The sequence below is a fragment of the Aquabacter sediminis genome (assembly GCF_028863665.1).
In the GTDB taxonomy this organism is placed as follows: Bacteria; Pseudomonadota; Alphaproteobacteria; order Rhizobiales; family Xanthobacteraceae; genus L1I39.
Window position 1 is genome coordinate 168,567 of the sequence record NZ_JARBFX010000009.1, and the last position, 55,054, is coordinate 223,620.

At 66.9% G+C, this 55,054-nt stretch carries 58 protein-coding genes (2 of these 58 only partly in view); 35 read left to right on the forward strand and 23 right to left on the reverse strand.

Features of this window, described 5'->3' with window-relative positions; translation table 11 throughout:
- The 6 genes from PV781_RS18365 to PV781_RS18390 all read right to left on the reverse strand — a co-directional run.
- Positions 1-55 carry the start of a lipopolysaccharide assembly protein LapA domain-containing protein gene (locus PV781_RS18365; RefSeq protein WP_274777090.1) on the reverse strand. 251 nt of this gene lie to the left of the window's left edge, so 55 of the gene's 306 nt are visible here — the first part of the coding sequence; it begins with the start codon at positions 53-55; the stop codon falls past the left edge of the window.
- Between the two features lie 73 nt (positions 56-128).
- A complete protein-coding gene (gene ihfB, locus PV781_RS18370; RefSeq protein WP_274777091.1) occupies positions 129-413 on the reverse strand; it encodes an integration host factor subunit beta in 285 nt (94 codons plus the stop codon).
- A 124-nt stretch (positions 414-537) separates the two neighbouring features.
- A complete protein-coding gene (gene sppA / locus PV781_RS18375) occupies positions 538-1,509 on the reverse strand; it encodes a signal peptide peptidase SppA (RefSeq protein WP_274777092.1) in 972 nt (323 codons plus the stop codon).
- 125 nt (positions 1,510-1,634) lie between these two features.
- On the reverse strand, positions 1,635-2,495 hold the full coding sequence (locus PV781_RS18380) for a hypothetical protein (protein WP_274777093.1): 861 nt from the start codon (positions 2,493-2,495) through the stop codon (positions 1,635-1,637).
- Positions 2,496-2,632: 137 nt separating this feature from the next.
- Positions 2,633-4,330, reverse strand: coding sequence for a 30S ribosomal protein S1 (gene rpsA / locus PV781_RS18385; RefSeq protein ID WP_274777094.1), 1,698 nt, complete (start codon positions 4,328-4,330; stop codon positions 2,633-2,635).
- 525 nt (positions 4,331-4,855) lie between these two features.
- Positions 4,856-5,317 (reverse strand): Lrp/AsnC family transcriptional regulator, encoded by a 462-nt coding sequence (locus PV781_RS18390; RefSeq protein ID WP_425532421.1) that lies wholly within the window; start codon positions 5,315-5,317, stop codon positions 4,856-4,858.
- A 168-nt stretch (positions 5,318-5,485) separates the two neighbouring features.
- On the opposite strand from PV781_RS18390, the gene PV781_RS18395 reads away from it, so the two are divergent.
- The 11 genes from PV781_RS18395 to PV781_RS18445 all read left to right on the forward strand — a co-directional run bounded on the left by PV781_RS18395 (position 5,486) and on the right by PV781_RS18445 (position 14,787).
- Positions 5,486-6,208 (forward strand): aspartate/glutamate racemase family protein, encoded by a 723-nt coding sequence (locus tag PV781_RS18395; protein WP_274777095.1) that lies wholly within the window; start codon positions 5,486-5,488, stop codon positions 6,206-6,208.
- 28 nt (positions 6,209-6,236) lie between these two features.
- Positions 6,237-7,538, forward strand: a complete 1,302-nt coding sequence (locus PV781_RS18400; protein WP_274777096.1) for an NAD(P)/FAD-dependent oxidoreductase — start codon at positions 6,237-6,239, stop codon at positions 7,536-7,538.
- 37 nt (positions 7,539-7,575) lie between these two features.
- Positions 7,576-8,082 carry an L-2-amino-thiazoline-4-carboxylic acid hydrolase gene (locus PV781_RS18405; protein WP_274777097.1) on the forward strand — a complete coding sequence of 169 codons (507 nt, stop codon included), beginning with the start codon at positions 7,576-7,578 and terminating at the stop codon, positions 8,080-8,082.
- Positions 8,083-8,167: 85 nt separating this feature from the next.
- Positions 8,168-9,298 carry an ABC transporter substrate-binding protein gene (locus PV781_RS18410; RefSeq protein WP_274777098.1) on the forward strand — a complete coding sequence of 377 codons (1,131 nt, stop codon included), beginning with the start codon at positions 8,168-8,170 and terminating at the stop codon, positions 9,296-9,298.
- A gap of 175 nt (positions 9,299-9,473) precedes the next feature.
- Complete coding sequence (locus PV781_RS18415; protein ID WP_209103055.1) at positions 9,474-10,388, forward strand: branched-chain amino acid ABC transporter permease; 915 nt, start codon at positions 9,474-9,476, stop codon at positions 10,386-10,388.
- Positions 10,381-11,391 carry a branched-chain amino acid ABC transporter permease gene (locus PV781_RS18420; RefSeq protein WP_274777099.1) on the forward strand — a complete coding sequence of 337 codons (1,011 nt, stop codon included), beginning with the start codon at positions 10,381-10,383 and terminating at the stop codon, positions 11,389-11,391. The genes PV781_RS18415 and PV781_RS18420 overlap by 8 nt, the downstream gene beginning before the upstream one ends.
- The gene (locus PV781_RS18425) at positions 11,388-12,140 is read left to right on the forward strand and encodes an ABC transporter ATP-binding protein (RefSeq protein WP_274777100.1); all 753 of its coding nucleotides are present in this window, start codon (positions 11,388-11,390) and stop codon (positions 12,138-12,140) included. Before PV781_RS18420 ends, PV781_RS18425 begins: the two co-directional genes overlap by 4 nt.
- A 13-nt stretch (positions 12,141-12,153) precedes the next feature.
- Positions 12,154-12,864, forward strand: coding sequence for an ABC transporter ATP-binding protein (locus PV781_RS18430; RefSeq protein WP_274777101.1), 711 nt, complete (start codon positions 12,154-12,156; stop codon positions 12,862-12,864).
- Positions 12,865-12,882: 18 nt separating this feature from the next.
- Positions 12,883-13,077, forward strand: a complete 195-nt coding sequence (locus PV781_RS18435) for a hypothetical protein (protein ID WP_274777102.1) — start codon at positions 12,883-12,885, stop codon at positions 13,075-13,077.
- Positions 13,078-13,089: 12 nt separating this feature from the next.
- Positions 13,090-13,593, forward strand: coding sequence for an L-2-amino-thiazoline-4-carboxylic acid hydrolase (locus tag PV781_RS18440; RefSeq protein ID WP_274777103.1), 504 nt, complete (start codon positions 13,090-13,092; stop codon positions 13,591-13,593).
- A 33-nt stretch (positions 13,594-13,626) separates the two neighbouring features.
- Positions 13,627-14,787, forward strand: coding sequence for a M20 aminoacylase family protein (locus PV781_RS18445; protein ID WP_274777104.1), 1,161 nt, complete (start codon positions 13,627-13,629; stop codon positions 14,785-14,787).
- A gap of 351 nt (positions 14,788-15,138) precedes the next feature.
- Here the strand turns inward: PV781_RS18445 and PV781_RS18450 are convergent, their stop codons facing one another.
- The 3 genes from PV781_RS18450 to PV781_RS18460 all read right to left on the reverse strand — a co-directional run bounded on the left by PV781_RS18450 (position 15,139) and on the right by PV781_RS18460 (position 17,993).
- A complete protein-coding gene (locus PV781_RS18450) occupies positions 15,139-15,996 on the reverse strand; it encodes a fumarylacetoacetate hydrolase family protein (RefSeq protein ID WP_274777105.1) in 858 nt (285 codons plus the stop codon).
- A gap of 45 nt (positions 15,997-16,041) precedes the next feature.
- The gene (locus tag PV781_RS18455) at positions 16,042-17,094 is read right to left on the reverse strand and encodes a Bug family tripartite tricarboxylate transporter substrate binding protein (protein WP_274777106.1); all 1,053 of its coding nucleotides are present in this window, start codon (positions 17,092-17,094) and stop codon (positions 16,042-16,044) included.
- A gap of 176 nt (positions 17,095-17,270) precedes the next feature.
- The gene (locus tag PV781_RS18460) at positions 17,271-17,993 is read right to left on the reverse strand and encodes a GntR family transcriptional regulator (protein WP_274777107.1); all 723 of its coding nucleotides are present in this window, start codon (positions 17,991-17,993) and stop codon (positions 17,271-17,273) included.
- Between the two features lie 294 nt (positions 17,994-18,287).
- Here PV781_RS18460 and PV781_RS18465 point away from each other — a divergent pair, with 294 nt between their 5' ends.
- The 3 genes from PV781_RS18465 to PV781_RS18475 all read left to right on the forward strand — a co-directional run bounded on the left by PV781_RS18465 (position 18,288) and on the right by PV781_RS18475 (position 22,312).
- Positions 18,288-19,511, forward strand: a complete 1,224-nt coding sequence (locus tag PV781_RS18465; protein WP_274777108.1) for an ABC transporter substrate-binding protein — start codon at positions 18,288-18,290, stop codon at positions 19,509-19,511.
- A 199-nt stretch (positions 19,512-19,710) separates the two neighbouring features.
- A complete protein-coding gene (locus PV781_RS18470; protein WP_274777109.1) occupies positions 19,711-20,706 on the forward strand; it encodes an NADPH:quinone oxidoreductase family protein in 996 nt (331 codons plus the stop codon).
- Positions 20,707-20,737: 31 nt separating this feature from the next.
- On the forward strand, positions 20,738-22,312 hold the full coding sequence (locus tag PV781_RS18475) for a class I adenylate-forming enzyme family protein (protein WP_274777110.1): 1,575 nt from the start codon (positions 20,738-20,740) through the stop codon (positions 22,310-22,312).
- A 15-nt stretch (positions 22,313-22,327) separates the two neighbouring features.
- Here PV781_RS18475 and PV781_RS18480 read toward each other — a convergent pair whose 3' ends face one another.
- The gene (locus tag PV781_RS18480) at positions 22,328-23,167 is read right to left on the reverse strand and encodes a TetR/AcrR family transcriptional regulator (protein ID WP_274777111.1); all 840 of its coding nucleotides are present in this window, start codon (positions 23,165-23,167) and stop codon (positions 22,328-22,330) included.
- A gap of 192 nt (positions 23,168-23,359) precedes the next feature.
- Here PV781_RS18480 and PV781_RS18485 point away from each other — a divergent pair, with 192 nt between their 5' ends.
- The 7 genes from PV781_RS18485 to PV781_RS18515 are packed head-to-tail and all read left to right on the forward strand — an operon-like array spanning position 23,360 to position 30,111.
- Complete coding sequence (locus PV781_RS18485) at positions 23,360-24,121, forward strand: SDR family NAD(P)-dependent oxidoreductase (protein WP_274777112.1); 762 nt, start codon at positions 23,360-23,362, stop codon at positions 24,119-24,121.
- Positions 24,118-25,308 (forward strand): acyl-CoA dehydrogenase family protein, encoded by a 1,191-nt coding sequence (locus PV781_RS18490; RefSeq protein WP_274777113.1) that lies wholly within the window; start codon positions 24,118-24,120, stop codon positions 25,306-25,308. Before PV781_RS18485 ends, PV781_RS18490 begins: the two co-directional genes overlap by 4 nt.
- A complete protein-coding gene (locus tag PV781_RS18495; RefSeq protein WP_274777114.1) occupies positions 25,305-26,387 on the forward strand; it encodes a phosphotransferase in 1,083 nt (360 codons plus the stop codon). Before PV781_RS18490 ends, PV781_RS18495 begins: the two co-directional genes overlap by 4 nt.
- Positions 26,384-27,175 carry an enoyl-CoA hydratase/isomerase family protein gene (locus PV781_RS18500; RefSeq protein ID WP_274777115.1) on the forward strand — a complete coding sequence of 264 codons (792 nt, stop codon included), beginning with the start codon at positions 26,384-26,386 and terminating at the stop codon, positions 27,173-27,175. Before PV781_RS18495 ends, PV781_RS18500 begins: the two co-directional genes overlap by 4 nt.
- Before the next feature lies 1 nt (position 27,176).
- Entirely contained in the window at positions 27,177-28,337 is a 1,161-nt protein-coding gene (locus PV781_RS18505) for an acetyl-CoA C-acetyltransferase (protein ID WP_274777116.1), read from the forward strand.
- Entirely contained in the window at positions 28,337-29,338 is a 1,002-nt protein-coding gene (locus PV781_RS18510) for an NAD(P)H-dependent flavin oxidoreductase (protein WP_274777117.1), read from the forward strand. Before PV781_RS18505 ends, PV781_RS18510 begins: the two co-directional genes overlap by 1 nt.
- Positions 29,335-30,111, forward strand: a complete 777-nt coding sequence (locus PV781_RS18515; protein WP_274777118.1) for an enoyl-CoA hydratase-related protein — start codon at positions 29,335-29,337, stop codon at positions 30,109-30,111. Before PV781_RS18510 ends, PV781_RS18515 begins: the two co-directional genes overlap by 4 nt.
- A gap of 3 nt (positions 30,112-30,114) precedes the next feature.
- On the opposite strand, the gene PV781_RS18520 is transcribed toward PV781_RS18515, so the two are convergent.
- Complete coding sequence (locus PV781_RS18520) at positions 30,115-31,053, reverse strand: LysR substrate-binding domain-containing protein (protein ID WP_274777119.1); 939 nt, start codon at positions 31,051-31,053, stop codon at positions 30,115-30,117.
- Between the two features lie 112 nt (positions 31,054-31,165).
- Here PV781_RS18520 and PV781_RS18525 point away from each other — a divergent pair, with 112 nt between their 5' ends.
- The 5 genes from PV781_RS18525 to PV781_RS18545 are packed head-to-tail and all read left to right on the forward strand — an operon-like array spanning position 31,166 to position 35,426.
- Positions 31,166-32,074, forward strand: a complete 909-nt coding sequence (locus PV781_RS18525) for an amino acid ABC transporter substrate-binding protein (protein WP_274777120.1) — start codon at positions 31,166-31,168, stop codon at positions 32,072-32,074.
- Positions 32,075-32,119: 45 nt separating this feature from the next.
- Positions 32,120-32,881, forward strand: a complete 762-nt coding sequence (locus tag PV781_RS18530) for an amino acid ABC transporter permease (RefSeq protein WP_274777121.1) — start codon at positions 32,120-32,122, stop codon at positions 32,879-32,881.
- Positions 32,878-33,570: an amino acid ABC transporter permease gene (locus tag PV781_RS18535; RefSeq protein ID WP_274777122.1), complete on the forward strand. Its 693-nt coding sequence runs from the start codon at positions 32,878-32,880 to the stop codon at positions 33,568-33,570. The genes PV781_RS18530 and PV781_RS18535 overlap by 4 nt, the downstream gene beginning before the upstream one ends.
- 23 nt (positions 33,571-33,593) lie before the next feature.
- Complete coding sequence (locus PV781_RS18540) at positions 33,594-34,328, forward strand: amino acid ABC transporter ATP-binding protein (protein ID WP_274777160.1); 735 nt, start codon at positions 33,594-33,596, stop codon at positions 34,326-34,328.
- A 9-nt stretch (positions 34,329-34,337) separates the two neighbouring features.
- Entirely contained in the window at positions 34,338-35,426 is a 1,089-nt protein-coding gene (locus PV781_RS18545; RefSeq protein WP_274777123.1) for a threonine aldolase family protein, read from the forward strand.
- 20 nt (positions 35,427-35,446) lie between these two features.
- Here PV781_RS18545 and PV781_RS18550 read toward each other — a convergent pair whose 3' ends face one another.
- Together PV781_RS18550 and PV781_RS18555 are read right to left on the reverse strand one after the other, a co-directional pair.
- Positions 35,447-36,469 (reverse strand): Bug family tripartite tricarboxylate transporter substrate binding protein, encoded by a 1,023-nt coding sequence (locus PV781_RS18550; protein ID WP_274777124.1) that lies wholly within the window; start codon positions 36,467-36,469, stop codon positions 35,447-35,449.
- A gap of 26 nt (positions 36,470-36,495) precedes the next feature.
- The gene (locus tag PV781_RS18555; RefSeq protein WP_274777161.1) at positions 36,496-37,578 is read right to left on the reverse strand and encodes a 4-oxalomesaconate tautomerase; all 1,083 of its coding nucleotides are present in this window, start codon (positions 37,576-37,578) and stop codon (positions 36,496-36,498) included.
- Positions 37,579-37,690: 112 nt separating this feature from the next.
- On the opposite strand from PV781_RS18555, the gene PV781_RS18560 reads away from it, so the two are divergent.
- The 7 genes from PV781_RS18560 to PV781_RS18590 all read left to right on the forward strand — a co-directional run bounded on the left by PV781_RS18560 (position 37,691) and on the right by PV781_RS18590 (position 45,068).
- Positions 37,691-38,596 carry a LysR family transcriptional regulator gene (locus tag PV781_RS18560; protein WP_274777125.1) on the forward strand — a complete coding sequence of 302 codons (906 nt, stop codon included), beginning with the start codon at positions 37,691-37,693 and terminating at the stop codon, positions 38,594-38,596.
- Between the two features lie 216 nt (positions 38,597-38,812).
- Entirely contained in the window at positions 38,813-39,724 is a 912-nt protein-coding gene (locus PV781_RS18565; protein WP_274777126.1) for a LysR family transcriptional regulator, read from the forward strand.
- Positions 39,725-39,861: 137 nt separating this feature from the next.
- A complete protein-coding gene (locus tag PV781_RS18570) occupies positions 39,862-41,085 on the forward strand; it encodes a M24 family metallopeptidase (RefSeq protein ID WP_274777127.1) in 1,224 nt (407 codons plus the stop codon).
- 53 nt (positions 41,086-41,138) lie between these two features.
- The gene (locus tag PV781_RS18575; protein WP_274777128.1) at positions 41,139-42,179 is read left to right on the forward strand and encodes a TRAP transporter substrate-binding protein; all 1,041 of its coding nucleotides are present in this window, start codon (positions 41,139-41,141) and stop codon (positions 42,177-42,179) included.
- A 79-nt stretch (positions 42,180-42,258) separates the two neighbouring features.
- The gene (locus tag PV781_RS18580; protein ID WP_274777129.1) at positions 42,259-42,879 is read left to right on the forward strand and encodes a TRAP transporter small permease subunit; all 621 of its coding nucleotides are present in this window, start codon (positions 42,259-42,261) and stop codon (positions 42,877-42,879) included.
- A complete protein-coding gene (locus PV781_RS18585; RefSeq protein WP_274777130.1) occupies positions 42,876-44,159 on the forward strand; it encodes a TRAP transporter large permease in 1,284 nt (427 codons plus the stop codon). The genes PV781_RS18580 and PV781_RS18585 overlap by 4 nt, the downstream gene beginning before the upstream one ends.
- Positions 44,160-44,276: 117 nt before the next feature.
- On the forward strand, positions 44,277-45,068 hold the full coding sequence (locus PV781_RS18590; protein WP_274777131.1) for a putative hydro-lyase: 792 nt from the start codon (positions 44,277-44,279) through the stop codon (positions 45,066-45,068).
- A gap of 150 nt (positions 45,069-45,218) precedes the next feature.
- Here PV781_RS18590 and PV781_RS18595 read toward each other — a convergent pair whose 3' ends face one another.
- The 6 genes from PV781_RS18595 to PV781_RS18620 are packed head-to-tail and all read right to left on the reverse strand — an operon-like array spanning position 45,219 to position 49,812.
- Positions 45,219-46,022 carry an ABC transporter ATP-binding protein gene (locus PV781_RS18595; protein WP_274777132.1) on the reverse strand — a complete coding sequence of 268 codons (804 nt, stop codon included), beginning with the start codon at positions 46,020-46,022 and terminating at the stop codon, positions 45,219-45,221.
- Complete coding sequence (rutD, locus tag PV781_RS18600) at positions 46,019-46,816, reverse strand: pyrimidine utilization protein D (RefSeq protein WP_274777133.1); 798 nt, start codon at positions 46,814-46,816, stop codon at positions 46,019-46,021. Before rutD ends, PV781_RS18595 begins: the two co-directional genes overlap by 4 nt.
- 35 nt (positions 46,817-46,851) lie before the next feature.
- On the reverse strand, positions 46,852-47,652 hold the full coding sequence (locus tag PV781_RS18605; RefSeq protein ID WP_274777134.1) for an ABC transporter permease: 801 nt from the start codon (positions 47,650-47,652) through the stop codon (positions 46,852-46,854).
- Between the two features lie 4 nt (positions 47,653-47,656).
- A complete protein-coding gene (gene rutC, locus PV781_RS18610) occupies positions 47,657-48,046 on the reverse strand; it encodes a pyrimidine utilization protein C (RefSeq protein ID WP_274777135.1) in 390 nt (129 codons plus the stop codon).
- A gap of 6 nt (positions 48,047-48,052) precedes the next feature.
- On the reverse strand, positions 48,053-48,796 hold the full coding sequence (rutB, locus tag PV781_RS18615) for a pyrimidine utilization protein B (protein ID WP_274777136.1): 744 nt from the start codon (positions 48,794-48,796) through the stop codon (positions 48,053-48,055).
- An 11-nt stretch (positions 48,797-48,807) separates the two neighbouring features.
- Positions 48,808-49,812: an ABC transporter substrate-binding protein gene (locus tag PV781_RS18620; RefSeq protein WP_274777137.1), complete on the reverse strand. Its 1,005-nt coding sequence runs from the start codon at positions 49,810-49,812 to the stop codon at positions 48,808-48,810.
- Positions 49,813-49,985: 173 nt separating this feature from the next.
- Between PV781_RS18620 and PV781_RS18625 the strand changes: the two genes are divergently transcribed.
- A complete protein-coding gene (locus tag PV781_RS18625; RefSeq protein ID WP_274777138.1) occupies positions 49,986-50,873 on the forward strand; it encodes a LysR family transcriptional regulator in 888 nt (295 codons plus the stop codon).
- Positions 50,874-50,939: 66 nt separating this feature from the next.
- On the opposite strand, the gene PV781_RS18630 is transcribed toward PV781_RS18625, so the two are convergent.
- From PV781_RS18630 to PV781_RS18645, 4 genes are all read right to left on the reverse strand, one after another.
- Positions 50,940-51,665, reverse strand: a complete 726-nt coding sequence (locus PV781_RS18630) for an ABC transporter ATP-binding protein (RefSeq protein ID WP_274777139.1) — start codon at positions 51,663-51,665, stop codon at positions 50,940-50,942.
- The gene (locus PV781_RS18635; protein WP_274777140.1) at positions 51,662-52,825 is read right to left on the reverse strand and encodes an ABC transporter permease; all 1,164 of its coding nucleotides are present in this window, start codon (positions 52,823-52,825) and stop codon (positions 51,662-51,664) included. The genes PV781_RS18630 and PV781_RS18635 overlap by 4 nt, the downstream gene beginning before the upstream one ends.
- A complete protein-coding gene (locus tag PV781_RS18640; protein WP_274777141.1) occupies positions 52,822-53,913 on the reverse strand; it encodes an efflux RND transporter periplasmic adaptor subunit in 1,092 nt (363 codons plus the stop codon). The genes PV781_RS18635 and PV781_RS18640 overlap by 4 nt, the downstream gene beginning before the upstream one ends.
- Before the next feature lie 151 nt (positions 53,914-54,064).
- A complete protein-coding gene (locus PV781_RS18645; RefSeq protein WP_274777142.1) occupies positions 54,065-54,337 on the reverse strand; it encodes a hypothetical protein in 273 nt (90 codons plus the stop codon).
- 258 nt (positions 54,338-54,595) lie between these two features.
- Between PV781_RS18645 and PV781_RS18650 the strand changes: the two genes are divergently transcribed.
- Positions 54,596-55,054, forward strand: partial view of a response regulator gene (locus tag PV781_RS18650; RefSeq protein ID WP_274777143.1) — the 5' portion only. The gene runs 261 nt beyond the window's last position; 459 of the gene's 720 nt are visible here — the first part of the coding sequence; its start codon is at positions 54,596-54,598; its stop codon lies off the right edge, out of view.

Genomic DNA, 55,054 nt, shown 5'->3' on the forward strand with positions numbered 1-55,054 from the left:
CCACCACCAGAACGCACAGGGGAATGCCGATCACCAGAGAGAGGATGCGCCGCACGGTCACTCACTTGCCGGTAGGAATGGGGAGCCGGCCCCTGCTGTCGCGGCCGATGCCGCCTGGGGGCCGCGTTTCATTTGCCGAGATTGAGACGCTCGCGCATCTCCTTGCCGGTCTTGAAATAGGGCACGACCTTCTCGGAGACGTCCACCTGCTTGCCGGTGCGCGGGTTGCGCCCGGTGCGGGCATCGCGCTGCTTCACGGAAAAAGCACCGAAGCCGCGCAGTTCCACCCGGTCGCCACGCGCCAGGGCAGAGACGATCTGCTCCAGGATGGCGTTGACGATGTTCTCCACGTCCCTCTGGTACAGGTGCGGATTGGCCTCGGCGATCTTCTGGACGAGCTCAGACTTGATCATGGCGGCGCTAAAATCCCTCGAGGTCAAAGGAGCAGGAGTGTCAACGTCTCTACCAGCTTTGGTCCAGGCGGCATCCCGTCTTAGTGAAAGAAAATGCGAGTTTTCTGCCGCGACCGCAAGGGGTTCAGAAGCCGCTTTGAGGGTGCCAGAGGGCCAGCAGGCCGTCAAGCTGAGCGCGCTCCAGCGCCCCTTCGGCCACCTGCGACATCACGCGCCCCAGCCCGGCGAGGCCGAGGCCCTCCAGGACATGGCGGGTGCCGGCGGAGAGCCAGCCGAATTCGTCGCCCACGGACTTGGTGCTCCAGGTGCGGGTGCGCAGGCTATCCGGCACGCCCTTCTCCCGCGCCAGCCAGTGGCGCGCGGTGCGCTCGTCGCCCAGTTCGTCCACCAAATGCAGCTCAAGCCCCTGATGGCCGGTGAAGACGCGGCCGTCGGTGACCGCGGCGAGGCGGGCGTCGGAGAGTTTGCGCCGGTCGGAGACCAGGCCCTTGAACCAGGCATAGCTGTCCAGCACCAGGGAATTGATGGCGGCGCGCGCCTCGGGGCTGGTGGGCTCGTACATGTTGGGGGAGGCCTTGAGCGGCGAGGACTTGATGTCCTCCACCGTCACCCCCACCGACTTCAGGAGCTCGGTCACGTTCGGAAACTGGAAGATGACGCCCACGGAGCCGACAATGGCATTGCGGCGGGCCACGATATGGTCGGCGCCCATGGCGGCGATATAGGCGCCGGAGGCGGCCATGCCTTCCACCACCGCGACGGTGGGCTTCTTCTCGGCGAGGCGCCGCAGGGCGTTGTAGAGCTGCTCGGAGCCGGTGACCGTGCCGCCGGGGCTATCGATGGACAGGATGACGGCCGAGGCGTTGGACTTGGCGATGCGCTCGATCATCTCCACCCGGTCGCGATCATTGCGGATGAGGCCGCCAATGACGATGCGCGCCACATGGGGCGCGGAATCCAGCGAGGACCGTCCGAAGGCGGCATAGCCGCCCGCGCCCAGCGCCACCACCAGGACCAGCACGGCGAAGACGCGCCAAAAGGTGAGCTGGCGCCTCAGCCGACGGCGGTCGACGATCTGGTCGATGTCCAGCGACATCCTGTTGCCTCTTCCACTTCCCCGCAGCCGCTGCACTTAAACGGCACCCGGCGGGCTTTTGCAATGGCGCCCGGTGCCTTTCAAAACTCCTCACAGCATCCAGAAAACGTCATCGCTCTCGACATTCATTTTTCCTTTTTCGCCAAGTTGTCTTTTAAGGTTGGGAGAACTTGATCGCCCTCCATCACTGCCGCTGTTGCTAGAAAACCGATATCTGGATGAACTCCGCAAAAGCTCAGGAAGGCCGTAAGCGTGCCGAGCGCTCCAATCTTCAGGCCTGCATTTACGACGCGAGATTGATTCCGTATTATCCATTCTCTTACATCAGTGCAGATGCTGTCGATTGAAATTTTTGCGACATTTATAGATTTCTGAGTGTCTTCATTTAGTTGTGTTTTATTTTCAATTTCAGATATGGCTTCAATTATTCGATTATTTGTGATTTTGAGAAAATTTAAATAATCTTCTTTAATTGAAATTGAGGCGCTGTCATTCGGTTTGTAGTCTTCAGTGAAAGTGATGTGATCTGTAAGGGACACAGAAATTGATTTTAATGCAATTATGTTAAGGGTCCCGTTGGCGGTTGTCGGATCAATATTTATCTGTGTCTTTTTTTCAAAAATGTCAGCAGGAGAGAGATTAAGTGTATCGAAGGATTTGTATTCAAATACCATCTCAGAGATTGCGTGGATATCATACATAACGTCAGTTGAATCTGAGAGTGGTTCGACAATCCGGGTCAAGCTTGCCAACGGATGGAGTGGCTCGGTCGATCGCGCGATCTGAAATTGCGGCAGAGAAGCCAGTTGTTCATGCTTTGCTGCGTGCGCAGGGTCATTCAAGACCCTTGTAGGTAAAATATAAAAACTAAGGAGTTTGCGAACAGGGTCGAGACCATGCCCTTCTGATGTAATTCCCCTTACGGCATCTCCTTGAGCCTTGTTGAGTATAATAAAGGAGTGCTGATCATTCTCGGCGGTGGCCATCTTATTTTCTCATTCATAAAGGGTGCAATAAGGGTGTGCAGCTTCAGCGTGTAGAGGGCGACATAAGAAAGGCCGGCGCGAGGCCGGCCTTTCCTTTGAGCAGAGCAGACGCCGGCGGCAGGCCGCCGGCGCGAAACTCACTCCTTGCCTTCGGCGCGCTGCTTGAGCGCGGCACCCAGGATGTCGCCCAGCGAAGCGCCGGAATCCTGCGAGCCGTACTGCGCCACGGCTTCCTTCTCCTCGGCGATCTCGAGCGCCTTGACGGACACCTGCACCTTGCGCGCCTTGCGGTCGAACAGGGTGACGCGGGCGTCCAGCTTCTCGCCGACCGAGAAGCGCTCGGGGCGCTGGTCGTTGCGATCGCGGGCGAGCTCGGAACGCTTCACGAAGGCGCTGAGGTCGGTGCCGGTCAGCTTCACCTCGATGCCGCCGTCCTTCACGTCGGTGACTTCGCAGGTGACGATGGCGCCCTTCTTGACGTCGCCGGCATCGGCGAAGGGGTCGCCGGCCAGCTGCTTGATGCCGAGGGAGATGCGCTCCTTCTCGACGTCCACGTCCAGCACCACGGCCTTGATCACGTCGCCCTTGCGGAACTCGTCGATCACCTGCTCGCCGGGACGGTTCCAGTCCAGGTCGGACAGGTGGACCATGCCGTCCACGTCGCCGTCGAGGCCCAAGAACAGGCCGAACTCGGTCTTGTTCTTGACCTCGCCCTCGACCACCGCGCCGGGGGCATACTTCTCAGCGAAGGCTTCCCACGGATTCTGCAGGGTCTGCTTGAGGCCGAGCGAGATGCGGCGCTTGGCGGGATCCACCTCGAGCACCTGGACTTCCACTTCCTGGGAGGTGGAGACGATCTTGCCGGGGTGGACGTTCTTCTTGGTCCACGACATTTCGGAGACGTGGATCAGGCCTTCGATGCCCGGCTCCAGTTCCACGAATGCGCCGTAGTCGGTGATGTTGGTGACGCGACCCTTGAAGCGGGCCTCCACCGGATACTTGGCCTCGATGCCTTCCCAGGGATCGCCCAGGAGCTGCTTCATGCCGAGCGAGATGCGGTGGGTCTCGTGATTGATCTTGATGATCTTCACCTTCACCGTCTGGCCGATATTCAGCACTTCGGTGGGGTGGTTCACGCGGCGCCAGGCGATGTCGGTGACGTGCAGCAGCCCGTCAATGCCGCCGAGGTCCACGAACGCGCCGTAATCGGTGATGTTCTTCACCACGCCTTCGATGGCCTGACCCTCTTCGAGGTTCTGGACCAGCTCGTGACGCTGCTCGGCGCGGGTTTCCTCGAGCACAGTGCGGCGCGACACGACGATGTTGCCGCGGCGACGATCCATCTTGAGAATCTGGAAGGGCTGCTGATTGTGCATCAGCGGGCCGACGTCGCGGATCGGACGGATGTCCACCTGCGAACGGGGCAGGAAGGCCACGGCGCCGTCGAGATCGACGGTGAAGCCGCCCTTGACCTGGTTGAAGATCACGCCGGTGACCTTCTCGCCGGCATTGAACGCCTTCTCGAGCTTGACCCAGCTCTCCTCGCGGCGCGCCTTGTCGCGCGAGAGGACGGCTTCGCCCATGGCGTTCTCGACGCGCTCGAGGTAGACCTCGACCTCGTCGCCAACCTTGATGGCGCTCTCGCGCCCGGGGCCTGCGAATTCGCGCAGGGCAACGCGGCCCTCGGTCTTCAGGCCGATATCGATGATCGCCAGATCTTTCTCGATGGCGACGACGATACCCTTGACGACGGCGCCCTCATTCAGGTCGGCGCGGCCGAAGCTCTCGTCGAGCAGGCTGGCGAAGTCTTCACGCGTGGTTTCTACGAAGGACATCTAGTCTCCGAACTGTCTTGGCGCCGGCGTCTTTGGAATGGACGCCCGTTCCCCACGGATGGCCCGGTCGACACCCAGGCCGCCACCGGACGGACCGATGGGCCGGCGCTAAGGCCGCGCGGAACGATGCATATGGATGTGCGTCGGGCCTCGAACCGCACGTCGGCCAGGGCGGGCATCCTCCGTCGATGGAAGCACGTATCCCGCACTTCCTGCCCGCCGGTACGGCCCACGCCATGAAGGGTGCTGTCCCGGACGGCGGTTACCTAGTGGACAAATGGCGCAATGGCAAGGGGTCGCGCCGATTTTCCGCCGTTTTGCGGGGTGTGGGGGGCCAAAGCAGGCTTCAGACGCAAGGCTTTGCGGGTCGGTGGTATCATGTGGTGCATTGGGGCGCCGCCGGGCCGCAGGTTTTCACACCCCACGCGCCGCCCTTTTTTCTCCTTCCGCCGCCTCGCCCCCTCCATACCCTCCCGGCGCCGCGGGAGAGGGGACTTGGGCGCGCCCGGTCGGGGCGGCGCCTGTTCACGCATAGCGCAGGGGGACGGCGGTGGTGTATTTCAACTCCTCCATGGAGATGAAGGACGTCACGTCGGTGAAATCCACCTCGCTGATCATCTTCTTATAGACGGCGTCGTAGACTTCCACGCTCGGCACCACCAGGCGCAGCAGATAGTCCATGTCCCCGGTGAGGCGGTAGGCCTCGACGATCTCGGGGATGCCCTGGATCACCTTTCGGAACGCATCCAGCCAGGCCATGGAATGGCGGGAGGTGCGCACGCCCACGAACACCGTCATGGCCACATTGGCCTTGCGACGGTCCACCAGCGCAACCTTCCTGCTGATGAGCCCGTCCTCCTCCAGCGCCTTGATGCGCCGCCAGCAGGCGGAGGTGGACAGCCCCACTTTGTCGGCAAGGTCGGCCACCGGAAGGGTCGCGTCCTCCTGCAGGGTCTCCAGAATCCGTTTGTCCCGAATGTCCAGCATGCGCGCCTCGTTTGCTCATCTCCGGCCAGATGCGCAAAAATTTTCGATAGATGCAACTTATGACGCAACCAGATTGCAGATTCTGACGAAAGTCTGCCAAAAGACGCGCACTTCCTCCGCGCCAAGCCGGGTAACGTTCCCGTGACATTGATGTGAGGGAGATGTCCTGTGTCCCGGACAATCGGACTGATCGGCGGCATGAGCTGGGAAAGCACGGCCGTTTATTACAAAGAAATCAATGAATTGGTGCGGGATCGCCGGGGCGGTCTCGCCTCAGCCGACATCCTCCTCCATTCGGTGAATTTCGACGAGATCGTCGCCATGCAGAAGGCGGGGCGCTGGGATCTGGCCGAGCAGGCGCTGGCCGACACCGCCAACGGACTGGTGCGCGCCGGCGCCGGCTGCATCCTCATCTGCACCAACACCATGCATCTCGTCGCCGACCAGGTCGCGCGCGCCGTGCCTGTGCCGCTGCTGCACATCGTGGACGTGGTGGGTCATGCGCTGGTGGAGGCGGGCAGGAAGAAGCCGTTGCTGCTGGCCACTCGCTACACCATGGAGCAGGACTTCTATCGCGACCGCATGAAGGCCCGCTTCGGCATCGACATGCTGGTCCCAGAGGCGGATGACCGCACCGGCGTGCACGACATCATTTTCGATGAGCTGTGCCAGGGCGTCATGAAGGACAGCTCCCGCGCCTTCTATGTGGACGTGATCCGCAAGGCGCAGGCGCAGGGCGCGGACTGCGTCATTCTGGGCTGCACCGAGATCGGCCTCTTGATCGACCACAAGGACAGCCCGCTGCCGGTGTTCGATTCCACCAAGCTCCATGCCCGGGCGGCGGTCGATTTCTTCGACGGCTCGCTGCAGGTGGAAACCGTCGCGGCCTGAAGCGCCGCTGAAGACCGGATCTCGACCCATGACAAAGCCCGTGCCTTTTCCTCCCTCCCTCTGGGCGTCGGTGACTCCCGACCGCCCCGCTGCGCCCGCGCTGGAGGGTGAGGTTCGGGCCGACATGGCGGTCGTGGGGGCAGGGTTCACGGGCCTGTCCACCGCCTTGGCCCTGGCCGAGCGGGGCCACAAGGTGGTGGTGGTGGAAGCGGCCCGCGCCGGCTGGGGCGCCTCCGGGCGCAACAATGGCCAAGTCATCCCCACCATGACCGGTGCCGAGCCGGACGTGATGGCGGAGCGCTTCGGCGCGGTGGGCGAGCGGTTCGCCCAATTGGTGTCGGATAGCGCGGCGAACCTGTTCAACCTGGTGCGCCGGCTCGATCTGAAATGCGAGGCGGAACAGACCGGCTGGTTCCAGCCCGCCCATTCCCCCGGCCGCGTGAAGCTCTCCGCCGCGCGGGTGGAGGCCTGGGCGCGGCGCGGGGCACCGGTGAGCCTGCTTGATGCCGCCGAGACCGCGGCGCTCACCGGCTCGCGCGCCTGGTATGGCGGCATGCTCAACCGCTTCGGGGGCCACATCAATCCGCTTGCTTATGCCCGCGCTTTGGCCGGCGCGGCGGTGGCGGCGGGGGCATCCCTTTATGAGAACAGCCCGGTCCGCTCGGTTGAGCGCACGCCCGCCGGCTGGCTGGTCTCCACGTCGAAGGGCCGGGTGATCGCCGACCAGGTGATGATGGCGGCCAATGGCTATACGGACTGGTTCGCCCCCGGCCTTGCCCCGCGCCTCGCCCATTCGCTGGTACCGGTCCTATCCTGGCAAATGGCCACCGCGCCGCAGCCGGAGGCGGTACGGGCGAAGGTCTTGCCCGGCCGGCAGGCGCTCTCCGACACCCATGGGGATCTGCGCTTCTTCCGGTGGGATGCGCGCGGGCGCCTCGTGTCCGGCGGCGCGCTCATCGTGCCCTTCAATGGCGCGGAGCGCCTGAAGCGGCTGATCGGCGCGCGCTTGGCGGGCATCTTCCCGCAAATGGGCGTGCCCACGTTCGATTTCGTCTGGAACGGCCGCATCGGCATGACGGATGACCGCATGCCCCGCTTCCACCGGGTGGCCGACGGTCTGTGGGCCTGGGTCGCCTGCAACGGGCGGGGCGTCGCGCTCTCAACCGCGCTGGGTCCCGTCCTCGCCGACGCCATGGAAGGCAAGGCGGAGGCGGACCTGCCGGTGCCGCTGACCCCCGTGCGCCCCTATCCGTTCCATGGGGTGGCCAAGCTCGTCGCTCCCACCATGCTCGCCTGGTATCGGCACAAGGATGCCGTCGAGCCCTCCTGAGACACCCAAACCCGTCCCTCCAGAGAAGGAAGAGGTCATGACCGAGAGCTCGCCCAGCGGCCGCTTGGTGCCCATCGAATGGCTCCAGGGCGCGTTCAACATGCGCGCCGCCGCCTATGCCAACATGTTCGACGTGCTGCGCGAGGCGTTCGGCACCGAGCGGGCTGTGGAACTCTCCAGCGAGGCCACCCGCCGCATGGGTGCCACCATGGGTGCCCGCTTCGCTGATCTCGGCCCCGCCGATTTGTCGGGCCTGAAGGATCGCTTTTTGGGCGGCATTCCCGCCGGCGACATCCTGTTCCAGCCTGAGGTCCGCCAGTGCGACGCGGACCGGCTGGAGATCAAGTTCCACCGTTGCCCCCTAAAGGAAGCCTGGGCCGGAATGGGACGGTCCGACGCGGACCTGGAGCTTCTGTGCAAGGCGGGCGGCGCCATTGATGGCGGGCTCTTCAGCGCCGCCGGCTTCATCTTCAAGGGCGAAACCTGGCATCCCGGCGAGGAGGGCTGCTGCCGCCTCATCGTGGAACCGGGGGATGCCGTCTGACACTCGGCTGCCCCGCGTTTCGACGCGCACAAAAAATAGGCTAAAAAGAACCCATCACCCTTCCCGAGACGTGAGCATCACTGCCATGACCCCTATGTCCACCCGCCGCACTTTTGTCGGCCTTGCCCTGGCCACTGTCGCCGCTGGCGCCCTGTCGGTACCGGCCTTTGCCGCCGATCCCATCAAGATCGGCTACCAGCTGCCTTTGACCGGCAGCACGGCCCAGTATGGCCAGGACTTCAAGACCGCCGCCGAGATCGCGCTCGCCCGCTTCAACGCCTCCGGTCGCATTCCGGTGAAGGTGGAGATCGTGTTCGAGGACAGCCGCTCGGACGCCAAGGAAGGCGTCGCCATCGCCCGCAAGTTTGTGGACGACCCGGCCATCGTGGGCGTGCTGGGCGATTTTACCTCCGGCGTCTCCATGGCCTCGGCGCAGGTCTATAAGGAGGCGGGCATGCCCCAGCTCTCCCAGTCGGCTTCCCATCCCGACTATGCCAAGATCTCCGAATGGCAGTTCCGCAACATCACCACCCAGGCGGGCGAAGGCCCCTATAATGCGGCCTGGATGCTCAAGAAGGGCATCAAGAAGGTGGCGCTGGTGGGCGAGCAGACCGACTGGGGCCAGACGGCGGTCAAGTATTTCGGCGATGCCTTCGAGGCCGGCGGCGGCAAGGTGGTGCTGACCGAGTTCTTCAATCGCGGCCTGCCCGACTTCCGCGCGCTGCTGACCAAGATCCAGCGCGCCAAGCCCGATGCCATCTACACCGCCTTCTTCTATGAGGATGCCGCCAATTTCCTCAAGCAGATGAAGCAGCTGGGCATCAACATCCCGGTCTATTCAACCTCGGCGGCCCATAACCAGAAAGTCATTGAGCTGGCCGGCGCGGATGCAGAAGGCCTGTCGCTGACCACCAACTTCCTGCCCAACAGCCCCAAGCCCGAGGTGAAGGACTTCGTGGCCGAATGGGTGAAGGTGCGCGGCGCTGAGCCCGGCCAGTTCCCGGCCCAGGCCTTCGACGCGGTCAACATCATGCTGGACGCGGTGGCCAAGTCCTATCCCAACGTGACCCGCGCCAAGGTGCGCGACGCGCTGGCCGCCACCAAGGACTTCCCCGGCGTGACCGGCACCACCACCTTCGGGGCCGACCGCGAGCCGGTGAAGCAGCTCATGAAGGTGCGCGTGGTCAACGGCGTCTTCACCCCCGTCGACGAGTGACTGTCTGGCAGGAGGGCGTCCGCGTCCTCCTGCCCCTCTTTATCCGTTCGCAGATGAGACGGGACGCGGGGAGAGCCCCGGTCCGCGCGCTGCGCCATCGCCATCCCTCATCCGGTGAGCCAGGGCCCCGCCCCGGACACGCCGGCGGTCCGCGACCCGACGGAAAGGGCCCTCCGTGATCGACCCGTATTATCTGCAACAACTGGCCATCGGCCTGTCACAGGGCGTCATCTACGCCTTGATGGCCATCGGCTTCACGCTGATCTTCGGCGTGCTCAACGTGGTGAACTTCGCCCATGGCGAGGTCTACACGCTCGGCGCCTTCGTGGGCCTCATCTTCATCACCGCCTTTGCCCCGCCCTTCCTGGTGGTGCTGTTCGTGGTGCTGGCGGTGGGCGCGGCCATGGGGGTGGGGCTGGAGCGCATCGCCTTCAAGCCGTTCCGGCGGTTTTCCGACGAGGCGTCGCTGAAATCCCGGGCCATGCGGGAATCCACCCTCATGTCGTCGCTGGCGGTCTCCATCGTCGCCCGCGAGGGGCTGGAATATGCCTTCGGCTCGCAGATGCAGACGGTGCCGTTCGAGTATCTCATCAACACCCCCATCGAGATCGGCCCCATCACCATCGTCACCGGCGATGTCATCATCTTCGCGGTGGCGGCGATCATGCTGGCGGGCCTGCAATTCATGCTCACCCGCACCCGGGCGGGGCTCGCCATCCGTGCGGTCTCGGCCAATCCGCTGGGGGCCAAGTATGTGGGCATCGACACCGATCGCACCATCATCACCACCTTCGCGCTCGGCTCCATGATGGGGGCGGGGGCGGGCATCCTGGTGGGGCTCTATTACGGCGCCATCTTCCCCGCCATGGGGTTCATCCCCGGCATCAAGGCCTTCGTCGCCATGGTCATGGGCGGGCTGTCCTCCATTCCCGGCGCGGTGGTCTGCGCGCTGCTGCTCGGCCTGTCCGAGGGGCTGGCCACCACCTTCATCTCGTCCAACTGGGCCGACATGGTCGCCTATGGCTTCCTGATCATCACCCTCATCTTCTTTCCGCAGGGCCTCTTCGGAGCCGGGAGGGAACGTGTCTGATCTCATGCGCAAAGGCTGGATCGGCAAGATCCTCGTCCTTCTCGTCGTCTTCGCCCTGGTGCCGGCCTTCCTCGCCTTTTCGGGCAAGGGCTACTTCTTCCAGGTGGCGAACCTCGTCCTCATCTTCGCCCTGCTCGCCGCCTCGCTGCATCTGGTGACGGGTGCCGCCGGCCTCCTGCATCTGGGCCATGCCGCCTTCTACGGCATCGGCGCCTATGTGGCGGCGCTGCTCGGCACCGATTGGAAGATCGGCTTCATCTGGGGCCTGCCGGCGGCGGGCCTGGTGGCGGCGGCCTTCGCCTTCGTGGTGGCGCTGCCCACAATGCGCCTCGTCTCCATCTATTTCGCGGTGGCCACCCTCGCCATCGGGCAGATGATCAACACCGTGCTGCTCAACTGGGTGGCGGTGACCAAGGGGCCCAACGGCGTGATGCTGTTCTCGGGCATCAATTTGTTCGGCTTCCCGCTGAAGGCCCCGCTGGCGGTCTATTTCCTGGTGGCGGTGCTGGTGTCGGTCTCCATCTTCGTCCTGCACCGGCTGAGCCACTCTTACTACGGCAATGCCCTGCGCTCGCTGCGCGAAGACGACCAGTGCGCCGATGCCATGGGGGTGAACACCGTCAAGCTGAAGATCGAGGTGTTCACCATCTCGGCCTTCTTCGCCGGCATTGCCGGGGCGCTGTGGGCCTATACGACGGGCTATGTCTCGCCCAACGATTTCGGCTTTTCCACCTCCATCCTGATCCTGGCCATGATCGTGGTGGGAGGGCTCGGCTCGCTGCCGGGGGCAATCATCGGGGCGGTGCTGCTGATCCTGCTGCCCGAATTGCTGCGGGGCCTGGGCGACCTGCGCAATGTGATGGTGGGCCTCGTCATGTTCTTCTCCATCCTGTTCATGCCCAAGGGCCTGTTCGGCGAGGTCTCCGCCCTCTCCGTGGTGCGGCGCGGCTTTGGCCTGAAATGGCGCGGGGCGCCCTCCAAGAGCGAGGTGGGCTGGCAATGAGCCTGATCGAGATCGAGCACGTCACCCGCCGCTTTGGCGGCCTGGTGGCGGTGGACGATGTGACCACCCGCGTCGAGGACGGCGAGCTGGTGGGCGTCATCGGCCCCAACGGAGCGGGCAAGACTACGCTCTTCAACCTCATCTCCGGCTTCACGCCGCTCTCCTCCGGCACGGTGCGCTTCAAGGGCGAGACCGTGTCGGGCCTGAAGCCCTACAGGATCGCGGCGCGCGGCATGTCGCGCACGTTCCAGAACCTGCGCGTGTTCCCGAACATGTCGGTGTTCGACAATGTGTCGGTGGGAGCGGTCGGGGCCATGGGCCAGTCGGCGCTTGGCGCTGTGCTGGGCGGCGCCAAGCGGGCGGATGCCATCTCGGCCCGCACCTGGGAGGCGCTGGAGCGCGTCGGCCTCACCGACCAGGCGCAGGAACTGGCCGCCAACCTCTCCTATGGCAAGCGCAAATATCTGGAGATCGCCCGGGCGCTGGCCATGAAGCCGGACCTGTTGATCCTGGACGAGCCCGCCGCCGGCCTCAACGATTCCGAGACGGCGGAGCTTGCCCGCTTCATCAAGACGCTGAACGGCACCGGCATGGCCATCATGCTGGTGGAGCACGACATGAACCTCGTCATGGGCATCTGCTCGCGGGTGGTGGTGCTCGCCTCCGGCCGCAAGATCGCCGACGCCGAGCCGGCCATCGTGCGGGCCGATCCGGTGGTGCTGGAAGCCTATCTGGGCGTGGACGACTAAAGGGAGCGGAACCATGAGCTTACTGGAAATCCGCAATCTCACCGTCGCCATGGGCGTGCAGGAAATCCTGCACGGGGTGGACCTCACCGTCCCCGAGCGTGGCATCGTCGCCGTGCTCGGCTCCAACGGGGTCGGCAAGACCACCTTGATGCGCACCATCTCCGGCATCTATCGCGCCAAGTCCGGCACCATCCGCTTCAAGGGCGAGGACATCACCAAGCTCAAGAGCAACGAGATCGTCGCCCGCGGCCTGCTGCAGGCCCCCGAGGGACGGCAGATCTTCTCGCCCATGAGCGTCAAGGAAAACCTTGTCATCGGTGGCGGCCGGCATGGCCTCGCGGAACTGGACCGGGTGCTCGCCCTCTTCCCCAAGCTCGGCGAGCGCATGAGCCAGGTGGCGGGCTCGCTCTCGGGCGGCGAGCAGCAGATGCTGTGCATTGCCCGCGCACTCATGGCCAAGCCCTCCATCCTGCTGCTGGACGAGCCCTCCCTCGGCCTTGCGCCCAAATTCGTGAAGGGCATCTTCGACCTGGTGTCGCAGATCCGGCAGGAGGGCCTGTCCATCCTCATCGTCGAGCAGAATGCCAAGGCGGCGCTTCGCATCGCCGATCGCGCGGCGGTGCTGGACAGCGGCCGCATCCTCATCGAGGGCGAGGCGGCGACGCTGGCCGATGACCCGCGCATCGTCGAGGCCTATCTGGGCGGCCACGCCCACGCCATTTGAAAACGGAAGGGGCACCGGATGGCCAACGCATCACCCCACCCCGTCATGCCCGGGCTTGTCCCGGGCATCCACGTCTCACAGCTGGAGGAGCGGGCCGAAGCTGCGCCGCGCCCGGTCCGCGTGGATGGCCGGGCCAAGCCCGGCCATGACAGCGTCGAGGTGGATGCGGGGCTGACACGTGGCCCTTTTATCGACAGCCTGCCCCGGCCCTGAAAGGACGAGACCATGTCCGAGCAAGACGCAAAGCCTGCCGCCACTCCCGCCCCCCTCCCCATCATCGAGCGGCGGCGGATCGAGGCGGAAATCCTCAAGCATGTCTATGACGTGCTGGTGGAAAGCCAAGGCGTCGAGGTGGCCCGCGCCACGCTCGACGCCGCCGTTTCCCGCTCCGCCGTGCAGCAGGGCGCGCGGTTCCGCGCCGAGCTGGGGCGCGACCCGACGCTGGAAGACTTCGCCGCCATCCTGCCCAACTGGACGGCCAATGACGCGCTCGCCATCTCGGTGCGCCATGCCGATCCCGAGCGGCTGGAATTCGACGTCACCCGCTGCCGCTATTCGGAAATGTATCGGGAGATGGGGCTGGGCGAGATCGGCCACCTGCTCTCCTGCAACCGCGACGGGGAATTCTGCACCGGCTATAACCCGGCCATGGAACTCACCCGCACCCAGACGCTCATGAAGGGCGCCAGCCATTGCGATTTCCGCTATCGCATGAAGCCCGCCGGCTGAGCGCACCCCCGTCAAGACACACCGGAAGACACCATGAATCCCCGCCTGACCAATGAAGAGATCGCCGACGCCGTTGCGTGGCGCCGCGCGCTCCATCGCATTCCCGAACTGGCCTATGACGAACACCAGACCTCCGCCTTCGTGGCGGACAAGCTGAGATCCTTCGGGCTTGAGGTGGAGACCGGGCTCGGCGGCACCGGCGTGGTGGCGACCCTGAAGCGCGGCAATTCGGACCGCGTCATCGGGCTTCGGGCCGACATGGATGCCCTCGCCATCACCGAGGCGACGGGGCTCGATTATGCGTCGCAGCATCCCGGCCGCATGCATGCCTGTGGCCATGACGGCCACATGGCCATGCTGCTGGCTGCCGCCCGTCATCTCGCCAAGAGCGGGCGGATCGACGGCGCCGTGCGCTTCATCTTCCAGCCGGCGGAAGAAAACGAGGGCGGTGCCCGCCGCATGATCGAGGACGGCCTGTTTGAACGCTTCCCCGTGGACGCCGTCTTCGGCATGCACAATTGGCCGGACTTGCCCCTCGGCCGCGCGGGGCTGACCACCGGGGCGATGATGGCTGCCTTCGGCATCTTCGACATCACGGTGACCGGCCGCGGCGCCCATGGCGCCATGCCCCACCAGGGCGCGGACCCCATCGCCTGCATGTTCCAGATCGGCACGGCGCTCCAGACCATCGCGGCCCGCAATGTCTCGCCCATGGCCTCGGCGGTGGTGTCGGTGACCACGGTCCATGGCGGTGACGCCTGGAACGTCATTCCCGGCTCCTGCCGCATGACCGGGACGGTGCGCTGGTTCGCGCCGGCGGTGGGCGATCTCATCGAGACGCGGCTGAAGGCCATCGTGTCTGGCGTGGCGGAGGCCATGGGCTGCACCGCCACCATCGACTATCAGCGCCGCTATCCGGCCACCATCAACGATCCGCAGGAAGCCCGCTTCGTGCAGGACGTGGTGCGCGACGTCTCGCCCGTTCTGACGCTCGACGAGACCATCGAGCCCAGCATGGGCGCCGAGGACTTCGCCTTCATGCTCCAGGAGCGGCCCGGGGCCTATATCTGGGTGGGGCAGGGTGGCGGCCACGGCCTCCACTCGCCCACCTACAATTTCAACGACGACGCCTTGCCGGTGGGCGCCGCCCTCTGGGTGGCCATCGCCGAGAAGAAGCTCACTCCGCCGGCCTGAGGCGAGGGCGGGTTTTGCCCGCCCCGCCCCTTGCTCGGGCCTGAGCCGGCATTCGCGCCGCTGCGGTTGCCTGTGCTGGCGGCCGCACTCCCGGCCGCGCGCCGGGGACGGCCGAGACGGGCCCGGCCATGACGGAAGGGTGAGGGCGCGCAGGGCGGGCGCATTGGGTCTTGCCCTCGTGCCCTCTTATACCCCGTCATCCGCGGGCTTGACCCGCGCATCCACGCCTCTCCGCCCGCATTCCCGTTGGAATGGCGCGCCCGGCGCGTCCCCGTGGATGGCCGAGACAGGCCCGGCCATGACGGAAGAGAGGGCGCGCGCCCCTAGGCCGCAGCGCTCAGGAAGTGGCGCTCACGCCGCCTCGTCGATCACCGGGTTGCGCAGGATGCCGATGCCGGAAATCTCCACTTCCACCGTGTCGCCGGGCTTCATCCAGAGCGGCGGGGTGCGCTTGGCGCCGACGCCGCCGGGGGTGCCGGTGACGATCACATCGCCGGGCTCCAGCGTCAGCACGGTGGAGCAATAGCGGATCAGGGCGGGGATGTCGGTGATCAGCAGATCGGTGGTGGAATGCTGCACCACCTGCCCGTTGAGGCGGGTTTCCAGCGTCAGGCGGCTGGGATCGGGGATTTCGTCGGTGGTGACCAGCCAGGGGCCGAACGCGCCTGTATTGGCGAAGGTCTTGCCGGCCAGGAACTGCGACGTGTGGCGCTGGTAGTCGCGGATGCTGCCCTCATTATAGCAGGAATAGCCGGCGATGGCGGCAAGGGCATCTTCTTCCCGAATGCGCCGTCCGCCCCGGCCGATCACCAGGGCCAGCTCGCCCTCATAGTCGAAATTGTCGGATTCCAGCGGCTTCACGATGGGCTGGAGATGGCCCACCTGGCTTTCGGGATAGCGCGAGAACAAGGCCGGGTTCTCTGTCACCGTGCGGCCGGTCTCGGCGACGTGGTCGCGGTAGTTCAGGCCGATGCAGATGATCTTGCCGGGATCGGGGATCACGGGCAGCAGCGCGACGTCCGCCAGCTTCAGCGACGGCGCGGCGCTCTCCGCGACGGCGCGGGCCTCGTCCAGGGCATCGGCGGCGATCAGCGTGCGCAGGCCGGTGATTCCGCGCGCGCTGAAATGCCCGGTCAGATCGACGATGGCATCGCCCTTGACGACACCGAAGCCGGCGGTGTCGCCGGCCTTGAAGGAAACGAGCTTCATGGGAGACCTATGTGAGGGGTGGGGAGGGAAAAGAGGGTGCGGCAGCTATTGCTGCTGCCGCTGGATGCCGCGGGCATCGATGACCTTGTTGAAGTCGGCGATCTCCCGCCGGATACGGGCGGCGAATTCCTCGCCGGTGCTGGCGGTGGCGTTGGCGCCGAACTTGGCGAGCTCCTGGGCGAAGCTGTCGGAGAGCACGATGGCGGTGATCTCGGTGCGCAGCTTCTCCACCACGTCCGCCGGGGCGCCCTTGCGCATGGCAAGGCCGAGCCAGGATTCATAGGAAAGCCCCGGCACGATGTCACCGGAATAGGGCACCTTGGCCATCTCCGGCGGCACCTTCTTGGAGGTGACGGCGAGGGGACGCACCGCGCCGGCCTGCATCTGCGGCAGGGCGAAGGTCATGGTGTCGATCATCATGTCCACACGCCCGCCGAGGAAGTCGGGCAAGGCGGCGGAACTGCCGCGATAGGGCACGTGGACGAATTCGGCGCCCGTGGCCGCGCTCAGCCACTCGCCGAGCAGATGATGGGCGGTGCCTTCGCCCACCGAATAGTAAGTCAGCGTCTTGGGCTTGGCCTTGGCGGCGGCGATGATCTCCACGAGGCTCGCATAGGGCGAATCCGGCCGCACGCCGAACACCATGCCGTAGGTGGCGGCGGTGGTCAGCCAGTCCAGGTCCTCCACCGGATCAAAGGGCATGCTCACCCGCATGGCGGCGGTCACCGAATGGGCGCTGGCAAGCAGGAGCAAGGTGTAGCCGTCGGCGGGCTGGCGCAGCACCTGGCTGGTGGCCAGATAACCGCCGGCGCCAGGCTTGTTTTCAACCACCACCGGCTTGCCGAGCCGGGCCGACAGTCGCTCGGCCACAAGGCGCGCCACCGTGTCGGAACTGCCGCCGGGCGCAAAGCCCACCACGATCTTCAGCGGACGGGACGGATAGGCCTCCTGCGCCTGCGCCCGGGGCGTCACGGCAAGGGCGGCGGCGACGGCGAGACCCGCCAGCGCCACCTTGGCGGCATGGGCCTTGAACGCACGGGCGATGCGGCGAAGCGCGGGGGACGGCGGGGCGGTGCCGCTCAACATGCTGGTCTTCATGGCGTTTCCTGTCCTTTTGTTCTTGGTGCCTGATGGCGTTGGGCCCCGCCGTCGCCGGCGGCGACAGGCGGGGTAAGCGCGGGCGATCGCCCGCAGGGGATGCGGGACGCGTCCAGGACCTCCGGCGGACCGGCGGGAAATGGGACATGCCGGGCCGCAGCCGCCCCGGCATCGGGTCACAGCGCCGCGCGCGCAATCTCCATGGTGCGGCGGTAATGCTGGGAGAGCGCCTCCACGGCCCCGTCGGCATCGCCGGTGAGGACCGCCTCGACGATCACATCATGCTCCTGCGACACGCTGCGCACGGAGGACGGACCTTGCGCCTGCACGGACAGCCGGCGATAGCGCTCGGAATGGGCATAGAGGGTGCTGCGGAAGCGCATGAGCCAGGGCGAGCCGCACGCGTCCAGAAGCGTCAGGTGGAAGCGCTCATGCTCCTCCGCCCAGGCCTCGTTGGTCTCGTCCGGCTTGTCGGGGCGCCGGACGGGGATGGCGGACAGGCGCGCATGGCTGGCGATCACCCGTTCGCGCCAGTCCGCGCCGCCATTTTCCATGGATTGGCGCAGCGCCGTTCCTTCCACCAGGATGCGAGTCTGTGTCACGTCGGCGAGATCCTGCGCGCTCACAGGGGAGACGCGAAAGCCCTTCTGGTCGACGGACGTGACGAAATTGTCCGAGAGCAGGCGCACCAGCGCCTCGCGCACGGCGGTGAGACTCACCCGCAGACGGCTGGCAATGGCGGCCGCGCGCAGGGGCTGGCCACCCTTCAGCGCGCCGGTGAGCACCTCAGAGCGCAATTGCAGGAAGACGGCGGAGGTCACGCTGCGGGGCGGCTCCTCGCCCGGTCGCATCACCTGCTGCATGTCGCGTCCCGCACCCAGCACCTGCGCCTCCGTCATCGATCTGCGGTGTTAAAATATCGATATTGCATATTTCGCGGGCAGTCAATGCGGTGGCGCTGCATTCCGTGCGGCGGGGGGCATGCCGCGAAGGCGGCCGCCGCCGATGAGGGCGTCCCATTCCTGTCCCGCCCCGGCGGGCTCCGCCTTGACAGTTATTTACCCACGAGTATATTTTAGGTCACACAAGAAATTAAATTACTCACGGGAATACGATGCGGCGCCCTGTGCTCCGCCCCTTCGCCGGTTGGCGGCGGGCAAGATCGTGCCCCTGGGAATGATGGGGAGAGAAAATTGAGCCGTTTGCAGCATTGGACGTCGCTGGCCACCTTGGGTCTCCTGCTCGCCGCCGCTCCTGCCGCCGCCGAGATCCCGGCGCGGGGCGTGAAGTTCGGCCTGCTCACCGACATGAGCGGCGTCTATGCCGATCTCACCGGACCCGGCTCGGTGGAAGCCCTCAAGATGGCCATCGAGGACTTCGGCGGCACCATTGATGGCAAGCCCATCAATCTCGTGGTGGCCGATGGCCAGAACAAGGCCGACGTGGGCGCCGCGGTCGCCCGCCGCTGGGTGGACGAGGAGAATGTGGACGTCATCGCCGAGGTGCCGAACACCGCCATCGCCCTGGCGGTGCAGGAGATCACCCGCGAGCGCAAGAAGGTGCTGCTGAACACGGGCGCCGGCTCCACCGTCTTCACCAACAAGGCGTGCTCGCCCACCTCTTTCCACTGGGTCTATGATTCCTACGCCATGGCCAATGGCACCGCCCGTTCGGTGGTCGCGGAAGGGGGCAAGACCTGGTATTTCGTGACCGCCGACTATGGCTTCGGCAAGTCTCTGGAAGCCGACGCCACCGAGGTGATCGACGCCAATGGCGGCAAGGTGCTCGGCAACGCCCGCGCGCCCCTCAACACGCCCGATTTCTCCTCCTTCCTACTCCAGGCGCAGTCTTCGGGGGCGCAGGTGATCGCGCTTGCCAATGGCGGCGTCGACACCATCAATTCCATCAAGCAGGCCAATGAGTTCGGCATCGGCACCGGCAAGCAGCGCCTCGCCGCCATGGTGTTCTTCATCACCGATATCCATGCGCTCGGCCTGGAGCGGGCCAAGGGCCTGCTGATGACCACCGCCTTCTACTGGAACATGGATGACGAGACCCGCGCCTGGTCCGAGCGCTGGTCGAAGCGCATGGGCGGGCGCAAGCCCACCTCGCTCCAGGCCGGCCTTTACTCCGCCGCTCTGCATTATCTGAAGGCGGTGAAAGCGGCCAATTCCACCGATGGCGAAGTGGTGGCGGCCAAGATGCGCGAAATGCCGGTGAAGGACATGTTCGCCCGCAACGCCTCCATCCGCCCCGATGGCCGCATGATCCACGACATGTATCTGGCCCAGGTGAAGTCCCCGGCGGAATCCAAGGGGCCGTGGGACTATATGAACATCCTGCGCACCATCCCCGCCGCCGAGGCTTTCCGCCCCCTGTCGCGCAGCGAATGCCCGCTGGTGGCGGCCGCCAAGTGAGTGTTGGCCAGGCGCGATCTGGCCGAATACCTATGGGCTGAGCCCGCGCCGGCAGATCGCTTCCTCCCGATCTTGCCCACTCATCCATGCCCGGCCTTCACCCCTTGGGCCGGGCATGGATGCCTTTCTTGGAAGAGGAACCACGGATGGCCGTGGCTTCCGCGGCCATTGATCCGCGTGTCATGAAAAGGTCCGCCTGATGAATGCCGATGCCACTGCGCACATGCGCGCCTGGCGGGTCCACGCCGTGAACGAGGACGGCGCCATGGCGCTGGACGACCTCCCGATTCCGCAGGCCGGCCCCGGCGAATGCGTGGTGCGGGTGGAGGCGGCGGGGGCCAACTTCCTCGACACGCTGATGATCCGCGGCCGCTACCAGGTGAAGCCGCCCCTGCCCTTCACCCCCGGCGTCGAACTGGCCGGAACGGTGGTGGCGCGGGGCGCGGGCTGCCGTTTCCAGGAGGGCGACCGCATCTGCGCCCTGGTGGATCACGGCGCCTATGCCGATTATGCCAGGGTCGGCCCGGTGGGCGCGGAATTGGTGCCGCCGGACTTTTCCTTGACCGAGGCGGTGGCACTCCCGGTGGTCTATCCCACCGCTTATGTGGCCCTCCATGACCGCGCCGGCCTGAAAGCCGGTGAGACCGTGCTGGTGCATGCGGGGGCAGGGGGCGTGGGGTCAGCCGCCATCCAATTGGCACGCCATGCGGGCGCCCGCGTCATCTCCACCGCCGGGGGGGCGGACAAGGTGGCGCTGTGCCTGGAACTGGGCGCGCACGAAGCCATCGACTATGCCGCGGAGCCCGTCACCGAGCGCGTGCGCGCGCTGACAAGCGGGCGGGGCGTCGACGTGGTGGTGGACCCGGTGGGCGGCACCGTGGCGCTGGAGAGCCTGCGGTGTCTTGCCTGGGGCGGGCGCCTCGTGATTGTCGGCTTTGCCGGTGGAACGGTAACGGAGCTTCCCGCCAATCGCCTTCTCCTGAAGAATGCAGCCGCGCTCGGCGTCTATTGGGGCGAATACAGGCGGCATCATCCCGAGAAGGTGCCGCACATCTATGCGGAACTGTTCGAGCTGCGTCGGGCCGGTGCCATCCGCCCCCTGGTGCGCGACATCTTCCCCCTGGCCGAAGCGCCCGCCGCTTTGAAGGCCTTGGGCGAACGGCGCACCGTGGGCAAGGTGGTGCTGGTGCCGTGACGGGCGCCACAAGAAAAACGGGGAGGAGCGGATGATCCGCCGCGAAGTGCATTTCGGGCGCGTGGTGCCGGCCTTTGTGGACCGGCCCCGCAATGTGCATGCCTTTTTCCGGGCGCGCGTCGCGCAGACCCCGGACGCTTTGGCGCTGGTGGATGGCGACCGGCGTTTCACCTATGGCGAGCTGGACGCCCGCGCCGAGCGCCTCGCCGATGGGCTCGTGGCGCGCGGCGTGCGCAAGGGCGAGCGGGTGGCGACGCTGATCGGCAACCGGGCCGAGGTGGTGGAAGTCTCGCTCGCCTGCGCCCGGCTTGGCGCCATCCATGTGCCCCTCGACATCCGCCAGCGGCGGCCGGAAATCGCCTATGCGGTGGCCCAGAGCGGGGCCATGGTGCTCCTGTTCGATGTGGCCCATGGGGGCGAGTTGCCGGATGCTTCCGAGACCCCCGAGCTTGCCGTCCGCGTGGCGGTGGGCGGATCGCATGAGGGTAGCGTGCCCTATGACGCGCTGTTCGCGGCGCCCGCCCGGGAACCGGGCCCCGACGTGGAGGAGGAAGACCCCTTCTGCATCCTCTACACCTCCGGCACCACCGGGCGGCCCAAGGGCGCGGTGCTGACCAATCTGGGCGTCGTCCATTCCTGCCTTCACTACCGCCATGCGGTGGGCATCGCCGGCACAGACCGCATGGTGCTGGCCGTGCCCTGCTCGCACATGACCGGGCTGATCGGCGTGATGCAGACGGCGCTCGCCTTCGGGGCCGGGCTCATCTTGATGGCGCAGTTCAAGGCCCGCGCCTTCCTGGAACTGGCGGAGCGCGAGCGCATGAGCGCGGTCATCATGGTGCCCGCCATGTATAATCTGTGCCTGCTCGATCCGGACTTCGACCGCTTCGATCTCTCCTCCTGGCGCATCGGCGCCTTCGGCGGCGCGCCCATGCCGGAGCCCAATGCAAGGCGGCTGAAGGAGAAGTGCCCCCGCCTCGATCTCTTCAACGTCTATGGCGCCACCGAGACCTCGTCCCCTGTCGCCATCCTGCCCCGTGATGCGCCCATCGAGCGGCTCGATTGCGTGGGCAAGCTCATGCCCTGCATCGATTTGCGGGTGATGGACGAGGACGGGCGCGAAGTTCCCCCTGGAGCGGCCGGCGAATTGTGGATCGCGGGCGCCTCCGTGGTGCCCGGCTACTGGAAGAACCCGGAAGCCAACGCCACCGCCTTCACGGGTGGCTACTGGCGCTCGGGCGATGTGGGCTCCATGGATGGGGACGGCTATCTGAAGGTCTTCGACCGCAAGAAGGACATGATCAACCGCGCCGGCTACAAGGTCTATTCGGCGGAGGTGGAGAGTGTGCTGATCGACTTCCCGGGCATCACGGAGGCCGCCGTCGTGGGCTTTCCGGACCCGGTGCTGGGCGAGCGGGTGGCCGCCTTCGTGGTGGGCGGCCGGGCCGACGAGGAGGATCTGCGCCGCCACTGCGCCCGGTGCCTGTCCGACTACAAGGTGCCCGACCGCATCGTCCTCATGGAAGAGGGCCTGCCGCGCAATCCAAATGGCAAGGTGCTGAAAGCGCGACTGCGCGAGGAGGCCGCCGCCTTCGTGCGGCGGTGATCCCGATTGGACCGTTCAGGACGGCTTGCGGGGCGCGCGCGGCGTCTTCGGGCCTTTGGGAGCCTCGGTCGTCTTGCGGGCCCGGGCGGTCCGGGGAGCGGCTTTTTCCCCGCTGTCCTGGGTCACCTCCGCGCGCGGTTCGGCCGGGGCCTTTGCCTTGGCGCTCGCCCGCGCCTTCTTCGCGGGCGGTGCCACCGATCCCGTGTCCGGGCGCGCCGCCACGGGCTGGGGCGCGGGGGCCGCGTCGCGGTTGCCGGCAATGCCGCGCGTGAGGATCTCCACCATTTCCGCCGCCACCTCGGCGCTGGATTTCGGCCCGTTGGGATCGAACCAGCGCGCCGGCCAGTTCAGCGCGCCGGCGAGCGTGAAGGCGATCATGCGCGGATCGCCGGGCGCGATGGAGCCGTCTGCAATGCCCTCCGCCACCAGAGCACGCATGGCGCGGTCGATCTGCCCCTTCAGGGCCCGGAAGGTCTTGGCGCTCTCGGGCGAGAGAACCTCGTCGCCGGTGCGGATCACGCAGCGACCGAAATCGTCCATGTTGATTTCGGCGAAGCGGCGCAGGAAGGCCTGGAGGCGCGCCAGGCCGTTGCCCGAGGCGGCCCGCGAGCGCTCGGCGGCTTCCAGCACTTGGTCCAGGCCGAAGGTCACGCACTCCAGCAGCACCTGATCCTTGTTGCCGAGATAATGGTAGATCGTGGGCTTCGTCACCCCGAGACGCGCCGCCACGTCGTCAAGCGAAGTGGCGTGGAAGCCGCGCTCGTTGAAGAGCCGGGTCGCCGCCCGCATCACCGCGAACCGCTTCTCCTCGCGGTCCCGCTGCCGTTGCGCGGATGTCCGGAATGGGGTCGCCACGTCGCCCACGTCTCGTTCCTCTCGTCAGTCCCGGTGCCTAGTTGACATCATACCTGCTCGACTTCAATATACCCACAAGTAAATAATATCCAAATTGGTATATCCGAAACTCCGGCCGTATCGCGGCATGGGCGACGAACAGGGGTGCCGCGGGCCGGGTCGGGCCGCGCGGGAATGGGAGCGGGAGCGCAAATGAATTTGAAGAACATCGGAGCCATCGTGACCGGCGGGGCCTCCGGCCTTGGCGGGGCCACCGCCGCGCGGCTCGCGGCGAGCGGGGCGCAGGTGGTCATCTTTGATCGCAACGAAGAGATGGCCGCCGCCCATGCCGACGCCATTGGCGGCCATGCGGTGGCGGTGGACGTGACCGACGAGGCGGGCGTCTGCGCCGCGCTGGACGAGGCCGAGGGGCTCATCGGCAAGGCGCGCATCCTGGTGAACTGCGCCGGCATCGGCCCGCCCGCCAAGGTCATCGACCGCCACGGCAAGGTGCTGCCGCTGGCCGAGTTCAAGAAGATCATCGACATCAATCTCATCGGCACCTTCAACGTGCTCGCCCAGTTCGCCGGCCGCCTGCACACGGCAGAACCCGTGGGCGAGGAGCGGGGCGTCATCATCAACACCGCCTCGGTGGCGGCCTTCGATGGCCAGATCGGCCAGGCCGCCTATTCCGCCTCCAAGAACGGCATCGTGGGCATGACCTTGCCGCTGGCGCGGGAATTCGCACGCTACGGCATTCGGGTGGCCACCATCGCGCCGGGCATCTTCATGACGCCCATGCTCTCCGTGCTGCCGCCGGAGGCGCAGGCCTCGCTGGGCGCCCAGGTGCCCTTCCCGAGCCGCCTCGGCGACCCCGACGAATATGCCCGCCTGGTGGAGAGCATCGTCACCATTCCCATGCTGAACGGCGAAGTCATTCGCCTGGACGGCGCCATCCGGATGGCCCCCAAATGAGCACCATTTCCGCCGAAGAGGCTAATGCCATCGCCGATCGCGTGGAGCGCTTCGTGCGCGACATCGTGGTGCCCTATGAAAAGGACCCGCGCCGCGATCATCACGATTGCCCGACCGACGACCTGATCGCCGAACTGCGCGGGAAGGCGCGGGCGGCGGGGGTGCTCACCCCTCACATCCTGCCCGACGGCCGGCATCTCAGCCACCGCCAGACGGCGCAGGTGCTGCGCCGCTCCGGCCTCTCGCCGCTCGGGCCGCTCGCCTGCAATACGGCGGCGCCCGACGAGGGCAACATGTATCTGCTCGGCAAGGTGGGCAGCCCGGCGCTGAAGGAGCGCTTCCTCGCCCCGCTGGTGGCGGGCACGGCCCGCTCCGCCTTCTTCATGACCGAGCCGGCCAGCGAGCAGGGGGCGGGCTCCGACCCGTCCATGATGATCACCACCTGCCGGCAGGACGGCAATCACTGGATCATCGACGGCCGCAAGGCGTTCGCCACCGGCGCGCCGGGGGCGGCCATCGGCATTGTCATGGCCAAGTCGGAGGATGGCGCCTGCATGTTCTTGGTGGACCTGCCGGACCCCGCCATCCGCATCGATCGCATCCCCAACACCATCGACAGCTCCATGCCCGGCGGCCATGCGGTGCTGACCATCGAGGGGCTGCGGGTGCCGGCGGACCAGATGCTCGGCCAATCGGGGGAGGGCTTCACCTATGCCCAGGTGCGCCTGGCCCCCGCCCGCCTCACCCATTGCATGCGCTGGCTCGGCGCCTGCACCCGGGCGCACGAGATCGCCACCGACTATGCCAATCGCCGCAAGGCCTTCGGCAAGGTGCTGATCGACCATGAAGGCGTCGGCTTCATGCTGGCGGAAAACCTCATCGACCTGAAGCAGGCCGAACTGATGATCGACTGGTGCGCCGATGTGCTCGACACCGGCTCGCAGGCCATCAACGAAAGCTCCATGGCCAAGGTGGCGGTGAGCGAGGCGCTGATGCGCGTCGCCGACCGCTGCGTGCAGGTGATGGGCGGCACGGGCGTTACCTCCGACACCATCGTGGAGCAGGTGTTCCGCGAGGTGCGGGCCTTCCGCATCTATGATGGCCCCACCGAGGTCCACAAATGGTCGCTGGCCAAGAAGATCCGCCGCGACTGGAAGAAGACCCAGCCCGAAGAGGCCCATTCATGAGCCTGTCCGCTCCCGCCGCCTTGGGCGAGGCGGCCAATGCCGGCACGTCCGACGTGCGCGCCGGCTTGCGCTTCGACGAGGCGCGCCTTGCCGCCTGGATGGCCGAGACGGTGGAGGGCTTTGCCGGTCCCCTGCGCGTCTCCCAGTTCAAGGGCGGCCAGTCCAACCCCACCTACCGGCTGGACACGCCCGCGCGCTCCTACGTGCTCCGCCGCAAGCCGCCGGGCGAGGTGCTGCCCGGCGCCCATGCGGTGGACCGCGAGGCACGGGTGCAGACGGCGCTGGGCGCGGTGGGCTTTCCCGTCGCCCGCATCCATGGCCTGTGCACCGATCCGGACGTGATCGGCTCGGACTTCTATGTGATGGACTTGGTGGAGGGGCGCATCTTCTGGGACGCCACCTTCCCGGACGTGCCCCACGCGGACCGGCCGCTCTATTTCGCCGCGATGAACGAGACCATCGCCGCCCTTCATCGCCTTCATCCGGCGGCGCTGGGGCTCGCAGATTATGGCAAGCCCGGCAATTATTTCGCCCGCCAGATCGCCCGCTGGTCGCGGCAATATCTGGCGGACGAGCTGGCCGGGCGTGATCCGCGCATGGATGCGCTGGTGGAAGCGTTGCCGGGGCTCATTCCGCCCGGCGACGAGACGACCATCGTCCATGGGGATTTTCGCTGCGACAACATGATCTTCCACCCCACCGAGCCGCGCGTTCTGGCGGTGCTGGACTGGGAATTGTCGACGCTGGGACACCCTTTGGCGGACTTTGCCTATCACGCCCTCATGTACCGGATGCCGCCCCACATCGTGGCGGGCCTCGCGGGGGCGGACCTTTCCGCGCTGAATATTCCCTCGGAGGCGGACTATGTGGCCGCCTATTGCGAGGCGACGGGGCGGCAGGGCATCCCCAACTGGGATTTCTACCTCGCCTTCAACCTCTTCCGCATGGCCGCCATCTTCCACGGCATCAAGGGCCGGGCGCTGCGCGGAACCGCCTCCTCGCCCCATGCGCGGGAGCGGGCGGAGAGCTTCACCGTGCTGGCGGCGCTGGCTCATGACGCCCTGGAGGCCTGCCGATGACCCCGCCGCTTCTCGTTACCGTCGCGGGGGCGGTGGCCACCTTGACGCTCAACCGCCCGGTCGCCGGCAACACCATCGACCTCCCGCTTGCCCGCGCTCTGCTGGACGCCGCCATTCAATGCGACCAGGACGCCTCTATCCGCTGCGTGGTGCTCACGGGCACCGGCAAGCTGTTCTGCGGTGGCGGCGACCTGGGCGGGTTTTCGGCGGCGGGGGAGGGGATTTCCGGTTATCTGAGCCTGCTGGCGGGCACGCTGCACATGGCGGTCTCCCGCTTCATGCGGATGGAAAAGCCGTTGCTGGTCAAGGTGAACGGCCCGACCGCCGGCGCCGGTCTCAGCCTCGCCATCTCCGGCGACGTGGTGCTCGCCGCCCGCTCGGCCCATTTCTCGGCGGCCTATGGCGCGGTGGGGCTGACGCCCGATGGCGGCATGTCCTTTCTGCTGCCGCGCCTCGTGGGGCTCAGGAAGGCGCAGGAGATCATCCTCACCGGCCGCCGCATCGGCGCGGAGGAGGCCGAGCGCATCGGCCTTGTCACCCGCACAGTGGAGGATACCGAGCTGGATGCGGTCGTCCAGGCCCAGGCCGAGGCGCTGGCGGTGGCGGCCACCGGGGCGGTGGGCGCGGCGCGGGCGCTGCTCCTGGAAAGCTACGGCACGGGGCTTGAGGCCCAATTGGAGCGGGAGGCCCGCGCCATCGCGGCCGCCGGCTGCTCTGCCGATTGCAAGGAAGGCGTCGCCGCGTTTCTGGAGCGGCGCAAACCACACTTTTCGGGGAAGGAACGCTGAGATGGCCGAGGCCTATATCGTGGACGCCGTCCGCACCGCCGGGGGGCGGCGCAACGGCAAGCTCGCCGGCTGGCATCCCGCCGACATGGGCGGTGCCGTGCTGGACGCCCTGGTGGCGCGCACCGGCATCGCGCCGGACGCGGTGGAGGATGTGATCGTCGGCTGCGTCACCCAAGGCGGCGAGCAGTCCTTCGCCTTCGGCCGCAACGTGGTGCTCGCCTCCTCCTTGCCGGAGAGCGTGCCGGCGGTGACCATCGACCGCCAGTGCGGCAGTTCCCAGCAGGCGGTGCAGTTCGCGGCCCAGGCGGTCATGTCCGGCACCCAGGACGTGGTCATCGCGGCGGGTGCCGAGAGCATGACCCGCGTGCCCATGTTCGCCTCCGTCTCCCTGTTCGAGAAGGCGGGGGTGGGCACCGGGCCGGTCTCGGAAAAGATCCGCGCCCGCTATGGGGTGTCGAGCTTCAGCCAGTTCGAGGGCGCCGAGATGATCGCCCGCAAATATGGCTTCGACCGCGAGACGCTGGACCGCTTCGCCCTGGAAAGCCACCGCCGCGCCGCGCAGGCGACGCAGGCCGGCGCTTTCGTGAACGAGATCGTGCCGATCGCCGTGGAGGGCGGCCTCCACACCACCGACGAAGGCATCCGCTATGACGCGACGCTGGAGGGCATCGGCTCGGTCAAGCTGCTGAAGGAAGACGGCGTCCTCTCCGCCGCCAATGCCAGCCAGATGTGCGACGGCGCCTCCGCCGCCTTGGTGGTGAGCGAGCGGGCGCTCAAAGCCCACAACCTCACTCCGCTCGCCCGCATCGTGACCCTGGCCGTGACGGCGGGCGATCCCGTCATCATGCTGGAGGAGCCCATCAACGCCACGCGCAAGGCGCTGGCCAAGGCGGGGATGAGCCTTGATGACATCGACCTCTATGAGGTGAACGAGGCCTTCGCGCCCATCCCGCTGGCTTGGATGCAGGCGCTGGGCGCCGATCCCGAAAAGCTCAATGTGAATGGCGGCGCCATCGCGCTCGGCCATCCCTTGGGCGCCTCCGGCACCAAGCTGCTGGCCACCCTCGTTCAGGCGCTGAAAGCGCGCGGCAAGCGCTATGGCTTGCAGACCATGTGCGAAGGCGGCGGCATCGCCAATGTCACCATCGTGGAGGCGCTGTGATGGCTCTCTCCACACGATTCACGCAGATGACCGGCGTGCGCCACCCGGTGATGCAGGGGGGCATGATGTGGGTGGGCCGGGCGGAACTGGCCGCCGCCGTTTCCAATGCGGGCGGGCTCGGCGTGCTAACCGCCCTGACCCAGCCCACCCCCGATGATCTGCGCCGCGAGATCGACCGCTGCCGGGCCATGACCGACAAGCCCTTCGGCGTGAACCTCACCATCCTGCCGTCCGTCTCCCCGCCGCCTTATGCGGAGTATCGACGCGCCATCATCGAGAGCGGCATCAAGATCGTGGAGACCGCCGGCCACAAGCCGCAGGAGCATGTGGAGGAGTTCAAGTCCCACGGCATCCTGGTCATCCACAAATGCACCGCCGTGCGCCATGCCCTCTCGGCCCAGCGCATGGGCGTGGACATCCTCTCCATCGACGGCTTCGAATGCGCCGGCCACCCCGGCGAGGATGACATTCCCGGCCTCATCCTCATCCCGGCGGCAGCGGACAAGGTGTCCATCCCCATCATCGCCAGCGGCGGCTTCGCTGACGGGCGGGGACTCGTGGCGGCGCTGGCGCTGGGGGCCGAGGGCATCAATATGGGCACGCGCTTCTGCGCCACCGTGGAAGCGCCCATCCATGACAAGGTGAAAGAGCTCTTGGTTGCCAATGACGAGCGGGCCACCAATCTCATCTTCCGCCGCTTCCACAATACGGGACGGGTGGCGAAGACGTCCGTGTCCGACGAGGTGGTGGCGCGCTCCCTGAAGCCCGATGCCACGTTCGAGGACATCCGCCCGCTGGTGTCCGGCGCCAAGGGGCGCGTGGCGCTGGAGACGGGGGACCTGGACGCCGGCCTCGTTTGGGCGGGGCAGGTGCAGGGGCTCATTCACGACATTCCCACCTGCGCGGAGCTGGTGGGCCGCATCGTGGCGGAAGCGGAAGCCCTCATCGCCAGCCGGCTCGCCGGCCTCGTGCAGAGCGGCGTGCGGGAGCAGGCAGCGTGACCTACCAATACATCACCGTCGCGCGCGAAGGCGCGCTCACCCTCGTCACCATCAACCGGCCGCAGGCCCATAATGCGCTGAACGCGCAGGCCCATGAGGAACTGGCTGAGGCCTTCGACGCCTTCGCGGCCGATGACAGCCAGTGGGTCGCCATCCTCACGGGGGCGGGCGGCAAGGCGTTTTGCGCCGGCCATGACCTGAAGCAGCAGGCCTCCGGCGGTGGGCTCGTCACCCCGCCTTCGGGCTTTGGCGGGCTCACCGCGCGGTTCGACCTCAACAAGCCGCTCATTGCCGCCGTGGATGGCGTGGCCATGGGCGGGGGGTTCGAGTTGGCGCTCGCCTGCGACATTCTTATCGCGACGCCGCGCTCGGTCTTCGCCTTGCCGGAGCCCAAGGTGGGCCTGGCCGCGCTCGCCGGCGGCATCCAGCGCCTGCCGCGCGAGATCGGCCTGAAGCGCGCCATGGGCATGATGCTCACCGGCCGCCGGGTGGCGGCGCAGGAGGGCTATGACCTGGGCTTCGTGACGGAGGTGGTGGAGGGCGACATATTGGAGGCCGCCCGGCGCTGGGCGGCGGAGATCCTTTCCGCCAGCCCCATGTCGGTCAGGGCGACCAAGGAGGCGGCCCTGCGCGGCCTCGATACGCCGCTGGCGCAGGCGCTGACCGAGGAATGGGACTATCCCGCCATGAAGGCCATGCTGGCCTCGGAAGACGCCGTGGAAGGCCCCGCCGCCTTCGCGGAAAAGCGCGCGCCGGTCTGGAAGGGGCGCTGACCCCTACACAGGAGCTGGCGGCGGATTCCCCATGGCTGCCAGCTCCGCCTGCACCTGCCGGCGCGCATAGGCGCTGAACTCCGCCACCAGACGGGTGCGGGCCACATAAGGCGGAAAGATCAGCGCCACCGTGGTCGGGATGTCCGGCGTGAAGGGGCGGATTTCCAGCCCCGCCGCTGCCCGCTCCTCATGGGCTGCGAGCGGATTGACGAGGCTCACCCCCAGCCCCGCCCCCACCAGTGTGCAGACGGAGGCGCCGAGGTCCGTCTCCGCCACGATGCGCCGCCGCACCCCCGCCGCCGTGAACACCTGGTCGATACGTTCCGCCAATTGCCCTCCACCGGGCGAGGCAATGAAGGCCTGGCCGGCGAAATCCTCCGGGGTCAGGCTTTCGCGCGCGGCGAGCGGGTGGCCCTTGGGCAGCACGGCCACGCACTGGCCGGTATGAAGCGGCTCCACCTCCACCCCATGGGTGTCCTGATAGAGCATGGCGAGCCCCATGTCGCACAGGCCCGAACTGATCCATTCATGCACCGTATTGGCGGTGCCCGAGCGGATGGAAACCATCACCTCCGGATAATCCACCATGAAGCGCGCGGCGATGCGGGTCAGAAGCCCGGCGGCGAGGCGCGGCATGGCGGTGACGCGCAGACGGTCGGCGCGGAAGGAGCGGATGCCGTGGGCGGCGGCTTCCAGGGAACTCAGGCCGGTGAAAGCCTTCTCCACCTCCTGAAAGAAGCGCGTGCCCTCATTGGTGGGAAAGACCCGGCTGCCGGAGCGGTCGAACAAGGCGAATTTGGTGATCTGCTCCAATTGCGCGATGAGGCGGCTGATCTGCGGCTGGGACGTGTTGAGGCGGCGCGCCGCCTCCGTCATGGAGCCGGTCTGCACCACCGCCCGGAAGGCCTCGATGTGCTGAAGGCCCATGCGCCGCTGTGGCATATCAAATCCGTATGAGATGGGTCATAATTAGAATTATGCATCATGAAGTCGGCTTGCCATAGTCCCGAGGCTGAAAGAGCGAGCGGCATGGCCAACTCGCCCAGTGGGGAACATGATGAAAGCTCTTTGCGGGATCGCGATCGCCGTTTCGTTCACGCTCGCCGCTGGCGCGGCGCAGGCCCAGAGCCGCGTGGACACCATCCGCCAGACCGGCTCCATCACCCTCGGCCATCCCGAGACCTCGGTGCCCTTCGCCTATCTGGACGGCAACCAGAAGCCTGTGGGCTATACGGTGGAGATCTGCGAGAAGATCGCCGGCGAGATCAAGGCGGCGCTCGGCCTGCCCAAGCTCGACATCCGCTATAACCCCACCACCTCGGCCACCCGCATCCCGCTGCTCGCCAACGGCACCATTGACCTGGAGTGCGGCAACACCACCAACAATGTGGAGCGCCACAAGCTGGTCTCCTTCGCGCCCACCACCTTCGTGGCGCAGGTGGTGCTGATGGCCCGCAAGGATGGCGGCGTGGACGTGAACGACCCCGCCTCCTTCCGCGGCAAGACCATCGCCGCCCAGGCCGGCGGGCAGACGTTCAAGGTCATTTCCCAGATCAATGCCAAGAACAATCTGGGCATCACGGTCGCCGGGGCGAAGGACACGGCCGAGGCCTTCTTGATGGTGGAAACGGGCCGCGCCGCCGGCACCGCCAATGATGATGGCCTCGCCTATGGGCAGGTGGCCTCCTCCAAGGATCCCTCCGCCTTCATCATCGGCACCAAGAGCCTGGAAATCGCGCCCTACGGCATCATGGAGCCCAAGGACGACCCGCAGTTCAAGGCGCTGGTGGATGCCGCCGTCCTCAAGCTCATCAAGGACGGCACGGTGGCCGCGCTCTATGACAAGTATTTCAACGCGCCCATCCCGCCGCGCGGCATCAACCTGAAATATCCCATGAGCGATGCCCTGAAGAAGGCGCTGGCCAATCCCACCGATTCGGGCGATCCGGCGGCCTATCAGTGAGCCCGGCCGCGCCTGCGCGGCCACGGCATTCGGCGGAACCCGCCCATGAAATATGACTGGAGCTGGAGCGTCTTCCTCGACACCTCGTCGGACGGCGTTCACAGCTATCTCCACAATCTCGGCGTCGGGGCCCTGTGGACGCTGGGGCTGTCCGGCACCACGGCCATCTGCGCGCTGGTGCTGGGGGCGCTGATCGGCGTCCTGCGCACCGCCCGGTCGCCCGCGCTCAATGCCATCGGCACAGTCTATGTGGAGGTGTTCCGTAACATCCCGCTGCTGGTGCAGATGTTCCTCTGGTATTTCGTGCTGCCGGAGGTTCTGCCCAAGAGCCTCGGCCAGGCCATCAAGGGCATGCCGGCGCCTTGGAACGCCTTCGTGCCCGCGCTCCTGTGCCTCATCTTCTACGCCACCGCCCGCATCGGCGAGCAGATGCGCTCGGGCATCCAGTCGCTGCCCAAGGGCCAGTATCAGGCGGCCCTCGCCTTGGGGCTGACCCCCGCCCAGGCCTATCGGCGCGTGGTGCTGCCGGAAGCCTTCCGCATCATGATCCCGCCGCTCACGTCCGAATTCATGGGCATCGTGAAATATTCCTCGGTGGCCATGACCATCGGCCTGCTGGAACTCACCGGACAGGCGCGGGCCATGCAGGAATTCTCCTTCCACATCTTCGAGGCGTTCAGCGCGGCGACACTCGGCTATCTCCTCATCAACGGCACCCTCGTGCTGGCCATGCGCGCTCTGGAGCGCCGGCTCGCCGTGCCCGGTCTCATCGGGGCGGGAAGCGCCGGAAAGGGAGGGCGGTCATGAGCGGCGCCTTCGATTTTTCCGCCATCCTCAATGCGCTGCCCTATCTCATCTTCGACGGGCTCGGCCTGACGCTGGCGCTGACGTTCCTCGCGGGGCTGATGGGCCTGGCGCTGGGCATCGTGCTGGCGGTGCTGCGGCTCTCGCCGTGGCGGGTGCTCTCGGTGCCGGCGGGGCTCTATGTGAACCTCATGCGGTCCGTGCCGCTGGTGCTCATCATCTTCTGGTTCTACTTCCTGGTGCCCTATATCGGCGCCTGGATCGTGGGATCTCCCCGGCCGATCCAGGTGGGGGCCTTCCGCTCGGCCCTCGTGAGCTTCACCTTGTTCGAGGCGGCCTATTTCTGCGAGATCATCCGCAGCGGCATCCAGTCCATCCGGCGGGGCCAAGTGGCTGCGGGCTTGGCGCTGGGGCTCAACCGGCGGCAGACCTTCCTGAAGGTGGTGTTGCCGCAGGCCCTGCGGAACATGACGCCCTCGCTGCTCACGCGCCTCATCGTCCTCTTCCAGGACACCTCGCTCGTCTATGTGGTGGCGCTGACGGACTTTCTCGGCGCGGCGTCGAAAGTGGGCGCCCGCGATGGCCGGCTCACGGAATTGTACGTGTTCGTGGCGCTTGTCTACCTCGCCCTCTGCTTTGGCGCCTCCCGACTCGTGAAGCGCCTGGAAGCGCGCTGGAAACTGGCCCGATGACCGCTCCCTCCCCAACTCCCCCGATGATCGAGATCCGCAATGTGAGCAAATGGTACGGCACCATGCAGGTGCTGAACCAGTGCACCACCCATGTGGCCAAGGGCGAGGTGGTGGTGGTGTGCGGGCCGTCCGGCTCGGGCAAGTCCACCCTCATCAAGACCGTGAACGCGCTGGAGGATTTCCAGGAGGGCGAGATCATCGTCAATGGCGTGTCGGTGGGCGACCGGCGCACCAACCTGCCGCGCCTGCGCGCCACCACGGGCATGGTGTTCCAGCATTTCGAGCTGTTCCCCCATCTCAGTGTCATCGACAATCTGTGCCTCGCCCAGACGCAGGTCCTGAAACGCAGCCGGGCGGAAGCGCGGGCGCGCGGCCTCAGCCTCCTGGAGCGGGTGGGCCTCGCGGGGCATGCCGAGGCGTTTCCCGGCACGCTCTCCGGTGGCCAGCAGCAGCGCGTCGCCATCGCCCGCGCCTTGTGCATGGACCCGTCCGCCATGCTGTTCGACGAGCCCACTTCGGCGCTCGACCCGGAAATGGTGACCGAGGTGCTGGACGTGATGACCGACCTTGCCCGCGAGGGCATGACCATGATGGTGGTCACCCACGAAATGGGCTTCGCCAAGCATGTGGCGGACCGGGTGATCTTCATGGATGCGGGCCGCATCCTGGAAGACTGCCCCAAGGCCGAATTCTTCGATGAGGTGGACGCCCGCCACGCGCGCACCCGCCTGTTCCTTTCCAAGATCCTGAAGCAATAGGGGCCAAAGATGCCGGTCCAAGGCGCCACCGCGACGATGGCCACTCACCCCGACGCTCTGACGTCGGTGGATCTTCGCAGCGACACGGTCACCCGCCCGACCCCCGCCATGTATGAGCGCATGGCGAGCGCGGTGATCGGCGATGACGGCCTCGACGGCGATCCCACCGCCCGCGCGCTGGAAGCCGAGACGGCGCAGGTGCTGGGCAAGGAAGCCGGCCTGTTCGTGCCGAGCTGCACCATGGCCAACCTCATCGCCATCCTCGCCCAGTCCCAGCGCAGCGAGCAGGTGGTGCTGGAGGCGGGTGCCCACATCTACAATTCCGAGCGGGGCTCGGGCACCTTTACCGGCCTGTTCTATCTGCCCGTGCCGGGCACGGCCGGAGCGATGGATCTCGACGTCCTGGAAGACGTGCTGAACCCCACCGGGCACCGGCTGAAGACGGCCCTGGTGGGCGTGGAGACCTCGCACAACAATGCTGGCGGCGCCGTCCTGCCGCTCGATCACATGCAGAAGGTCCACGAGATGGCGCACCGGCGCGGGGCGCGGGTGCATATTGATGGCGCGCGGCTTTTCAATGCGGCGGTCCATCTGGGCGTCACCCCGGCCGAGGTGGCGCGCGCCTCCGACACCGTTTCGCTGTGCCTCTCCAAGGGCCTGAGCGCGCCAGTGGGGGCGGTGCTCGCCGGTCCCAGGGCGACCATCGAAAAGGGGCGGACCTTGCGGCGCATGCTGGGCGGCGCCCAGCGCCAGGTGGGCATCATGGCGGCGGCGGGCCTGGAAGGCGTGCGCACCATGGGGCCGCGCCTCGCCGAGGATCACCGCCGCGCCCGGCGCTTCGCCGAGGGCGTCAACGGCCTCGGCCTGCCGCTTTCCGCGACGGAGCCGCAAACCAACATCGTGCAGGTGGACGTCTCCCGCACCGGCCGCGACAGCGGCGCCTGGGTGGACCTTCTGGAGGCGGCGGGCCTGCTCGCCCGCCCCTGGGGCCGGCAGCGCCTGCGCTGTGTCACCCACCGCCACATCGACGACGCCGCGATCGAACGGGCGATCGCGGCTTTCCGGACGGTGATGGAAGGGTTGCCCGCACCGATGTGAGGCGCGGGCCGGCTCGCCCCTCAGTCGATGGCGATGTTCGCCTTCTTGATGACGGCGGCCCAGCGGCTGGATTCGCCCTTCATCATGTCCAGGAACTCCGTCGGCGTATCGCCGATGGGCTTGGCGCCTTCATTTTCCAGGCGCTCCCGCACCACGCCGCTCATGATGGTGGCGATCGTGGCCTCCCGCAGCTTGTCGATGACCGCCTGGGGGGTGCCCTTGGGCGCGACGAAGCCATACCAGGCGGTGGATTCGTATTGCGGCCAGCCGCTTTCGGCCACTGAGGGCACGTCCGGGAACTTGGCGATCCGGTCGCGGGAGGTCACCGCCAGTACCTTCACGTCGCCGCGCTGCGCGAGGCCCAGCACCGAGGGCACGGTGGTGGCCATGAAGTCCAGCCGGGCGCCGAGCAGGTCGTTGAGGGCGGGGCCGGCGCCCTTATAGGGCACGTGCACGGCCTGGAAGTTGGTCACCTGCGCCAGAAGCACGGCGGCCAGGTGGCTCGCCGAGCCGTTGCCGGCGGAGCCATAGGAGAGCTTGTCCGGGAACTTCTGCCCGTAGGTCACCAAGTCCTGGATGGTGTTGAAGGGCGAGGACTTCGGCACCACCACCAGAAGCGGGGCCGCGGTGATCAGCGTGATCGGCGCAAAGGCCTTGAGCGGGTCGATCTTCACGTTTCGGAACAGATGGGGATTGACCACCATGGGGCCCTGGTTGGCCATCAGGATGGTGTAGCCATCCGGCTCCGCATTGGCGACCTGCTGGGTGGCCACGTTGCCGCCCGCCGAGCCGTTATTGTCCACCACCACAGCCTGCTTGAGACGTTCCGAGACGCCCTGCGCCACGATGCGGGCGATACCGTCCGTGCCGCCGCCGGCCGCATAGGGCACCAGCAGGCGGATCGGGCGGGTGGGATAGGCGGCATCGGCGGCCATGGCCAAGCGGGGGCTGGCCACCAGCGAGGCGGCTGCCGCGCCGAGCAGGCCACGGCACAAGGAGCGCCGGGTGAGCGGCAGGTGGAGGGGCGCACGATTATTGTTCATGGACGTTTCCTTCAGATATTTGTCGTTCAAGCGGCGAAGGCGGGCAAGGGCACGATCACGTTGCCCTCGAAGAGGCGGCGGGCGGTGCGCACGAGGCTGGCCGCTTCAAGCTGTCCGCAGGCGTCGCGCTCCAGGCCCACCTCGGTCCGGCCGCCGGGATGTTCCAGGGCGAACGTGTTGGGTCGCGCGGCGTCGGGCACCGCAAGGTTCGCCGCGATGCTGCCCTTCAGGAGGCTGGCGGCGGCGATGCACAGCGCGCCGGTGACGGCGTGTCCGCGATGGCAGCGGCGGGAATTGGCAAAATAGCGCGAGGTCAGCGTACCGCCCGCGCGCGGGGCCGAGAGCAGCGCCAGCTTCGGCACCACGATCTGCGACACGTCCCCAAGGCCCATGCGCCGACCCGCCTCCAGGCGGATGGCTTCAAGCCGCGCCAACAGGTCGATATCGGCCTCGAGCGCATCGGGCGTTTCGGTGCCGGCAAGGCCCACGGAGGCCGCATGGATGAGCACCATGGGGACCGCATAATCCACCAGCGAGACCGGAACGCCGTCGATCTCCTCCCGCACATTCCCGGTGGGTAGGAGCGCACCGGTCTTGCTGCCCATGGCATTGCGGAAGATCAGGCGGATGGGCGCCGCGCTGCCGGCGACGCCGTCGATGGACGTCTGCCCGGCATAGTCCACCACCCCGCCGGGCGTCTGCACCACCGCTTCCACCAGCACGCCGGTGTTGCGGTTGAAGATGCGGACAGTGGTCTCACCCTCCCGCGCATCCACCAGCCCCGCCTCGATGGCGAAGGGGCCGACAGCGGAGAGCATGTTGCCGCAATTGGGGCTGAAATCCACGAAGGCGCGGTCGATGGAGACCTGCGCGAACAAGTATTCCACGTCGACGCCGGGCCGGGTGGACGCTCCAACGATGGCCACCTTGCTGGTCAGCGGGTTGCCGCCGCCAATGCCGTCCACCTGGAGATTATGGGGCGAGCCCATGGCCGCCAGCAGGAAATGGGACAGCTCAGCCTGCTCGCGCGGCAGGTCGTTCTCCAGGAAGAAGGGCCCGCGGGAGGTGCCCCCGCGCATCAGCACGCAGGGCACTTTCTCGAAGGTCATCAGGGATTTGCGGGAGAGGTCGTTCACGGCGACACCACGTTCTTGATGTGGGTGCACCTTGTCTCGCGGCCGCTTTCATGTGAAATGCAATTATCACGATGAATGATGCGTCATGAACATCAATTACGAAGCCCTCGACCTGCGCGCCTTCGCGGCGGTGGTGGATCTCGGCGGTTTTCACCGCGCGGCGGAAGCCCTCAACATGTCCCAGTCGGCCCTGAGCCGGCGCATCCAGCGGCTGGAGGCGGCCATCGGCGCGGCGTTGCTAGAGCGCACCACGCGGCGGGTGGCATTGACGCCGGTGGGGCGGGAACTGCTGCCTCTGGTGCGGCGCATGCTGGAGGAGTTCGACACCTCCCTCTTCGCCATGCGCGAGGTGGGGCGCCGGCGGGTGGGCCAGATCTCGCTGGCCTGCATTCCCACCGCCACTTTCTACTTCCTGCCGGCGGTGATCGCCCGCTTCAATTCCGATTACCCCAACATCCGCTTTCGCATCCTCGACGTGCCCGCCAGCGAGGGCCTTGCCTGCGTGGCGCGGGGAGAGGTGGAGTTCGGCATCAACCTGATGGGCGGGTCGGACCCCGACCTCACGTTCGAGCCGCTGCTGGAGGATCCCTTTGTCCTCGCCTGCCGGCGTGATCATCCTCTGGCCGGGCGTGACCAGCTCGCCTGGAGCGATTTGGAGGGGCATGCCCTCATCGCCGTGAGCCGCGCCAGCGGCAACCGCATTCTCCTGGACGCCGCCCTGGTGAAGGCGAAGGTGCAGCTCAGCTGGTCCTATGAGGTGACGCACCTGACCACCTCGCTGGGCCTGGTTGAGGCGGGCCTCGGCGTCTCCGTCCTGCCGCGCCTCGCCACGCCGCAAGGCGAGCACCCGCTCATCGTGACCAAGCCCATTCGCGATCCGGAAGTCTCGCGCACCATTGGCATTGTCCGCCGCCGCACCGGGAGCCTCGCCCCCGCCGCCCAACAGTTTTTGGACATGCTGCTCGGCACCTGGCGTGTGCAGGCGCGGTGAGCGGGGGGCAGCGTGGCGGGCAGCGAAGGTCGTCGCTTCGCAATGCGCGCTGCCCTCGCGCGGAACATGCTGGCGCGATGGGGGAGGCCATGGCGCGGCGGCGCTTCAGCACGTTGAAGTCGCTTGGTTGCCCGCGCCGTTCATCTCCGGTTCTGCGGGTGGATTGGCTTCTGCGGGTGGATTGGCCCCGTGCCCCTTCCGGCGCATGATCCGTGCATGATCGACTTCCGCAACATCGAGACCTTCTTCTGGGCCGCGGCCCTCGGCAGCCTGCGGGCCGCCTCCGAGAAGCTCGGCACCACGCAGCCCGCCGTCTCCCAGCGGATCGCATCTCTGGAGCAGACGCTGGGCGTGCGCCTGTTCCAGCGCGACGCACGCGGCGTATCCCTCACCGCGAAGGGGCAGGAACTGCTGGTGCATGCGGAGCGGATGATCGAGGCGAAAAAGGACATGCTGCGCGCCGCCCGCGACCAGACCACCATGAGCGGAAAGGTGCGACTCGGCGTGGCCGAGACCATCGTCCAGACCTGGCTGCCCCGCCTCATCGAGCAGGTGCACGCCGCCTATCCGGCCTTGGTGCTGGAAATCCACGTGGACAGCACATCCGTCCTTTCCACCCAACTCATGGGTCGCAATCTCGATCTTGCCTTCCTCATGGGGCCGATCCTGGAGGCCCGGGTGGAGAACCTGCCGCTCTGCACCTATCCGCTCGCTTGGGTGGTGCGGCACGATGCTGCCTTGGGGCCGGGACCTGTCAGCCTGCCGGATGTGGCGGCCTTTCCCATCATCACCTATGCGTCCAACAGTTCGCCCTACAAGGTGGTCCGGGACATGCTGATGCGCGCCGGCCTTGGCGAACCGCGCATGTATGGGAGCGCTTCCCTCTCCATGGTGGTGCGCATGGTGCTGGACGGCATCGGCCCTGCCGTTATCACGCCGGTCTTCCTGGGCCGCGAGCTTGAGCGGGGCGAGCTGCGCCTGCTCGATGTCACCGCAGACCCCCTTCCCGACCTGAGCTTCACAGCCAGCTGGGTGGATGGGCCGGACAGTTACCCCGCGCGGGTCATTGCCCGCATGGCCCAGCAGATTGCGGCTGCAGAGCGGGACGAAATTCTGCACGAGGTATAAGCCGGATTTATGTCTCTGTTTCAAACATACGATTGGACAGACACGGCATCTCTGAATTGCAATGCAACCCATAAGGCGGACAGAAGAGCCGCTCCAGAGGGTCAGATCATGTCAGACGTTTCGGCGGGGGTCCGCGCATGCCGCGCGGTCTGGCCCGCGTCTCTCGCATTTTAAGCCGCGCCATGGGCGCTGCGGCTCACAGCCCACACACGGGTCGCCGCGCGGCTCTGCTTGCCGAGGCGCGCGCTTGCGGCGCGGCCTCCATACTGGTGTTCGGCTTTGGCAGCGCCCTCGGCGCCGGCACCAAGTCCCATGGGGCCCTTCGCTACGTCTCCGGCTGGGACGGGCACGAAAGCCCATCCCTCCTTGTCGTCGCGCCGACCGGCTCAAGCCTCCTGGTGGGCAGTCCTTTCATGATCCCGCTGGCGCGCCGCCTGCCTGCGGACCTGCCCGTCATCGACGCACGTCCCGCCAATTGGGACCGGGCCGTGCGGGAACTGAGCCTGCCCGGACCCGTGGCCACCATCGGCTTCGATGAGATGCCCGCCGCGCTTCATGCTCGCCTCGCCCCCCTTGCGGACGGCCCGTCCCTTGACGAGCGGGCCGCGCGGCTGCGCCTGCGCAAGGATGCGGATGAGATCGCCGCTCACCGCGCGGCTGCCCGGCTTTGCGACGAGCTGTTTGGCCGGCTCGGGTCGGAATTGGCGCGGCAGTCGACTGCTTCGGACATTCAAGTGGAACTGGAGGCGCATGCCCGTCGCGCCGGGGCCGATTACTGCCGGACTTGGCTTACCATTGGCCCGCAGGCAGATTATTGCCGCTATTGGCCGGCGGAAACCGCGGCTTCGCCTGAAGAGGGAGACCAGGTGCTGCTTGGCATCGCCCTCACGATCGACGGCCATTGGGGCCACGGGATCCGCATGGGCGCGGTCGGCCCTGTGAAGCCGGATCATGCCGCCCTGCATGGGCTGGTGGAGAGCATGATGCAGGCGGCTCTCGGTGCACTGCGCCCAGGGCATCCCCTCGCGGCCGTGGAGGCGGCCATGGAGCAGAGGCTTCGCGAAAGCGGAATCCTGAGCGCCCATCCTGGCGCCCGGCGTTTTCGCAATGGTCATGGCCTGGGCCATTCCTATGAAGAGCCGGTCCTGACGGACGCATTTCCTCAGCATTTCGATACATCGGGCACGGATACGGCAGGGGGATCGGATATGACCATCGCTCCTGGAATGCTGCTGGAGATCCATCCCAACCTGTTCATACCAGGCATCGGAGGCGCCGCGCTCGGCGAGATGCTTCTGGTGACAGAAGCTGGCGTCGACAGCCTGCTGAGCTTTCCCCGTTCCCCCGTGGCGTGGGCTTGACCCGCCTTTCAGATTGTTTTCCCGCCGCCAAGCAAAACCAGAGGAATTTGAAAATGAAGCGCTTGATGATTTCCCTCGCGGCCCTTGCCGTCGCCTCGGCTGCAACGGCCCAGGACCTGCCCAAGACCCACCTGAAGGTGGTCGGCGGCCTCTCCAACCTCACGGCTTACCAGGACTATGAGAAGCCGTTCTGGACCACCACCATTCCGGAGACTTCCAAAGGCCAGGTCACGGCCGAGATCAAGGGCTTCAATGAGATGGGCCTGAAAGGGCCGGAGCTGTTGCGCCTGATGTCCCAGGGCGTGGTGGAGTTCGGCACGGCGACGCTGTCCTATTTCGCCTCCGACAACCCGATAAACGAGACCATCGATCTTGCCGGCCTTGCTCCCGACGCCAAGACCGCGCGGCAGGTGACGGCGGACTTTGAACCGGTCTTGGCAAAGACCTATGGCGATGGCGCCAATGTGCGCCTGCTCGGCATCTCGCCCTATCCTGCGCAGGTTCTGTTCTGCAACGCGGATATCAAGGGCCTGTCCGACCTGAAGGGCAAGAAGGTGCGGACCTCCTCGCGCACCCAGGCCGAATTCGTGGAGGCCTTCGGCGGCTCCAGTGTCACCATGGCGTTCGGCGAAGTGGTGCCGGCGCTTCAGAACAAGGTGGTGGACTGCGCCATCACCGGCTCGCTCTCGGGCTATTCGGCCAAGTGGTACGAGGTCTCCACCCATCTGCTCGCCCTCCCCATCAACTGGAACCAGCAGATCCACGCGGTCAATGAGAAGGCCTGGCAGAAGCTCGATCCCAAGGTGCAGGCGTTCCTGAAGGAAAGCATCGCCGGCCTCATGGACCAGATGTGGAGCGCCGCCGCCAAGCAGACTGTCACCGGCTTCGACTGCAACACGGGTGCGGCCTCCTGCCCCTATGAGGTGAAGGGCAAGATGGTGCTGGTGCAGCCGACGGATGCGGACCGCGCGCAGCTGAAGAAGGTGTTCCAGGAGCAGATCCTGCCCAAGTGGGCGGCCCGCTGCTCGGCCGACTGCGTGGCGGCGTTCAATGCCACCATCGGCAAGGACCTGGACCTGACCGCCAAGAAGTGAACCCGATGGCGGGCCGCGCAGTGCGCGGCCCGCCCTTCGCGGGAAACACCTCCCCCGCTTCCTTCCGGGAACGAGCCCCATGACGCGCTATTCCGCACCTCCCCTTCTGACGGCGATGACACGCCTCGCCGAGACCATCGCCCGTTCCGCGGTCTGGGTTGGCGGCGCCCTGACCATTGCGAGCGTGCTGTTCATCACGCTGGATGTGCTGGCTCGCAAGTTCCTGGGCCGGCCTCTCGGTGGTGCGGACGAGTTGTCGAGCTATGCCTTCGCCATTTCCACCACCTGGTCACTCGCCTTCGCGACGCTTCAGCGGGCCAATGTGAGGGTGGACGTGCTCTACCAATATCTGCCGGTGCGGCTCTCGGCTGTGCTGGACTGGATCTCGCTGGTATCGCTCGGCACCTTCATGGGCTTCCTGACCTATTATGCCTATGACGTGGTGGCGGCTTCCATCGTCCAGAATTCCCATGCCAACACGCCGCTCGCCACCCCCCTGTGGATTCCTCAGGGCCTGTGGTTCGTCGGCTTGGTGTTCATGTGCATCGTGCTCGCGCTGATGCTGCTGCGGGCCTCGGTGGCGCTGGTCACCGGCGACATCGACACCGTCAAGGCACTGGCCGGGGTGCGATCCACCAAGGAAGAGGCGGAAGAGGAAGCGGCCGCTGGCGAGCGGATGGTGAAGGGGGAGCAGGCATGATCGCGACCACCCTTATCCTCCTACTGGTGCTGATCGGTCTGTCCATTCCCGTCGGCGCCGCGCTGGGCGTGCTCGGCCTCATCCTGGACCCGCTTTACTCCTTCCTGCCGCTGACGCGGGCCATTGGGGAACTGGCGTGGAGCACCAACAACGAGTTCCTGCTGGTTGCCATTCCCCTGTTCATCCTGCTCGGCGAGGTCCTGCTGCGGGCGGGCTTTGCCGAGCGCATGTACAGCGCCATGAGCCTCTGGTTGTCCTGGCTGCCCGGCGGCCTGATGCATGCGAATATCGGCGCCTCGGCGCTGTTCGCCGCCACCTCCGGCTCCAGCGTCGCCACGGCGGCCACCGTGGGCACGGTGTCGATCCCGCAGATCAAGCGCTACGGCTATAATGAGCCACTGTTCCTTGGCAGCCTGGCGGCCGGCGGAACGCTGGGCATCCTCATTCCGCCCTCCATCAATCTCGTCATCTATGGCGTTCTGACCAATTCCTCGGTGCCCAAGTTGTATCTGGCGGGGATCATTCCAGGCCTGCTCCTGGCCGGCCTGTTCATGGTCACGATCATCGTCGCCTGCATCGCCAAACCCGCCTGGGGTGGACAGAGGGTGCGGGCGAGCTGGGGCGAGCGGCTGCGGTCCCTGGTGCATCTGGCCCCGCCGCTCGGCATCTTCCTGCTGGTGGTCGGGTCCATCTATGCCGGCCTTGCCACGCCAACCGAGGCCGCCGCGTTGGGCGTCACCGGCGCGCTGATCCTTGCCGCGTGGTTCGGACGCCTGAGCCTGTCCATGCTGCGGGAGGCGGTGGAAGGCACCATGAAAGCGAGCGCGATGATCATGCTGATCATCATCGCCGCCGGCTTCCTGAACTTCGTCATGTCGGCCACGGGCATCACGGACGCGGTGGTGGGGTCCATCTCGGGCCTTGGATTGTCGCCAGTACAGATGCTGGTGGTGATCGTGATCTTCTACCTGATCCTCGGCTGCTTCATGGAGACGCTCTCCATGATGATCACCACCATTCCGATCGTCGCCCCCATCATGATCGCGCTCGGATACGATCCGATCTGGCTGGGGATTCTCATCATCATCCTGGTTGAGGCCGCGCTCATCACCCCGCCGGTGGGGCTGAACCTGTTCGTGGTGCAGAGCTTGCGCAAGAGCGGCTCAATGGGCGCCGTCATCGTCGGCAGCGTCCCGTTCGTGCTAGCCATGGGGCTGCTGCTCGTCCTCATCAGCGTGTTTCCGGATCTCTGCCTGCTGTTGCCGCGGATCTTTTCGTAACGCAGCGGCGCCCCCTTTCCGGTCCGCCCGAAACGGCGCGGACCGGCGGTTCCCTCCCGCTCCAGCGCACCCTGCCGGCAATACGGCGGGCCGGGGGCGGCTTGTCTCGAGGTCAAGATGCAAACTCAGGCTTACCCCACCCCCTATGCCGCTCGCCTTGCTGCCCGCTCCGGCGAATTGGACGTTCCCACGGCCAATATCGCCCCCGGCTTTGTGCAGGCCAATCTGGCCATCCTGCCGCGCGATCTGGCCTATGACTTCCTTTTGTTCTGCCAGCGCAATCCCAAGCCCTGCCCGCTCGTGGGGGTTTCGGAAGTGGGGGACCCCAAGCTTCCGCTGCTCGGCCATGACCTCGACATTCGCACCGACGTGCCGCGGTACCGGGTCTGGGAAAAGGGCCAGGTGGTGGCGGAGGTGACGGACATCACCCCCTACTGGCGTGACGACCTCGTCACCTTTGCCATCGGCTGCTCGTTCTCGTTCGAGGAAGCGATGCTGGCGGCAGGTTTGCCGGTGCGCCATATCGAGCAGTGCTGCAACGTGCCCATGTACCGGACCGGCATCGCCACGACGCCCGCAGGCCGTTTCTCGGGCCCGCTGGTCATGTCCATGCGTCCGCTGTCCCCCAAGGATGCGATCCGTGCCGCGCAGGTGACGGCGCGCTTCCCATCCGTGCATGGCGGGCCGCTGCATATCGGCGATCCCAGCCTGGTGGGGATCAAGGACATCCACAAGCCAGACTATGGCGACGCGGTGCACATCCGATCCGGCGAAATTCCCGTCTTCTGGGCCTGCGGCGTCACCCCCCAGTCGGTGATCGCTGCCAGCATGCCGGATTTCTGCATCACCCATGCCCCCGGCTATATGCTGCTCACGGACATACCGAACGCTGACCTCGCCGTTTGCTGACGGGCCGTGGCGGGCGGCTCCCGGTTGATGTCGGGAGGCGCCCAGGCCACGCATGTGGTGGCGGTCGGACATGCCGCAACTGGGTCGCGCCACGTCCGCCGAACGCTGCTCCGGGCTCCGGCCCCGCGACGGGTGGGGGAGGGGGCGCCCTCAGGCCGCGGCGCCGGCCGCCTCGCGGGGCTTGTCGAGGTCAGCCCAGATGCGGGCGAAATAGTCGGTGAACAGCGGGTCGGACCGCAGGTCCACCGGGTCGCGGCCCACCTTCTGCAAGGTGATGTGGTGGAGATTGCGCACCACGGTGGGGCGCAGGCCCAGCACCAGCACCCGGTCCGCCATGGCGATGGCCTCGCCGATGTCGTGGGTGACGAGGATGGCGCTCTTGCCGCGCTCCGCGATGATGCGCGTCACATCCGCCTGGAGCAGCAGGCGGGTCTGGAAGTCCAGTGCTGAGAAGGGCTCGTCCAGCAGGATTACGCCGGGATCGAAGGCGAGCGTCCGCATGATGGCGACGCGCTGGCGCATGCCGCCGGACAAGGTGGCGGGCTTGGCGTTCTCGAATCCGGACAGGCCATAGGCAGCGATCAGCCCCATGGCGATCTCGCGGGACTTCGCCTTGGGCGTGCCGCGCACTTCCAGCCCCAGGACCACGTTTTCCAGCACCGTCCGCCAGGGCAGAAGGAGGTCCTTCTGGAGCATGTAGCCCACATGGCCGGTGGCCTGCTCCACCCGCCGCCCGTTCACCTCCACATGGCCGCGCGTGGGTTCGAGCAGGCCGGAAATGATGTTGAACAAAGTGGACTTGCCGCAGCCGGACGGCCCGACAATGGCCAGCGTCTCGCCCTCATAGAGTTCGAAATCCACCTTGCGGATGGCCTCCACGCCGCCGGTGGTCGAGGCGAAAGTCATGCCGATGTCCTGCGCCCGCAGGACGATCTTGCGGCTGGTGTCGCTCATCGGTCGGCCTCCGCGCAGAAGTCGAGCATCATGGAGTTGAACACGTCGGGGCTGACCGCCGTAAAGGCATGGGCGCCCCACTCCACCTCCGCGACGCGCGCGCCGGGAATGCCGGCACCCAGCTCACGGGAAAGATAGGAGGGCACCAGCGCATCGTCCCGCGCGGCGGCCAGGAAGGTCGGCACGCGGATCTCGGAAAGACGCGCGCGTCCGTCGAAGGCCAGGAAGGTCTCAATGCGCGACACCATGGTGTCGATGGCGGGGAAATGGGCGACCATGTGCGCCTCCTCCGCCTCCAGGGCCTGCGCATTCTCGGCGATCCAGCGCGGCGGATAAAGGAAGAGTGGCTGCGCCCGCACATAGGCCTCAGGGCCTGAGGTCAAGAGGATGCGCGTGCGCACCTCGAAACAGCGGCGGATGAAGGCGTCCGCATTGGCCCAGCCGTTCACGATGGTGAGGCTGCGCACACGATCGGGCGCCGCGAGGGCGAGCTCCATGCCGATGATGCCGCCAATGGCATGCCCGGCCACATGGGCACCCTCCACTCCTGCGGCATCCAGCACGCGGATCATGTCGCCGGCCATCTCCGCAACGCTGCGTGGGCCGATGTCGCGCCCGCTGCGCCCGGTGCCCGCATGGTCGTAGAGGATGACTTGGTGCGTCTGGGACAGCGCCTCCAACTGCGGCCGCCAGAAGTTTCCGGAGCCTCCCATGCCGGCAGACAGGAGGATAGGCGAGCCGGTGCCGTGGACTTCGTAATAGAGGTCGGCGTCGCCGCCGGTCGCATAGGGCATGGACGAGAAACCTGATCTGAACAAGGGAGGGAGGATCAGCCGCGCAGGCGGCGCTCGATCCAGTCGATGGCGCCGTACATGGCGAGCGCCACGGCCATCAGGGCGGCGATGCCCACCCAGACCGCGTTGAGGTCATAGAGGACGCCGGCATAGTAGATCATGTAGCCGAGCCCTTCCTTGGAGGCGATATACTCGCCCACCACCGCGCCGATCAGCGCGAAGCCCACATTGAGGCGGAAGGCGGAGACGATCCACGGCATGGCGCCGGGCACGATCACGGTCCGCCAGGTGCGCAGCCGCCCCGCGCCCAGCGAGCGCATGAGCTTGACCAGATCCTCGTCCACCTCCTTGGCGCCCTGTTGGGCGGTGATGAGGGCGACGATGAAGGTGATGATGGCGGCAATGGCGATCTTGGAGCCGAGCCCGATGCCGAACCACACGATGATGAGCGGCGCCAGCGCGATCTTGGGCAGGCCGTTCATGGCGATCATATAGGGCCGCAGCACCGCCGCGCCGGTGGGAAAGAGCCAGAGCACGAGCCCCGCCGCGCTGCCGAACACGGTGCCGATGGCAAAGCCGGCAATGGCCTCCCAGGCGGTGAGCGCGCTGTCGCGCAGCAACTCGCCGGACAGGAGAAGCGTCCAGCCCTTGGCGAACACGCCGCTGGGCTGGCCGTAGAGATAGACCGGCAACACGCCGGTGCGGATAGCGATTTCCCAGGCGCCCAGCAGGCCCGCCAGCAGCAGCACCTGATAAAGCGCGACGCGGGAGGGCGACGGCACGCGCACGCGCCAGCCACCGGCTTTCGGCAGGGCCTCGGTCCGTGCGAGTGCCATCGGATCAGCTCCGCTTGTGCGCGATGGAGGCGATCTCCACACGCGCGCCGGGCTTCACCAGGCCCACCTGCACGCAATAACGAGCCGGCTTCTCGCCTGGAAAGTATTCCGCATAGACCTTGTTGATAGCGGCGTAGTCGCCCCAATGGGTGAGGAAGACATGGTTGAAGGTCACGTCCGCCATGCTGGCGCCGGCCGCTTCCAGGACGGACTTGATGATCTCCAGCACATGGCGCGTCTGCGCCTCCGCATCGTCCGGGAACACCACGTTATTGTCCTGGTCGAAGGGCAGCGTGCCCGAGACATAGACGACATTGTCGGCCTGCATGCCGGGGGAGAAGGGGGCGAGCGGCGTGCCGGAACCGGCGGGAATGACGGCGCGGGGGGTGGTCATGGGGTCTCAACCTTCCTGGGAGGTGGGGGCGATCTGGCCGAAGGCGCGGCGGAAGTCGGCGACGGACGAGACCCAGCCGAAGAAGGTCTCGATATTGTAGATCGCCGCCTTCTGGGCGAAGTCCGGCCCCGCCTGGTGGGTGGCGTCCTCGAGCACGATGCCGAAATATTCGAGGTGGAAGCCGTCGCGCAGGGTGGATTCGACGCACACATTGGTGGCGATGCCGCAGAAGACGAGATTGCGGATGCCGCGGGCGCGCAGGATGCTGTCGAACTGCGAGTTGAAGAAGCCGGAATAGCGGGGCTTGGGCACCCGGATGTCGCCGGGCTGGGGCTTCAGCGCGTCCACCAGCTCATAGTCCCAGCCGCCCTTGGCCAGCAGCGTGCCGGCCAGTTCCGGCTTGCGCCGCATGGTCTTCAGCGCGTTGGACTTGTGCCAGTTGGGCGAGCCGGGGCCGCCGGCCTCCACATAGTCGCCATCCCAGCCATTCTGGAAGAAGATGACCTGCACGCCCGCCGCGCGGGCGATGGCCACCGTTTCCACGCACTGGTCGATGGCGGCCTTGGCGCCTGAGATGTCGAAGCCGGCCAGGTCCAGATAGCCGCCGGGGGAGGCATAGGCATTCTGCATGTCCACCACCACCACGGCCGTCTCCTCCACCGCGAGGGTGAGCGGTTCGGGCCGGGCGGGCAGCGTCACGGTGCGACGCTGCCGAGGAAAAGCGGTGGAAACGGGGGTCACAACGGTCATTTGGGAGCCTCTCAGCCGGCCGTGCCGAAGTCCTTGGCGGCCTTCAGCGCGAAGGAATTGTCGACCATCTGCGCATAGGGCAGCGTTTCCTTGATCGAGCCGCCAGCCAGCTCCAGCTGCATGGCGCGGTCCCACTCCTCCGTGGAGATGGTGGGCGCGGTGGGAATGGCGGTGCGGGAGCCAAAGAAGTTCTTCGTGGCATTGGCGATGACGGACGGCGCCACCTTCGGGAAATACTTCTCCGACACCTGCGTGAACACGCCATTGTCCTGGTGCATGAGCTTCTGCGCCTCGGCCAGCGCATTGCAGAAGGCCTGAATGGCGGCGGGGTTCTTGGCGATGAAGTCCTCGGTCGCCATGGCCGTGGTGAAGGCCACAGGGCCGATGATGTCGGCAAAAGAGAGCACCGGCTTCAGGCCGAACTGCTCGACACCGATGGAGATGTCCCACTCGAAGGCGGTGGCCACGTCCGCGCGGCCGTCCTTGACCGCTGCGGCCTGCGCGCCGGCTGGCAGTTCGAGGAAGGTGACGCCGGCCTCCTTGGGATCGAACTTGCCTACCACCTTCATGGCGTAGTTCGGCACCTGGATGGTGGAGGAGGGGAATTTCAGGGTGGCGATGGTCTTGCCCTTGAGGTCCTCGATGGACCGGATGGGGCTGTCCGGACGGGCCATGGCCCACATGGAGACGCCGCCGACAATCTTGGCGATGTTCTTGATCTTGCCGCCCTCGCGGGTGGCGTTCACCGACATGCCGGGGCTGGTGACGCCGAACTGGGCGCGGCCCGACAGGAGGATGGGCGTGGGAAGCGCGATGCCGCCGGCTGTGGAGACTTCGGCCTCCAGCCCGTGCTTGGCGAACAGGCCCTTGTCTGCCGCCACATAGAGCGAGGCGTACATGCCGAGGCGCAAGGCCTCGGAGATGACCACGGGCGTCCCGGCCGCCCGGGCAGGCAGGCCGAACGTGGCCACGGTGGCGCCGGCAAAGGAGAGCTTCAGGAGTGAACGACGGTCCATCACCATGTCTGACCCCATTCTGGAAAGGAAGGCGGCGGTGGCTTGGTGCCCCGTCCATCGGGCGTCGCAGGATGGCGGTGCCCATTTATTAGTCTCGTCCAGAATGGTGGCATTCTCGCCTTTTATTAACAAGGCGGAAAAAACTGATATATTCATTAGTTATGTCGATAAATATGAATCTCCGTCAGTTGCGGGCTTTTGTGGCCGTGGCCCAGACCGGCAGCTTCAGCCGCGCCGCGCGGCGGCTCGGCCTGTCCCAGTCCGCCCTCAGCCAGGCTGTGCAGCAGCTGGAGGAGGAACTGGGGGTGCGGCTGCTCGACCGCACCACCCGCTCGGTGCAGCTCAGCGCCATCGGCGTGGACTTCCTGCCGGGCATCCAGCGCCTTCTGGCGGACCTCGACCACCAGTTGCAGGACCTGAAGGACCTCAAGGAGCACCGGCGCGGGCATGTCACCGTCACCTGCGTGCCCTCGGTGGCCCTGCGCCTGCTGCCGGCCGTGCTCGCCCAGTTCCAGCGGGCCCATCCCATGGTCACCGTGTCCGTTCGCGAGGCGCCGCGCCACCAGATCATCGCGGCCCTGCGCTCGGGCGACGCGGAACTGGGCATTGCCAACGTGCCGGGCGATGATCCCGATCTGGACGCCACCTTCCTTCTCACCGACACCTTCGCCCTCGTCATGCGGCGCGACCACCCGCTGGCAGCCCGCGAGAGCATCGGCTGGACGGAGGCCGCGGCCGCCGGCGTCATCGCCATGGCGCCGGGAACCGGCATCCGCCTGGAAATGGATCGCGGCCTGCCGGTGGCTGCGCTGCCGCGCTATGAGGCGGAACATCCGGCCACGCTTCTGGCCATGGTGGAGGCTGGTGTCGGCGTCGCGCCCTTGCCGGGGCTTGCCTGGCCGAAGGGGGATCATCCCACGCTCACCATCCGCCCCCTCGTGGAGCCCCGCGTGGAGCGCGCCCTCTATCTCATCCGCCGCGCGGGGCGGGACCTGTCCCCCGCCGGCCGCTCCCTTCACCGGGCCATACTCGCCGGAGCGGTGGAGGGCGGGCTGAGATAGAGGCACGCCTCTCATTCATCGCTCGCCCACGGTGCGGGCCGGCTTCATCGCGCAGATCTGGTCAGCTTAGCCCGTCCCCTCACCGCTCCGGTTCTCATCCATCGGCGCGGGACGCACCCGACCGTCCTCGAAGTGAATGATGCGGTCGAACAAATCGATCGAGCGCGGATCATGCGTGATCACCACCACTGCGGCTCCGTGCATGGCGGCGATGCGGCGGAAGATTTCCATCACCTGCCGACCCCGCGCGCCGTCCAGTGCGGCAGTCGGCTCGTCGGCCAGGATCAGCGGCGGTGCGTTGGCAAGGGCCCGGGCCACCGCCACCCTCTGCTGCTCGCCGCCGGACAACTTGGCGGGGAGGCTGTCGGCGCGGTGGGAAAGGTCGAGTGCTGCAAGCAGCCGCCGCGCATGGGCGCGGGCATCGGCGGGGTGCACATCGGCGATTTCGAGGCTCAGGGCCACATTCTCCACCGCCGAGAGAAAGGGGATGAGGTTCGCCTTCTGGAACACGAAGCCGATGCGCTTGCGCCGTGTCTCGCGCAGGCCATCAAGGTCGGCGCCGGCATGTGAGACACGTTCGCCCGCCAGCCAGACCTCCCCGGAGGTGGGGTTCTCCAGAAGGCCCGCCAGCATGAGGAAGGTGCTCTTGCCCGAGCCGCTGGGACCGAAGATGCCCACCAATTCCCCGGCGGCCACATCCAATGACACATTGTCGAGGGCACGCACCAAGCCGCCGCCGGTCACGTAGGAGCGGGAGAGGTTCTTCGCCGAAAGGACCGCGGGGTCACTCACGACAGCACCTCTCGGGCGCTGACCCGCGAGGCGCGCGCGATCCCGACGAAGGCCGCGACGGCACACACGAGGGCCAAGGCCAGTGCGATCTGTCCGAGATCCGATGGCAGCATCACCACCCGGCGCGGGAACAGCGGAAAGACCAAGGAAGACAAGACGAGCGCGAGGACATAGCCGGCAATCCCGATCAATGCCGCCTGCTGGCCGATCAGCCCGATCACCACGCGCTCGCGCGCGCCCATGAGCTTGAGGAGCGCGATCTCGTGCAGCTTCTCGAGCGTCATGGTGTAGACGATCAGCGAGACCACGATGGCCGTGATGACGAGGATCATCCCGGTGAAGGTCAGGATCTGCAGGCGCAGCTTCCAGAGCCGGGCATTGAGCATCAGGTCACGTTGATCGGTGGTCGTCAGCACCTCCACGTCACCCCAGCGCTGCAGGGCGCCGATCACCTGCGCGGGGTCGGCGGCGGGGGCGAGCCGCACCAGCACCGCGGCGATCTTGCTCTCCTGCGCCACCGAGCTGGCATCGGCACTGACCGCGGCTGGGTCCGTCCGGCCCGCGCGCGCCAGATGGATTTCCTCCGAGGTGCGGCGGCGGGCGATCACCGCCGCATCATTGATGCCGACGAACAGCAGCCCGTCGCCCGCAGAATCCACCATGCGCTGCGTGAGCCCGACGATGGTGTAGGTGTCCCGCGCCAGCTGGATCCGGTCGCCCACCTTCAGCCCTGTGCTGGCGTCTGCCACCGCCTGGTAGCGGCTGCCGGCCAGCCAGCGTCCCTCTGCGAGGGAGAGCCATCGCCCGTCGTCGCGCGGCACGTCCACGCCGGTCACGGTGACACGGCGGGCGGCGCCCGCGAAGTTGAATTGCTGGCTGAACTGGGTGAAGCGGCGGACATCCGCGACGCCTGGCACGCCCTCGACCCTGCGGTCCATGTCCGCCGCCACGGCCGAGCCCTCGGCGAAGGGGCCGGCCCGCTCGCCCTGGACCACCCAGAGATCCGCATCGATCCGGTCGATAATCAGCAAGGCATCCTCGACAATGCCGCGATAGAGCCCGGTCATGCCGATCACCGCCATGATCAGGAAGGCGACGCCAAGGGCGGTCAGCACGAAGCGGGTCGGAGCGTGGAGCGTGTCCTTCAGCGCCAGGTTCATGTGGCGGAGCCCGCGAGGCGCACGCGCATGAAGGGGAAGAGGCCGGCCGGCTTCAGGATGGTCTGGTCGGGGGCAAGTCCCTGGCGGACCTCCACCCGCTCCATCCCGCTGTCGCCCAGCGCCACCTCCCGCCACCGCGCGCGGGCACGGGTCTTCACCCACACGCCCGGATGCCCGTCGCGCCAGACGATGAAGGAGGTCGGCACGCTCAGCACCGGCCCGCGCCGGGCGACCAGGATGCGCGCCATGGCGCGCTGGCCCAAGGCCCAGTTGGCGGGAAGGGTGTCGAGCGCGATGTCGATCTCGAATTCCCGCGTCTCCGCGTCCACCTCCCGTCCGAGCCTGAGCACATGGCCGGGGATGGCATCCCTGGCGCGGCTGAAGGTGATGCGGGCGGGCTGCCCCGGCAGAATGTCGGATATGGCGCTTTCGTCCAGCCGCGTGGTCAGCACGAGGCTCGCTGGATCGACGAGATGGAACACCTCGCTGCCCGGCGTGAGCACCTCGCCCACATGGCGGCTGCGCGACACCACGACACCGGAAAACGGCGCCCGCAGCACGCTGTCGTCCAATTGCGCACGCGCTGAAGCCACGCGCGCCAGCGCGGCATCGCGTTCCGCCTCCGCCTGGTCAACGGCGCGATTGGCGCGGAGGAGGTCCGCTTCACCCTGCCGGCGGGCGGCGAGCGCATCCTCCAGCCCGGACTGGCTGGCAAAGCCCTTGGCGAACAGGGCGCTCTGGCGCTCATGGGTCGCGCGCGCCTTCTCAAGGGTGGCGACGGCACGATCGCGATCCGCCTCCAGGGCGCTCACCGCGCGCGCGGCGGCGCGGGCGCTCGCCTCGGCCGCGTCGCGGTCGGCGCTGAGGTCGTCATAGGCCAGGCGCGCGAGGGTCTGTCCCTTGGTGACCACGTCGTTGCGGTCGACCGCCAGGTCTTCGATCCGCGCCTGAAGCCGGCTGCCGAGGCTGGCCTCGGTCAAGGCGGACAACGTGCCGGGCCCCTGAAGCTCGATGTCCAGCATCCCCAGCCGGAGGATCTCCCCCTCCACCGCATGGGGATAAAGGTAGCGCAGGCCGAGAAGGATCATGGCCAGTCCCACAGCCAGCAGGACGGCGCGCCGGCCGCCCCGATGGCGCTTCGGACGCGGGCGCGGCGGCTCCAGGGAGAGGAGCCCATCAGGGCCAAGCTGGACATTCATGACGGGAGGGGGGCCGAGGAGGGAGAAGGGGCGAAATCGGTCACTGCGCCGGTTCGACCTTCGCGGCGGCCAGCGCCTCCTTGCAGGGCTTGGAGATCTTGTCGGGATTGGCCTTCATGCATTGGAGGATGCGCCCGCCGCCAGGCTGTACGCCGGGACAGGTGGCGCGGATGTCCGCTTCACAGGCCGCGCGCACCGCCTGCATCTGGTCGCGCGAGGGGGTTTGCGCGGACGCGGCGCTCGCCAGGGCGATGCCGACCAGAACGCCGATGGCGCTCGCGCGGACGGCGCGAAGAATGAAGACACGCACCATGATGTCGGTTCCTTCCGGGGTGGGGTAGGGGGCATGGAACCCGCCCGGTGCGGGGGCGGCCAACCGGGGCGGGCTCCATGGTGGTCAGGCTTGCGCCTGCCGTGCCGCCGGCAAGGGCTGTGGGATGCTCAGCGACGCAGCTGAAGATGGCGCCTGCATTTTGCGGTCGTGTATCGGCGCGCGGCCTTTTTGTTGCAGTTTGTATCGGCCTCCGTGACGCGCCTTGCGCACACGCCCCGGGCCTGCCATGGCAGGTCCATGACAGCCACAAGAGTGCTCCTGGTCGAGGATGACCGCGACATTCGCAGCCTTCTTGTCGATTTCCTCGCCCGCGAGGGCTACGAGGTCGAAGCGGTGGGAAGCGGCACCCTGATGGACCGCGCCCTGATGCGCGGAATGCCCGATCTTGTCATCCTCGACATCATGCTGCCGGGGGAGGATGGCCTGTCCATCTGCCGCCGTCTGCGGGCCAAGAGCCTGGTGCCGATCCTCATGCTCACCGCCAAGCGGGACGAGGTGGACCGCATCGTCGGTCTGGAGATCGGCGCCGACGACTATCTGGGCAAGCCGTTCAATCCGCGCGAATTGCTGGCGCGCGTCCGCGCCTTGCTCCGCCGGGCCTCCGGCCCTCTGTCCGCCGGCCTGCCGCAGCGGCGCAGGCGCCGTTTCGCGGGGCTGGTCGCGGACCTCGATGCGCGCACGGTGGTGGACGAAGCG

Bases quoted from the DNA above. Each gene is read 5' to 3' on its own strand.
- ihfB (WP_274777091.1), bottom strand. From the start codon at position 413: ATGATCAAGTCTGAGCTCGTCCAGAAGATCGCCGAGGCCAATCCGCAC.
- sppA (WP_274777092.1), bottom strand. From the start codon at position 1,509: ATGTCGCTGGACATCGACCAGATCGTCGACCGCCGTCGGCTGAGGCGC.
- PV781_RS18380 (WP_274777093.1), bottom strand. From the start codon at position 2,495: ATGGCCACCGCCGAGAATGATCAGCACTCCTTTATTATACTCAACAAG.
- rpsA (WP_274777094.1), bottom strand. From the start codon at position 4,330: ATGTCCTTCGTAGAAACCACGCGTGAAGACTTCGCCAGCCTGCTCGAC.
- PV781_RS18390 (WP_425532421.1), bottom strand. From the start codon at position 5,317: ATGCTGGACATTCGGGACAAACGGATTCTGGAGACCCTGCAGGAGGAC.
- PV781_RS18400 (WP_274777096.1), top strand. From the start codon at position 6,237: ATGACAAAGCCCGTGCCTTTTCCTCCCTCCCTCTGGGCGTCGGTGACT.
- PV781_RS18405 (WP_274777097.1), top strand. From the start codon at position 7,576: ATGACCGAGAGCTCGCCCAGCGGCCGCTTGGTGCCCATCGAATGGCTC.
- PV781_RS18410 (WP_274777098.1), top strand. From the start codon at position 8,168: ATGACCCCTATGTCCACCCGCCGCACTTTTGTCGGCCTTGCCCTGGCC.
- PV781_RS18425 (WP_274777100.1), top strand. From the start codon at position 11,388: ATGAGCCTGATCGAGATCGAGCACGTCACCCGCCGCTTTGGCGGCCTG.
- PV781_RS18430 (WP_274777101.1), top strand. From the start codon at position 12,154: ATGAGCTTACTGGAAATCCGCAATCTCACCGTCGCCATGGGCGTGCAG.
- PV781_RS18435 (WP_274777102.1), top strand. From the start codon at position 12,883: ATGGCCAACGCATCACCCCACCCCGTCATGCCCGGGCTTGTCCCGGGC.
- PV781_RS18440 (WP_274777103.1), top strand. From the start codon at position 13,090: ATGTCCGAGCAAGACGCAAAGCCTGCCGCCACTCCCGCCCCCCTCCCC.
- PV781_RS18445 (WP_274777104.1), top strand. From the start codon at position 13,627: ATGAATCCCCGCCTGACCAATGAAGAGATCGCCGACGCCGTTGCGTGG.
- PV781_RS18450 (WP_274777105.1), bottom strand. From the start codon at position 15,996: ATGAAGCTCGTTTCCTTCAAGGCCGGCGACACCGCCGGCTTCGGTGTC.
- PV781_RS18455 (WP_274777106.1), bottom strand. From the start codon at position 17,094: ATGAAGACCAGCATGTTGAGCGGCACCGCCCCGCCGTCCCCCGCGCTT.
- PV781_RS18460 (WP_274777107.1), bottom strand. From the start codon at position 17,993: ATGACGGAGGCGCAGGTGCTGGGTGCGGGACGCGACATGCAGCAGGTG.
- PV781_RS18470 (WP_274777109.1), top strand. From the start codon at position 19,711: ATGAATGCCGATGCCACTGCGCACATGCGCGCCTGGCGGGTCCACGCC.
- PV781_RS18475 (WP_274777110.1), top strand. From the start codon at position 20,738: ATGATCCGCCGCGAAGTGCATTTCGGGCGCGTGGTGCCGGCCTTTGTG.
- PV781_RS18485 (WP_274777112.1), top strand. From the start codon at position 23,360: ATGAATTTGAAGAACATCGGAGCCATCGTGACCGGCGGGGCCTCCGGC.
- PV781_RS18490 (WP_274777113.1), top strand. From the start codon at position 24,118: ATGAGCACCATTTCCGCCGAAGAGGCTAATGCCATCGCCGATCGCGTG.
- PV781_RS18495 (WP_274777114.1), top strand. From the start codon at position 25,305: ATGAGCCTGTCCGCTCCCGCCGCCTTGGGCGAGGCGGCCAATGCCGGC.
- PV781_RS18500 (WP_274777115.1), top strand. From the start codon at position 26,384: ATGACCCCGCCGCTTCTCGTTACCGTCGCGGGGGCGGTGGCCACCTTG.
- PV781_RS18505 (WP_274777116.1), top strand. From the start codon at position 27,177: ATGGCCGAGGCCTATATCGTGGACGCCGTCCGCACCGCCGGGGGGCGG.
- PV781_RS18510 (WP_274777117.1), top strand. From the start codon at position 28,337: ATGGCTCTCTCCACACGATTCACGCAGATGACCGGCGTGCGCCACCCG.
- PV781_RS18520 (WP_274777119.1), bottom strand. From the start codon at position 31,053: ATGCCACAGCGGCGCATGGGCCTTCAGCACATCGAGGCCTTCCGGGCG.
- PV781_RS18525 (WP_274777120.1), top strand. From the start codon at position 31,166: ATGATGAAAGCTCTTTGCGGGATCGCGATCGCCGTTTCGTTCACGCTC.
- PV781_RS18530 (WP_274777121.1), top strand. From the start codon at position 32,120: ATGAAATATGACTGGAGCTGGAGCGTCTTCCTCGACACCTCGTCGGAC.
- PV781_RS18535 (WP_274777122.1), top strand. From the start codon at position 32,878: ATGAGCGGCGCCTTCGATTTTTCCGCCATCCTCAATGCGCTGCCCTAT.
- PV781_RS18540 (WP_274777160.1), top strand. From the start codon at position 33,594: ATGATCGAGATCCGCAATGTGAGCAAATGGTACGGCACCATGCAGGTG.
- PV781_RS18545 (WP_274777123.1), top strand. From the start codon at position 34,338: ATGCCGGTCCAAGGCGCCACCGCGACGATGGCCACTCACCCCGACGCT.
- PV781_RS18550 (WP_274777124.1), bottom strand. From the start codon at position 36,469: ATGAACAATAATCGTGCGCCCCTCCACCTGCCGCTCACCCGGCGCTCC.
- PV781_RS18555 (WP_274777161.1), bottom strand. From the start codon at position 37,578: ATGACCTTCGAGAAAGTGCCCTGCGTGCTGATGCGCGGGGGCACCTCC.
- PV781_RS18560 (WP_274777125.1), top strand. From the start codon at position 37,691: ATGAACATCAATTACGAAGCCCTCGACCTGCGCGCCTTCGCGGCGGTG.
- PV781_RS18565 (WP_274777126.1), top strand. From the start codon at position 38,813: ATGATCGACTTCCGCAACATCGAGACCTTCTTCTGGGCCGCGGCCCTC.
- PV781_RS18570 (WP_274777127.1), top strand. From the start codon at position 39,862: ATGCCGCGCGGTCTGGCCCGCGTCTCTCGCATTTTAAGCCGCGCCATG.
- PV781_RS18575 (WP_274777128.1), top strand. From the start codon at position 41,139: ATGAAGCGCTTGATGATTTCCCTCGCGGCCCTTGCCGTCGCCTCGGCT.
- PV781_RS18580 (WP_274777129.1), top strand. From the start codon at position 42,259: ATGACGCGCTATTCCGCACCTCCCCTTCTGACGGCGATGACACGCCTC.
- PV781_RS18585 (WP_274777130.1), top strand. From the start codon at position 42,876: ATGATCGCGACCACCCTTATCCTCCTACTGGTGCTGATCGGTCTGTCC.
- PV781_RS18590 (WP_274777131.1), top strand. From the start codon at position 44,277: ATGCAAACTCAGGCTTACCCCACCCCCTATGCCGCTCGCCTTGCTGCC.
- PV781_RS18595 (WP_274777132.1), bottom strand. From the start codon at position 46,022: ATGAGCGACACCAGCCGCAAGATCGTCCTGCGGGCGCAGGACATCGGC.
- rutD (WP_274777133.1), bottom strand. From the start codon at position 46,816: ATGCCCTATGCGACCGGCGGCGACGCCGACCTCTATTACGAAGTCCAC.
- PV781_RS18605 (WP_274777134.1), bottom strand. From the start codon at position 47,652: ATGGCACTCGCACGGACCGAGGCCCTGCCGAAAGCCGGTGGCTGGCGC.
- rutC (WP_274777135.1), bottom strand. From the start codon at position 48,046: ATGACCACCCCCCGCGCCGTCATTCCCGCCGGTTCCGGCACGCCGCTC.
- rutB (WP_274777136.1), bottom strand. From the start codon at position 48,796: ATGACCGTTGTGACCCCCGTTTCCACCGCTTTTCCTCGGCAGCGTCGC.
- PV781_RS18620 (WP_274777137.1), bottom strand. From the start codon at position 49,812: ATGGACCGTCGTTCACTCCTGAAGCTCTCCTTTGCCGGCGCCACCGTG.
- PV781_RS18625 (WP_274777138.1), top strand. From the start codon at position 49,986: ATGAATCTCCGTCAGTTGCGGGCTTTTGTGGCCGTGGCCCAGACCGGC.
- PV781_RS18635 (WP_274777140.1), bottom strand. From the start codon at position 52,825: ATGAACCTGGCGCTGAAGGACACGCTCCACGCTCCGACCCGCTTCGTG.
- PV781_RS18640 (WP_274777141.1), bottom strand. From the start codon at position 53,913: ATGATCCTTCTCGGCCTGCGCTACCTTTATCCCCATGCGGTGGAGGGG.
- PV781_RS18645 (WP_274777142.1), bottom strand. From the start codon at position 54,337: ATGGTGCGTGTCTTCATTCTTCGCGCCGTCCGCGCGAGCGCCATCGGC.